We start from the raw sequence: 57671 nt of genomic DNA on the forward strand, positions 1-57671 counted from the left end.
TGTTTACTAAATTAAACATTGTAAACATAGGAGTTATCGGATTTATTTCAGGGTCTTTCTAGCAGGAAAGATGCTGAAATAAATTCAGCATGACGATTGCGCTACGAAAAGATGACTAAAACTGTTTATAAAGCTTAAATATCAATCGACCTCAGTTCAATAAACTTTGATCCAGAAAAAATAAACCGTTGTTGGTTAACAACAAAAAACCTCCTGATCTTTTAAAATCAGGAGGTCTCGAATTATTTAACTTAAGCTTAGTTACCTGTAGCTGTCCATGTATCGTTATCAGGGTTCGAATCAGGCAATACTTTATTTGGATCTAAAGTTACCGATTCAATTTCTTCTGTTGTTGGATAGCGTACCAACCAACTGGTGTTTTTCATCCAAACATCAACTGGAACTTTTACGATATCAGTTTTCCCGCTTTTGGTTTTGATTTGAAGGATAATCGGCATCGGCATTCTTTCCAGGTTAACTACTTTAATGGTATAGCCTGCCAGTTTATCGTCTTTTTTAACCTGCTCTACTGAAGCAATGCCCTGATCCATTTTCCAGCTGTTTAACCACCAGCTTCTCCAGAACCAGGCTAAATCTTCGCCTGCACCATTTTCCATCGAACGGAAGAAATCAAATGGTGTTGGATGTTTAAATGCCCAGTTTTTAATGTACTGGCGGAAAGCATAATCGAAACGATCTTCGCCCAAAATCTGATTTCTTAAGATATCAAGGCCCCATCCTGGTTTACTGTAAAGGTTTACACCGATGTTTCTCTCGGTCATACCATCAGGCATTTGCATAATATTTTCGTAAATCGGGTTACCAATAACACTTTTACCGATTTTATGTAAATCTGCCGGAGGACTGGCGTATTCACCATTATTAAAGTTTTTCTTAGAAATACCGTTTATGAAGGTGTTAAAACCTTCGTCCATCCAACCGTATTTACGCTCATTAGACCCCACGATCATCGGGAACCACGTGTGACCAAATTCATGATCGATTACACCCCAGGCGCCAGCTTTTTTAGCCGTCCAGCCGCAGAAAACAATTCCAGGATATTCCATGCCACCAATGTTAGTAGCCACATTAACAGCCATTGGATAAGGATATTCGAACCATTTTGAAGAATAATGTTCGATGGTAGATTTTACATATTCTACTCCACGTCCATAAGAATCAACACCGTTACTTTCTACCGGTTGTGCAGAAACGGCCAAACCGGTTTTACCGCTAGGCAGTTTATATCTTGCAGCATCTAATACAAATGCTTTTGATGAAGCCCAGGCTGCATCGCGTGCATTGGTGATTTTAAATTTCCAGGTTAATTTATCTTTCGCCGGACGTGATTTCGGATCGGTTACTTCTGCTTCGCTACGGATGTGCACAGTGGCATCGCTTAATTTAGCTTCGTTCCATCTTTTTAATTGCTCCGGTGTAAATACTTCAGCAGGATTTAACAATTCGCCCGATCCCATTACGATATGGCTTGCCGGTGCAGTAATGGCAAAATTGATATCGCCATATTCACAATAAAACTCACCACCGCCCCAGTAAGGCAAAGTATTCCAGCCGATTACATCGTCATATACGCACATACGTGGAAACCACTGTGCAATGGCAAAAATTTCACCATTTTTAGTAGTTAAATGGCCTGTTCTGTCCGATCCTTCTTTAGGTACGATGTAAGAGTAATCCATTTTAATGGTTACCATATCACCGTTGGCAGCCAGGGGCTGATCTAAACGGATCTGCATACGCGTATCTTCAACAATGGATGTGAATTTTACAGCACCTGCTTTTTGCGCTACACTAATGTTCTGGATTTTATAACCACCATCAAATTTTTCACCCTGTGCACCATAACGGCTGCGCGAAGGGGTAATGGCATAACCACGTGAAGTTTCTTTAAAGGTATTCTGATCCAGCTGTAACCATAGGTAAGGTAATTTATCAGGACTATTATTTTTATAGGTAATGGTAACCGTTCCCGAAACCATGTTTTTGGTATCGTCGAGATTGGCGGTAATGTTATAATCTACACGGTTTTGCCAGTATTTTGGTCCTGGTGCGCCAATTGCAGAGCGGAATTCGTTTCCATTTTGGGTATAAAATAAGGGGCCAAATGCTTCAGCTGGGTTATAATTGGTAGCTGGTGCAGGCGTTGTAGCCTGTTGCGCCGATGCCGAAAAAGCAAAAACACAACAAACCAAACAAAAATTAATCAGTTTAGTCAATTTCATGATAATAAGGTTGTAATACTGCGGTAAATATAAAAAATAACCACATATAGATTTATATGTGGTTATAATGTTACCAATAACGGGTATAATATGGTTGTAAAGTGATTATTAATTACTAATTCCCTTTTAATTTTGGCAAATCCTGTAATTTTCTTTCCTGTGGGGTTAATTTTTTCCACGCTACAAAGGCACGTGAGATATAAAAGGAATAACGGAATGGTCTTTCGGCTTTTACGGCCTCTATAGAGGGCCTGTAAATGATCATAAAATTTTTAAGGTCTTCTCCTTCAAGTTTGGTCAGATCGGTAATGGCTTTTGCCGTAAAGTTTTCGTCTATTTCCTGCTGGTACATTTCCTTTTCCTCTAAATCGGCTTCCTTACGCTGCTGTCTTTTATATTTACCATAACCAAGGTTCAGATTTAAGCCTCCAACTTTATCAGTCATTCGTTTACGGTTCAAATTACCGCCTGTACTCAGTAAGGTGTATTTTTCGGCCAATGGATCTTTGGCATCGGTAATCTGGCTGTTCATCCTCACTGCGCTTACCTCTACATCATTTAAGTTGTTTGTTTTAACAGGAAGATATATGGTTCTGTTTAACAGGTTCGTTAAATATAAAGTATCTGTATGATAACCTACTGCAGAAAACTCGATGAGATCGCCAATACTTGCAGCAATGGTATACTTCCCTTCTTTGTTGGTACTTACTGATTTTTTACTGTTGAGGTTCCTTACGGAAACACCGGGCAGGGAAAGCGTTTTTTTCGTGAAATCGAAAACTGTACCTGTGGTTACTGTTTGAGCAAAAACGCCGATAGGCATGGCAAGCAATAGAAAAATGATCAGTTTGTACATACTCAAAAGTAATTTAGTTCGACGTTTAAAATCTGCTTTTAACAAACTTTAACATTAGAACAAATGAATCAGGCTAGTGTTTTTAAATAATTGTCATCGTCAAATCCAATTAATATGGCTTTATTGTTTTGCTCAATAACCGGGCGTTTGATGGCGCTCGTATTTTCTTTTAAATAAGCTACAGCCAATGCCTGATTATCGATTTTGGCTTGCTCATCTTTGCTTAATTTTTTCCATGTTAAACCTTTCCTGTTTAGCACGGTTTCCCAACCAAAGGTATTACACCACTCGTTCAACTTCTCTTCGGTTATTCCTTTTTTCTTAAAATCGTGAAATTCAAAATCAACCTGATGGTCTTTTAACCAGTCGAGCGATTTTTTAACTGTATTGCAATTTGGAATTCCGTAAACGGTCATATTGAATGAATGAATTTTAAATGAGTGAATGATAAAATGGAAAATGTATAATGGGTGATGGAAAAAACCTGTTTCAAAGATAATAAAATGGAGGGAATAATAACTAATGATCAAATTCCAATGACCAATGATCAATTCGCAATAATCAATGTTAACCGCTTAACTTACTTTGACAATCTCTTTGCACCATGCCTATAAGATTGTCAAAGTTTCAGGGTAAAATATGGTAAAAACGGATGATGGTGTAAATAATGTCCAATAATCAAATTATAATAACCAATGTTAACCGCTTTAACTTACTTTGACAATCTCTTTGCACCATGCTTATAAGATTGTCAAAGTTTCAGGGTAAAATATGGTAAAAACGGATGATGGTATAAATAATGTCCAATAATCAAATTCTAATAACCAATAATAAGCGCTTTAACTTACTTTGACAATCTCTTTGCATCAAGCCATTTAAGATTGTCAAAGTTTCAGGGTAAAATATGGTAGAAATGGTAGATGTAAAATGGATGATGGTATGAATAGTGCCCAATAATCAAATTCTAATAACCAATAGTAAGCGCTTTAACTTACTTTGACAATCTTTTTGCACAATGCCTATAAGATTGTCAAAGTTTTAGGGAAAAACATGGTGAAAATGAAGATGTAAAATGGATGATGGTGTAAATAATACCCAATAATCAAATTCTAATAACCAATAGTAACTGCTTTAACTTACTTTGACAATCTTTTTGCACCATGCCTATAATATTGTCAAAGTTTCAGGATAAAATATGGTAAAAATGGAAGATGGAATGGCCACTATGATCTTAAAATCCAGAAATCTTACAAATCCTAATCGTTCGTCACATTTTTTGCCCCATCCATCACATTTTAAATATTCAAGCCTATTCTCTTCGTAAAATTGCACTATAAAAAAATCAAAATGGAAATTATTTCGGGTAAACCATATACCACCAAAAACATCAACCAGCTTGAGTTTTGGATTTCGACCACCTTATTTATCCTGGCTTTAATCAGCATCTGCACGCAGACCAGTTATGGTGGTGGAGGTTCTTATCGTTTTTCGGAACATTCGATTGAATATAGTATTGTGCAGAATTTCTTTCTCCCCGAGATATTCAAAATCAGTATCATTTACTTTAGTTTCCTGCTTTTCAATTTTGTTTCGATGCCACAACTGGCCAAGAATAAAAATGTGACCATGAACCTGATCATGACCATTGCTGTTACCGCATTTTCGATTATTGGATGGATGATAGCCAATACTTATTCGGAAGCTTACCGCCTGGTTGAATACGATGATATAGACCGTGCATACGATACACTTTTTGGGGAGGCTTTTACCTACATCTTTTTTATTTATCTGTTATTTAATGCTTATGCCTATTTTAATGAGCGTGGCATGGAACTTTTTGAGCGTATACAATTTTTAAAAGGTTACAATAAAAACATCCTTTCAGAGATCTTTGTGAGCACCAGGATCTGGCTTATCACTCTCATGCTCTTCGCTGCAGTACTTTCGATAAGAATTGATTATGAGATACTGGTGGGATGGATTATTGTGCCACCGGTAAATATCATTTTTGCTTTTTGCGCCATTTATTACATTATCCCCAACCTGCGAAAGAATTTTAAAGGTTTTGGCCGGTATTTCTGGGGGAATATTGGATTAACCATTATTGTTTCGCTGCTACTTTTAATTGTACTTATTCCTTTTATGCATAACAGGGCAGTTGTGCCCATCACACTGATTTTAAATTCAATATGTTTGATCTGTATCACCACACCATCAGCATGGTATATCTACAAACATAAGTTTGAAAAACTTAGTGAAATCCAGATGCTTAAAACGGAATTGGGCAAATCGGACGCAAACCTCAATTTCTTAAAATCGCAGATCAATCCGCATTTTTTATTCAACGCGTTAAACACCCTTTTTGGAACTGCCCTGCAGGAAAATGCAGAGCGAACAGGTGAAGGGATACAAAAACTGGGCGATATGATGCGCTTTATGCTTCATGAAAATACACAGGATAAAATTTCTTTAACCCGGGAGGTAGAATACCTGAACAATTATATTGATTTGCAAAAACTGCGCACTTCACGGTCTGCAGACATCAGGATCGAAGCGCATATTGAAGAGCAGCTGAACAATTTGCAGATTACCCCCATGTTATTGATCCCGTTTATCGAAAATGCATTTAAACATGGCATCAGTTTGCAGCAGCCATCGTATATTAAAATTACCTTACAAACAAAAGAAAAGACTTTGTACTTTGATGTGAGCAACAGCATTTACATTAAGGCAGATAACGATCCGGAGAAATTGAAAAGCGGTATCGGGCTTGAAAATGTAAAACAGCGGCTATCATTGCTTTATTATGGAAAACATGAACTGATTATCCGCGAGAGTGCAAAAGAGTTTTTTGTTCATTTGACATTGCAGTTGGATTAATACTACTTTTATCGAATTGTCACGCTGAGCGGAGTCGAAGCGTAATTCTCAAAACAACCATTTAGAGATCCTTCGACTCCGCTAAGGATGACATTATAGATAGAAGAAATTGCGAGATAAAAAACCAAGCGAATTGTCACGCTGAGCGGAGTCGAAGCGTAATTCTCAAAACAACCATCGAGAGATCCTTCGACTCCGCTCAGGATGACAACAAAACAATAGATGAATATTAGTACAAAATAACGTTGTTAAACAGATACTAATTAAGGCTTAATAGCAAAATTTTAAGTTTTTATACTAATTTGGTATATTCATCCATAGTCTTCGGGGATGATTGATGCAAGAAAAATGAAAACCTATACCGTCTATATTTTAAAGTGTGCTGATAACTCTTATTATACCGGAGTTACCAATGATATAGACAGGAGGCTTTATGAACACGAAAATGCAATAAGCCCCAGCTGTTATACTGCTAGAAAAAGACCAGTAATCTTAGTATTTTGCGAACATTTTGAGGACATTAATGATGCCATTGAATTTGAAAAACAAGTTAAAGGCTGGACCAGGAAAAAGAAGGAAGCAATTATAAGCGAAAACTGGGATAAGCTTAAAGAACTATCTGTTTGTAAAAACATTACCAGTCATACTAATTTCGATAAACTATAGGCTTCCGATACGTTAAGCCCAACAAATACAAATAGAACCAAAAATGATTGCCATTGCTATAGATGATGAACCGATTGCGCTCGATATTATAAAATCGCATGCCTCAAAAGTTCCGTTTGTAGAGTTGCAACAAACTTTTACTGATGCCTTTGCTGCCATTACCTATTTGCAGCAAAACAAAGTTGACCTCATTTTTCTGGATATCAAAATGCCAGATATTAGCGGTATCGATTTTTTAAAGAGTTTAAGCAAGCCACCGATGGTTATTTTCACCACTGCTTATACTGAACACGCCGTACAAAGTTTTGAACTTGATGCTGTTGATTATTTGTTAAAACCTTTTTCGCTTTCGCGTTTTTTAAAGGCCTGTAATAAAGCCCACGAACTGTTTAACCTGCGCAACCAGAAACAGGAGGCCAAAACAGCATACATTTTTGTAAAAGATGGTTATGAACAAATTAAGGTTGAATTAGATGATATCCTTTATGTGGAAGCCTCTGGAAATTATACACAGATCCAATTAAAAGATAAACTTTTAAGTTCACGCATTACCATAAACGACGTCTCCGAACTGTTGCCAAAAGGAGATTTTATCCGTTGCCACAGGGCTTTTATTGTAGCCAAAAACAAAGTATCTAAATTCGACCGCAGCCAAATCTGGATAGGTGAAAAGATTATTCCTATTGGGGCCACTTATGGCGGAATACAACTTACTTAATGCAATTTAAAACTCACCGGTTTGAGAATAGAAAACGTTTTCGATTGTTTCCAAACGATTGCGTAAAAAAAGAAGTCAAGTTTTTAAAACTTGACTTCTTTGAAATACAACCCATTTATTTTACAGTAACCCTGATCCCCTCGCTGTGTGTGGTAAATTCTGGCGCATACATACTTTGTAAACTGGTAATCCCGTTCGAAAAGTTTCCGGCATGGGTAACCCGCAGCGGATACTCGAATACATAGGTTCCTTTTGGCATATAACTGATAAAGAAATTGGTTGATGCATCTTTAGTACTTTCGTAATAGCCCAAACCATCCTGGTATTTATAGTGCGAAATTATGTTTACAGGTTCGAAACCGGACGAACGCATATCTTTTAAATGCAGGTACTCCATATCCCTGTCGCAGTAAATTTCGATGCGCACTTTCAATAAATCGCCGGGTGCTAAAACATTGCTCGCGGTGAGTGGTGTTAGTATATCGCCACTGTTGCCTGCTTTTTGCAGAAATAGCTGCTTTTTGATCCTGATGCCGGTATTTGCGGGTGTTATTTTATCCAACTGCTCAAAATATTGCCAATATAACGCCCCCCATGCAATGGTTTGGTTATTGTTTTTAACCACTACCTTTCCCATTTCAGGTTTTACAGCCGTACCCGGAATGGTTGTTTTTTGATAGCCGGTTCCGGCTTCTTTTGTTGCATCGGGCTGTTGTAAGTCTTCCAGCTTCTGCCCGCCAATGGTAATTTCAGGTGCTTTACTTTCGCTCAGCAGATCCGTGCCTCTCATTAATAAAGCGTAACAGGCAGCTGTGGTAGCTTTAGTCGTTTTCCAGTCGTTGGTTTGTTTGTTTTTAAGCAGCCAGATTTTCATTTCTTCTACTGCTTTATTATCCTTTGCTACTTCATCATAAGCTTCGATCAATAAAGATTGTGTTTCTACCGGACTTTGGTACCACCACCAGCCTGCTTTGTTCGTGGCCCAGTACATACCCAGTTCGTCATTCTGTTGTGCCGTTTGGTTTAACAGGGTGATGATCTTTTTCGCTTCCTCGCTATTTCCGTTCCTGTTGAGTACTAAGGCAGTTTGCGCCAACTGATAGGTATCGAAGGTTTTCCAATTCGACATTAACTTTTTAAGGTAAAATTTTCTGGCCTTTACAAAATCAGGGTTGCTATTTTTTTGATCGGTATAACTTCTCGCAAAAAGGTAATGTAAAGGCAAATAAGCAAAACGTTTACCTTTTACTTCATCTTTGTAATCTTTAACCAAAGCAGCATCTAAATAATCAATGGCCTTATTAAGCATGGTATTAAAATTTGGATAGGCTTTTTCATCAATCAGTTTTAGTTTTTTTAACTGCCCCATACCCAAAACAATGTGCTGGGTGATGTAACGGTCTTCGTGCATACCACTGAACCACGGAAAAGCACCATTATTAAACTGCATTTTCTCGAGTTTTTCAAAATTGTTTTTCAGCTCGTAAGTCATCCTGTTTAAATCGAAAAGCACAGCCAAACGTTTTTTACGTTCAGTTTCATTATCAGCATTACGCACCCAGGGAGTTTCTTCCAGTAGAATTGATTTTAGCTCCTGGTTTTTCTCGAGGTTTGACAATAATGCGTTGCCATTATCGGTATTTTTCCATTGTTCAAAAACGGTTTTAATTTTAGGTGATGAATTAATAATCCCTATTGCAAAACTATTGGCATAAAAACGGCTGAATGTTTGTTCGGCGCACTCATAAGGATATTCCATCAGGTATGGTAAGGCCTGCACGGCATACCAAATCGGGTTTGAGGTAAACTCGAAAGTTAAACTTTGGTTGCGTAAGGTTTTGGAGCCAGCCGATTTTTCGAGTTTTTCCAAATCGAATGTTTTAGTGCTGTTACCACGTACATTTATCCGCATACTTTCGGTTACCAGCATGGCATTTGCCAAAACCGGAATGGTATTTTCTTCACCATCACTAAATTTGCCACTCTGGGCCAAAACTTTATAAGTTATTGCATTAATTCCCGGCGGAATAATCAATGTCCATTTTAAAACAGTATTGCCTTCGTTGTCTACCTCGAAACTTTTTTCTGTTTTTTCACCTTTTGCAAAAAGCTGTACAGGTTTTGCTGTGAGTGCATCGGTAAGCTCCAAACTGGCATTTCCAATGAGTTTTTTACCTGCCAGGTTATTAAGTTTGGCGCTTAATAAAATGGTATCGCCTTCGCGGAAAAACCGTGGGGCATTTATGGCTATGGCCAGTTGTTTTTGCGTAACCAGCTCGTTGGTAATAAAGGCCGTTTTTAAATCTTTGGTGTGCGCAAAACCCATCATTTTGTAACGGGTTAAACTTTGTGGTATGGTAAACTCGATCTTGATTTCGCCTTTGGCATCGGTTAACAACTGTGGATAAAAGAATGCCAGTTCGTTAAAGTTGGTACGGGGGGTAATGTTTGGCTTTTTTGTTGCTTCTACTTCCTGGCGCAAGTTTGGATCCTTGAGTTCATCATAAAATGTTGCTTTAGTATCTCCCTTTAACTTTTCAACCGTTGGCGCTTCTATGTTAAGTCCGGCCGCCCTAGCCTGCAAAGTGGCAGCTCCCCGTATTTGCATTGCTGCCCCGGTCATACTTTGCTTTTTTTGCGTGCCATAACCAGTAACTACTACCTCATTTAAAGCCTGTCCATCTTCTTTTAAAGTAATATCGATCCGTTTTTTTGCCCCTACCTTTATTAACTGGCTTTTATAACCGATAAAGCCAACAGTTAAGGTTTCGCCAATTTTTGCATCTATGGTATAAATACCAAAAACATTAGTTGTAGTGATCAATTTACCGCACCTTATCTGTACACCTGGTAGTATTTCGCCCTGGTTATCTTTTACCACGCCATAAACCACGTTGCCTTTTTCCAGTTCAGACAGTTTTGTAAGAGCTTCGGCCAATAAACCTTTTTTCGAGTTTTTTTGGATCGTATTGATATAATTCCGATAACCATAATTATAACCACCATAATAATTGTATCCAAACAAATTCAGGTTTTCGTAACTGCGGGTAAGTACACTATAATTACGTTGAGCACTTAAAAACCACAGGTAATACGGATTGGCAACATCGTTTATATTGAAATTCCAGTTATAAAAATAATAGTTGAAACTGTTTTGGAAACTGGTATTCCAATCCACTTTTTTCAAGTCGTCTAAACTCGCATCGTAAAGCGTTGCCACCATTTCTGCTATCTGTTTTTCGCCATTATTGTTACTGATCTGCAATTTCCAGCTTTCCTTTTCTCCAGGCTGTAATTTATCCCTAAAGGTTAAGAAACGGATGTTCAGTTCTTTCTGTGGATCCATAATTTTAACCTGCTGGAGCGAATTATAAACTGTGCCCTGGTATACCATGGTGAACTGCACGGCAAAACCATCTTCATAACCGGCCTTTGGTTTAATTTTAACTATACTTTGCTTAGGCGACAGGTTAATCCAAACTTTTTCGTCTATACTGTCGCGATAATAAACTTCATAATAAGCCTTTGTATTTTCTGCTAAACCAGCCAAACGGAAAACCGCACTTTGGGTTGGTTTGATTACGCTTACTTCGGGTGTTATCCACTCCATATTGGATTGGATTACAGCTGGCTCATCATGGTAAACCACCAGGTATTTATCAACTTTGGCGGTGTCGTTCTGCTCATTTACAGCCAGTAAACTGATTTTATAATAACCGGACTTCAAATCTTTTTGGCTAAAACTTAGGTTGCCGAGTCCGTTTTTAGCAATGATTTTCTGCTCATATTCTAAAGATTTAACAGGCCATTTAGCCACTTCGAGCTCGTTATTATAATCATCATTAGGAAAGTTTTTAACAAAATCTGCCCTGCTCATCGCATAGTTTTCGGCATAAAACGGACTTTTGTTCACTAGCCTCGATGGCACCTCTAACAACCTCCATTCTGCTTTGACGGTAGATTTGATGGGATTGTTGTTTAAATTGCTTACCGAAAAAGAGATGCTATCGGTTTTGCTACCAACATAAACCACCTGTTCGGTATTGATATTAAGCACTATGTCGTTTTTACCAACATTTAAAGTAGTGCTTTTGGTTCGTGTTTCGCCATTTAAATCTGTTATATCGGCTACAATTTCGTAACTATAATTTTGCCTGTTATCTGTAGCCTTTGCAAAAAATGTAATGTCAAATTTTCCGCCGGCTTTGGTATTGGTTTTACCGATAGCAATCTGTTTTCTTTCGCTAAATATCCGCGAGCCATAAATGGCCGAACGTTGTGCATAACTTAAGCGGTAATCGTCCATTACCCTTCTGAAAACCTTATAACTCACCCTGGCATTACTTACTGAATAACCCGAAAAAGAATTCGCCTTCCCCTCCACCTTAATGCTATCGTTCAGTTTATAATGCTTATCAGGCTTATCAAAAACCACTTCAAAAGTTGGCCTTTTATATTCTTCTACTTGTATAGCAATCCTGCCGTAATCGGTTTCTATTTCCATTTCGCCGTTTAATAGCCCCATCGGAATGCTAAACGAGCCCTGGAATGTGCCATATTCGTTACTAACCATTTTGGTTTTGGCAATTTCTTTCCCATTGGCATCACTAAAAGAAACCTCTAGCGATTTATTTACACTGATTTTATTTTTCCCATTGATTAGATCTAAACATAATCCCTTGTAATAAACAGTTTGCCCTGGGCGGTAAATCGGCCTGTCGGTAAATAGGATCACCCGGTCTTCATCCAAGTCGTTATCCCCGTTACCATTGTACCTGCTGATATTTACCAGTAATACATCCTTTCCGTTGCTTAGCAGCGCACTGGTCATACCGCTCTGTGTTTCGGCAGTAGTGGCATAACCATTATCATTGGTGGTTAATAATTCTCCATCAATATATTTACGCGTATTATAATCGTATCTCTTTTGCCTGATTTTCACATTTTTTAGCGGCGCTCCACTCCCTAAATCACTCACAAAATATTCGCGGTTATCGTTGTTGAGTCTGTTAATTACCGCCATTGCAGTAACCTTAAAATTGATATTGCTATATACGGTATCGTTATATTGGCGGTTAATGGTTTGAGCGATTAAAGTATAGCTCCCAAAAGGCAGACCATCAATTTTATCCACCAAAGTATGGTTTTGATAATCATTTGTTTTCGGAACTTTTACAGTCCACTGTTTAATGATTTTACTTTTTGATAAAAAAGCTAAAAAATCTGCTTTATTCCTGAACTGCTCGTAGTCATTTTTAACCTCGGGCGAATTAAACAACCTCAGTAAAACCGTATCGGTATTTTTATACGACAGGTATAACTGGCCAGGTTTATCGGGCTGTATATAACTTTTAACTTTAACTGATAATTCGCTGCTTTTAATCTGTTCAATTAAATTTGTGGCATTCTCTGCTCCAATGCTTTTGGGAAAAGCATGAATGGCCTTTTCGGCCAGGGCAACAGCTGTAATCAGATTTTCTTTGTTGGTATCAACCGTTAATCGGGCATTTTTATGCATTAACGCCTGTTCGTACAAAATATCTGAATAAACTTCGCTCTGTGTACTTTGTTCGGCCAGCTGGGTTAAGGCATTATTGTACAGCTCTTCACTTTCGCCCGAAAAATGCTGATGTACAAATTTTAACCGCTTTAAATCAACATCGGCAAGGGCCGAAAAATTATTGTTTTGCTGATGAAAGCTGATCAGGTTTTTAAACAGTTGTAACACCTGCGGTTTAAATGATGTGCTATCTGCTGGTACCGCAATACTTAAAAACTCTGTCCTTTTTCCAAACCATTTAACATTGCCCATATCAATCAGTTCATCATCATACTGTGTGAGGTTAATTTGCGTATTGCTTAAAACATCGATTGCCCGATGGGCCAACAGATCGTATAGCGTAGGCCTGAAACTTCTGTATTTTTTATCCCCGGCTAAAACGGCATCAAGTGTATCCACCCTGATCTGCTGTAAAACCTTTATCTCTTTTAAAGATAAAAGATAATTTTTTACCGCTTCTTCATTCAGTTTTCTAATACTCCAGGTTTTAATATCATTACCAATATCGCCCTGTACCTGCGTGCGCTGGGTTATTTGCCAGTGGTTTTGCTGCAGGTAATTCCAATAGGTTTCGGCCAAAAGCGACTGTAAAATACTTTTTTCGGGATGGTTGGCTTTGCTGATATCGCTCCGCAGATCGTTCAAAATTTTATCAAAGGCATTTTCTTCCAGGTAGCTTTGAAACATCATCCTGTAGATAACCGATTTGATCAGTAAAGGTGTATTATGGGTTTGATGCGCCTGTTCATTTATTTTTTCAATCAGGGCCAGTGCATCTTTAGGTTTGGCCTGATTGGCGATAGAATCGACCCTGTAAAAATCGCCGAGGCTGTATTTCCGTTGTGCAGAAACATTTAACGATAGCAGAAAGATGAAAATGAATGAAGCAGAAAGGCGAAATAATAGGTTCATAAGAGGTATTGCGTTTTAATAAAGATGGCTGGAATGTAAAAATTCCATAAGTGCTTAAGATTTATCTGATTCTTATACTAATCTAAGTATTAATACACTAAATGTTACAAGTTACAAACATTAAGGTTTTTAACATTCAGGGCATAACATTATCTTTGCCCCATGTCAACACAATTAAAAAATCTATCTGATTTCTCACACACTACCGTTCCAAGTGGTACAAACTATAAATTCGGGATCATTGTTGCCGAGTGGAACGCCGAAATTACCGGCGCTTTATACAATGGCGCACTAAAAACCCTGTTAGCAAATGGTGTTGCCGAAGAAAATATCATTTCTTTACCGGTACCCGGAAGTTTCGAATTAACAGGTGGTGCAGAAATCCTGTTGAGCAAAAGAAGTGATATTGATGCCGTAATCTGCTTGGGTTGCGTAATACAGGGCGATACCAAACATTTCGATTTTATCTGCGATGCAGTAGCCCAGGGTGTAACCAATGTTGGCATTAAATACAGCAAACCGGTTATTTTTGGAGTGTTAACTACCAATAATTTAGAACAGGCACAAGACCGTGCAGGTGGCAAGCATGGCAATAAAGGCGACGAAGCTGCTATTACTGCAATTAAAATGGCCGATTTTTCTGCACAGATTTAAACTTGTATTTTAATAATTATTTGTAACTTAGAAGTTTAAAAATTATCAAAAATTACGGATGAAAAAAGTAGCCATCTTACTATTGGCGGTGTTCAGCACCATTACCATTTTAGAATCTTGTTCTTCTAAACTTTGTCCTGCCTACGGATCTTATCCGGAAGGAAAACGCAGAAGAAATTAAGCTTCCATATCTGCTATCTTCATATTCAGGTCATTTGCAGAACTTTATTCAACTGCAGATGTTATTCCTGTAAACAATAATATATATCATGACTTGGGTTAACTTAACTTCAGTAGAACAGCTTGACGAGATAAAAAACGCAAGTGGTTTTAGTCTTATTTTTAAGCACAGTACACGTTGCTCCATCAGCTTAATGGCTAAAAGAAATTTCGAATTTGATTGGGATGTGATTCCGGCAGATACAAAACTGTACTTTTTAGACCTGATCAGCTACCGCGACATTTCGAACAAAATTGCCGAAGTATTCCAGGTAGCACATCAATCGCCACAAATTTTGTTGATCAAAGACGGCGATTGCGTACTAGAGGCTTCGCACAGCGATATTTCTGCAGAAGAGGTTGCAGAAGTAATCGCAGCTTAATTAATTATAAAAAAATGATATAAGGGGTATTCGAGCAATTGAATACCCCTTTTTTAATAAAAATACATTGATTTTTTATTAGAAAAGCAATGTCCTGTGTTGCATCGGTTATGATAGTCCTGCTGTACACTGTAGTTCCGATTGAAAAAATCGGAAGCTGCCGTTCCCATCAGGTTTATACCCTTAAGGCCAGTGAACAGAAAACCACCAAACGTTCCTACGGAACGAAGAGAGCATTCCTTTTGAATATTACCTATGAATCGTTCCTCCGGAACGTAAAATTGCACCAATATTAATCGCCCTGATTAGACGTAAACTAGCTATAAAGTAAAACTTGCCTTAACAAGCGTCTCGGCGGGGCGCATCATGGATAGAATTTATTATTGGTGTTCGTTTCCATAGGAATATTTCGTCAGGAAATTTTGAGCCGTGGGCCACGAATCGAGGGAGGCAGGGGCATTAATAATAAATATCACCCTAATGCAGCGTCCCGCCGGGACGCATCATGGGTAGACAAATCGAGGATCGGATCAACAAAAAAGGTCCCGATTTGCACCAGGACCTTTTAAAAATTTATGATTGTTATGGCCTAAGCCACTACAGCATTTTCTATTTTCAATACCTTCGAAGTAGTATTTCGGGTAGCTTTACAAAGTTCAGCATCCTGGGCAAGCGATTTTCCATAAGTAGGGATCATCTCTTTAATTTTAGCCTGCCATTCATCAGTTGCCAAATCTTCAGCAAAACAACGGTTCAACAGATCAAGCATAATCGATACAGCCGTTGAAGCACCTGGTGAAGCACCCAGTAAAGCTGCGATAGAACCATCGGCTGCACTAACCACTTCGGTACCAAACTCTAAAATACCACCCTGTTTTTCATCTTTTTTAATTACCTGAACACGTTGTCCGGCATATTCCAGTTCCCAATCCTTAAGTTCGGCCGTTGGCAGATATTCTTTTAATGCCTCTAACCTATCCTCTGGTGACTGCCTTACCTGTTCGATTAAATATTTTGTTAAATCGAGGTTGTGCAGTCCGGCAGAAATCATCGGACGGATATTATTGAATTTAATTGATTTTGGTAAGTCCAAAAACGAGCCGTTTTTAAGGAATTTAGTAGAAAAACCAGCATAAGGACCAAATAATAAAGCCTGTTTACCATTAATCATCCTGGTATCTAAATGCGGTACCGACATTGGTGGTGCACCAACTGCTGCTTTTCCATATACCTTAGCGTGGTGTTTTTTAATGATTTCTTCGTTGGTACATTTTAACCATTGTCCGCTTACCGGAAAACCGCCAAAACCTTTTCCTTCCGGGATATCCGATTTTTCCAACAATGGTAACGAACCACCGCCTGCACCGATAAATACAAATTTAGCTACACGTTTGCGTTTATCGCCACTCTTCAAATCTTTAACCTTTACAATCCAGTTGCCATCCTTATTCTTTTTCAGATCGCGGATTTCGTGGTTAAAGTACATGCTTACATTGCTCTGTTCCTTTAAGTTGTTAAACATATCGCGGGTTAAGGTACCGAAGTTAACATCGGTTCCCAGGTCCATTTTAGTTGCAGCAACCTTTTCATTTTTCTTGCGGCCATCCATAATCAGCGGGGCCCAGTTTTTTACCAGCTCCGCATCTTCAGTGTACTGCATATCGCTAAACAGATCGCATTGCGTTAATGCATCGTAGCGTTTTTTAAGATAATCTACATTCTTTTTGCCCCATACAAAACTCATGTGAGGAATGTTGCGGATAAAATTGCAAGGGTCAGAAACGAGTCCTTTATTTACCAGGTAAGACCAAAACTGTTTAGATACCTCAAAATGTTCCGCAATCTGTACCGCTTTTTTAATTTCAACTGTACCGTCCTTCTTCTCGGGGGTATAGTTTAACTCGCAGAAAGCAGAGTGTCCCGTTCCGGCATTATTCCAGGCATCAGAACTTTCTGCTGCCGCAATATCCAAACGTTCGTAAATTTCTATACTTAAATTGGGCTCTAATTGTTTTAATAAAACACCAAGGGTTGCACTCATGATGCCTGCCCCTATTAAAATTACATCAGCGTCAGTTTTACCAACTGTCTTTTTCTTTTTTGTCATCTTACTTTAAAGGATTTACAAATTTAGAATGATTTTAAACATCCCACGAATTTTAAGACACTAATTCTTAAAAAAATTGCCTAAAAATTAGAAATATCCCCTTTTCTGATAGGCATTTATCAAAGTTTAGTCCAAAGTTTAAAAGCTCAATCTTAAAATTTAAAAAAGACATTAAAACAACATTAAAGACGCATTATCAATCTTCTAAAATCCTTCCCGATTAGGTTATAAATTTTACAATAATGCATTAAAAAGAACGTATTTTTAATAGTTCCTTAACAAAAAGGAAATTCAAAAGCGCAAAATAATCCAAATGCCAACAAATGCTTAATATTTATTTTTTTTCAACACCAAAAACTTAGTTTTATACATCTATTTATAAAGCCAATTACCTCATGAAAAAATTATTCGTGCTCTGTACTGTACTATTTTTTATATCGTGCGCTGGAGAGAAAACCGATCAGCTCCTACTCGAACTGGATAAAAAGAAACTGGCAGACAACATCAACTACGATAAAATCACTTTTTACAAATTTGCCAAAATAGCGGTACGCTCAACCGCAGTGCAGGATACCACCCAGGCAGAATACCAGAAATTTAGCAAACAGGCCCAAAGTTTAGTAAAAACCTTGAATAGCATTAACAGCGATAGTAATGAAAATATCTCTGTGATTGATGCGCTTAGGATATATAAAGAATATCGCTCGGTTAAACAATTTGTAAAAGAAACAGACGAAGATGTTTTTCCGCTCTTAACTGCCGGTTTCATTGCGATGAACTCAGGGACAAAAACACCAAATCCTTTTTTCAAAGATTCGGATAAGGCTTATTATCAAAATATAGAACATGCCATTTTAAGCATGGCCGTACTGGCCACCAGAGATTTGGGGCAACCTTTTGCCCTCTACGAATGCTCCAAAACCCAACCCGAACTATTGGATGACTGCGAAATCAAAACCCTGCTCGAATTTGTCCGCGGTTTTCTGTTTTTTAGCAACAGCTTGTTTTACCTTTCAGAAAATGGCCTTTCGAGGAATATTAAATGGCTGGATAAAAACGAAAAAATTCCATTACCCTACACGAAATCCTTTTTTGGCTGGGGAAATTTAAACGATGCGCAAACACATACTGCTTTTCATAGCATGAATTATCTTTTCAGGGGTTTCGACCGGATGAGGATGGAACGCAAAATAGATGAAGAAAGATCGCTCGAAGATTTTGAGGCATTTTTAACCGACATGAATAAACTCGGGATCCAGAATGAACTGGTTTGGGGAATTACGGCCTATCTGAATTTAAAGAAAGAAAAACCTGAAAAATCACTTCCGGCATTGGAAAAATTAAGTCAGAGCCCCTTATTCTCTAATACCGAACGCAAAGCGCTGCAACAAACCATAAATTATGTAAAAGACCGCAAATCTGATAAAGCCTTAAACGGGGTTTACGACAAAGCATTTATCGGTAAAGTTGCCACAAAATATATGATTGCCATGCTAGCAAAGATAAATTGGGAAAAGCTCATGAAAGATCAGGGCGTTCCATATACTCAGGAAGTATTTGCCGGCATCAATAAATTTAAAGCACTTTCCAATTCGGTAAGTCAATATACCCAACCTTCGGCCATAGATAAAGGCAAGAAAGAAATTGGCAAAAAAGGTAGTGAGCTGTTAGAAAAAGCAAAAGGGTTATTGGATTGATGAATTAAATTTATTAAAAAACCGTCATCTCGAGCGTAGTGAAACGGAGTCGAGAGATCTAACCTCGAGATAGATCTCTCCGCTTCACTGCGTTTCGGTCGAGATGACGGCGACTTTATAAGATTTTGTATATTAATTTTTAAGCTTCGCTTTAAATATTTTTTCCAGTTTATCTATTTTTGGCTGGATCACCAATCTGCAATAAGGCTCGCTTCCGTTTTTATTAAAATAATTCTGGTGATAGTTTTCGGCCACATAAAACGGTTTGGCAGCTTCGATGGCAGTTACCACTTTTTTGCCATAAGCATTGGTTTTATTCAATTCGGCTTTGTATTTTTCTGCCAGTTGTTTTTGCTCTGGTGTATGGTAAAAAACCACCGAACGGTATTGTGTACCACTATCGGCACCCTGACGGTTTAAAGTTGTTGGATCGTGGCTTTTCCAAAAAACCTCCAATAAATCATCGTAAGAAATCACCATTGGGTTATAGGTAATTTCTAAAACCTCTGCATGCCCGGTTGCACCCGTACACACTTCTTCATAAGTAGGATTGGTTAAAGTACCACCTTCATAACCCGATCTAACCGAAGTTACTCCTTTTAAACGTTGAAATATGGCTTCAGTGCACCAAAAACAGCCCATTCCAAAGGTTGCTTTTTCTGTCTTTTTTCCCTGTGCATTTGCCTGGTTTAAGGCCAGCACCGATAACAGGATTAAAATTATTCTTTTCATATTGTGTTTCATTTGTGTGTTTATTTTATTTAGTCGTAAATAAGCATTTAACCTTACAGCATAAATCAATAATTGAATTAATGGATGAACCAATTATTGAATTAATGAATGAATCAATTATTGATTTATCTACATCTAATAATACGAAATAAATTAAGCTGTAGTTTGCTTTAATGTTATAATGGATTTTGCATGACAATCGCAACATTCTGTTGGATTTTTTGTTACTGTTAATAACTTAAAATATTGATTTATAATTTTTTAAAACACAAATCAAGTCGCAAAACTCACTTATTAACAATTCTTTTTTAAATTCGTATAACATTAAAATTTAAAATTATGTCTACACCGTATATTCCTTGCCTGGATTTAGGCTCTTACATCAATGGTTCTGAAGAAGACCGTAAAAAGTTTTCTGATGAATTGGGCAGGGCTTTTAACGATTCGGGTTTTGTTACGATTACCAACCATGGCTTAAGTCAAGAACTGATCGATAAGCTTTATGAAAACATTAAAGCTGCTTTTTCATTACCTGTTGAAACCAAGAGAAAATACGAAAAACCAGAACTGGCAGGCCAACGTGGTTACACCAGCGCGGGTAAAGAAACAGCAAAAGGTGCTAAAACACCGGACCTGAAAGAATTCTGGCAGATTGGTCAGGAAGTTACCGATGGAGATCCGGTTAAAAACGAATATCCTGATAACGAGGTTTTAGAAGAATTACCAGAATTTAACAAAGTAACGGGCGACATTTATAAAAAACTGGAAGAAAATGGAACGCATTTATTACGTGCTATTGCTACTTATTTAGAACTGCCGATCAATTATTTCGACAAACACGTACATAATGGAAATTCTATTTTAAGAGGCATCCACTATTTCCCGATCGAAAATCCGGAAACCATCCCTGATGATGCAGTCCGCGCAGGTGCACATGAGGATATTAACCTGATTACCTTATTGATTGGTGCCAGTGCTGACGGACTTGAAGTTTTAACGCGCAGTAACGAATGGTTGCCGATTAAAGCACACCATACAGATATCGTGGTAAATGTTGGGGATATGTTACAGCGTTTAACCAACAACAAATTAAAATCGACCACACACCGCGTAGTAAACCCACCCCGCGAACTGATGAAAACTTCGCGTTTCTCGGTTCCGTTTTTCCTTCACCCACGCAGTGATATGGATTTAACAAGTTTGCCATCAACCATTGATGCCGAACACCCAAAAGTTTATAGCGATATGACGGCTGGAGAATATCTGGATGAAAGGTTAAGAGAGATTGGATTGAAGAAATAGTTTGGAGTTGGGAATTCCTAGTTTGGAGTTTCTGGCGAATTGTATAAATTAAACGAAAAGCATCGGCTAAAACCGGTGCTTTTTTATTATTTTGAAACATGCATTCAACACATTTAGAAGTTTTTGCCGAAATTGATGGCATTGGTTCCGCTTCTGGTTTATTCCTGAACGAGGATCTATTATACATCATTGGTGATAATAGTGGTTATCTGAATGAATACAATATTAAAACCAGAACGTTGCACAAGATTCAGATCTTATTTGATCAAGATCTGCTACAACTGGAAAATATTCCCAAACCCTTAAAACCGGATTTTGAAATCCTTTGTCAACACGACAACAAACTCTATATCTTAGGTTCGGGTTCTACACCAAAAAGAAACCTGATGATCGAATTCGACCTGAAAACGAAAAAAATTATTCGGAAAGATCTGGCTAAAACCTATTCACTTCTTAAATCTATGTCTAAAATAGATGATCATAATTTCAATCTCGAAGGCGCAATTTTTACAGGCACAACATGGTTACTTTTTAACCGTGGCAATGGAACAGATGGAAAAAATGGCATATTTAAAATCCATAAAGCAGACTTGAAAAATATTGAACAGGTTAGTTTCTACAACTTTAAGCTTCCAAATATTGATCATGTAGAATCCTCATTTACTGATGCCGTACTAGTAAAAAATGAAATATTTTTCATCGCTACTGCAGAAGATACCAAATCTACTTATGCCGATGGCGAAATTCTAGGTAGTTTTATCGGCAGTATTAATTTGAATACTTTGAAAATGACCTTTAGCAATAAAATCTCTGGCCATCATAAGTTCGAAGGCATTGCGCTGATGCAACAAAACGAACGTAGTACAACCTTTCTTCTGTGTGAAGACCGCGATACTGAAGAACTTAAAACTGTAATTTATAAGTTGGTTTTAAAATACTGATTTAAGGAGCTGTTTAACTTTACATAAAAAGGATTTAAAGGTCAAAAATTAAACATGATTCCTATTATTTGACCACCTAAGCCACCTGAGAACATTTAAGTCTGAGTAATTTCAAACCAGGTTCTTCATTAATGGCCTTCATCCCTTAGTGGTTAACAATTATTTAAGCTCCTGTTTCGAACAGTAAACCAACCATTGGACCTCGGTCACCGGACTTCCTATTATTTCAACAAACTCCTTACCGTAACCTGCGGTGTTTCGCCTGCTGGTACAATAAAAATGGCATCGTTCTCGATTACCTGACCTTGATCAAAGTAGTAACCGGCAGTAACGGGAAGCACTGCAGTGGTGGCTTTCCCATCTTTATCTTTAGTAGGATAGGTAACATTGATCAAATGGCTTTTCATGCTCACCTGTACCTTTTTTGAGGTCAACCGTGCTCCCGTGGCATTTACACAATCTAACTCAATAATTTTCGAATTGGAAATGCCTGTTAAATCCAAAGAACTGCTTAAACGGAGATTAAAAGATTTCCCTGTATTGTTTTTTACTGAAGCCAGGACTTTATAACGATCGAAATTCTGATCTTTTATGGTCAGTTTTTCTTTGTTTACCACTGAATAGGTTACAGCTATGCCATCGACGTTTACTGTTTCGCCATCTTTAATCTGCTGTGCATTGGTAATTGAAGCTATAACCAAAAAGGGCAACAAAAATGCCATTGTTTTAATCCATTTCATAATGTAGTTGTATTAGGTTATTCTGAAATTACGGATAATATTTAAATCGACCAATGCTGGCCTGTTATTTCTTTGATTCATCTATCGCTTTATTCACCACATCCTGTATCCTGCCCCTTATTTTCAGGTTAGAAAGTTTATCGGTAACGGTAGGGTTAACACGGTTAGATAAAAACACATAAACCAAACCCCTTGATGGATCTACCCAAACACAGGTTCCGGTATAACCGGTATGGCCGTAAGTTTGCGGTGATGCCAGCTCTGATGGATAATGTTTGGTGCTATCCGGATCCCAGCGATCGAAACCCAAACCCCTGCGGCTTACATTCGACTGCTTGGAAGTAAACATATCAACCGTTGAGTTTTTGAAATATTCTACCCCGCCGTAAGTACCACGGTTTAATAACATCTGATAAATAATGGCCAGGTCGTTCGCGCTGGCAAACAAACCTGCATGGCCAGATACCCCACCCGCTAAAGCGGCACCCTGATCGTGTACATAACCTACCAATAAGGTTTTTCTGAAATACTTATCATCTTCTGTCGGAATAATCTGCTCGGGCTTAAAACGGTTACGTGGCAGGAAACCTGCAGTTTGCATGCCCAATGGTTTGTAAAAATTATCGTAGGCATATTGGTTGAGCGGTTCCTCGCTGATGTGCTCTACAATATCTTTCATTACATACATACTGATATCGCTATACACATATTTACCACGTGTTTTAATCGGCGAATTAAGCATTTTAGGCCACATAAAATCTTTAAAAAAGCCTTTTTTGATGTAATAATTATCCGCCACTTTGGTAGGGTAAGCAGCAGACGAATCACGGCTGTAATCGCCTGTTTTTACATAATCGTGAAAAGGAATGTAAGGAATAAAACCGGCCTGGTGCAACATTACCTCACGCACCTGTATATTATTCATCGGCGTGGTACGTGCTTTCGGGATGTAAGCCCCGATATTGGTATCCAATTTTAATTTTCCCTCTTCAAACAAGCGCATTACCGCAGGTGTGGTTGCAGTTACCTTGGTTACCGATGCCAGGTCGAAAATATCGGTTACTTTATCAGGCACATTGGTATCATAAGTATGGGTGCCATAAGCTTTATTGAAAATCACCTTTCCATCTTTGGCTACCAGTACCACCAATCCGGGGGTTGCTTTCTGACTAATGGCTTCAGCAGCTATGGCATCAATTTCTTTTAGGTTATTGGAGTTTAGTCCGGCATCTTCGGGCACGGTATATTTCAAGCGGGTTGCGGTGGTAACAAAACCTGATCCCATGGTATAACGGGCAGAAAAAGCTGTAGTTAACTTATTTACAGCAGCAATGCCACCAAAAATATACTGTGGAACAATAGCAGCGGCATCGGCATTATTCTGGGCTGTCCATATAATCGGCGATTGCAACAGATCGAAAGATTTTAAACCCGGACCGTTACCAAAAAAAGAGATGATTACCTGTTTATTCTTACTGATGCTATTAATGAAATTGATGTATTTCGCCTTATTTATATTCTGATCGTCGATACTGATTAGAATGGTATTGAAATATTTAAGGTCATCTTCCAGATCATTCAGATTTACACTGTCTTTGTACGAATCGGCAGAAAAAGAAGTAATTTTATCGTATTTGTTGGCCAAACTATCAAACACAGTACTGTAGGCAAAACTCAAACTTACAGAGGCAATATTCTTTTTCTCCAGTGATATTAAGGGCACAATTCCATCCTGGTTATTCAGCAATACCGTGGTATTCGAAATGGCATTGGCAATGGAAAGTTTCTTTTCGTTGGTGGTGTGTTCCTGTGCGCAGGCCATTAAACATAAAATATTGCAGCAGGTAACCACAGCCAATACATACAATCTATTTCGCTTCATATACTTTTTCTCCGTTCAGATAGGTTTTTAATACTTTGGTTTTTAATATGTTCTGTGGTGTTGATTTTAAAATATCATTATCGAGGATTACAAAATCGGCCAGTTTACCTTTTTCCAAACTTCCTTTCTCCTCTTCCTCAAAATTGGCTTTTGCTGCCCAGATTGTCATTCCACGTAAAGCTTCTTCTGGTGTTAAGGCATTTTCCATCTGGAAACCACCCTTAGGGAATCCTTTTGCATCTTCTCTTACCGTTGCTGCATAAAACGTTAATAATGGATTAATGTTTTCAACCGGAAAATCGGTACCCAACGGAATCCAACCATTTTGCTTTAACAATTGTTTGTAAGCGTAGGCAGTTTTTAGCCTTTCGGCACCTAAACGCTGGCCGGCCCAATACATATCGGAAGTAGCATGCGTAGGCTGTACTGAAGGGATGATACTTGCCTTTCCGAAAAGATCGAAGTCTTTCGCATTAACCACCTGTGCATGTTCGATGCGCCAGCGCTGATCGTTTTTACCTTTTAAAACTTTATTGTAAATATTAAGGATTACGCGGTTGGCCGAATCGCCGATGGCATGGGTACACATCTGAAAATGGTTGGCGGCAATTTTTTGGGCCACCTCTTCAAAATGTTTGCGATCGCTTAACAGAAAACCGGTTTTATTCGGCATATCGCTATAAGGATGCAGCAAACAGGCGCCCCGCGAGCCCAGGGCACCATCGGCATAAACTTTAAAGGCCCTTACATTTAACCGGTCGGTTTTAATTGGTCCGCGACTAAACAGGTATTTATAATTATCCGGTTCATCAGAAAGCATGACGTAAAGCCTCATTTTAAGCTTTTTCTCTTTCTGTAGTTTTTCGATAAATTCTACCGCCAAATAACTTAATCCGCAATCATCAATAGTAGTTAAACCAGCGGCAAAACAGTTTTGCTGTGCATCAGTAAATATTTTTTCGGCAAGTTTGGCATCCGGCATCGGGATTTTTTCTCCCACAAGTTTTACCGCATTATCAATCAAAACACCGGTCAGTTTTCCATTTTGGGTAAGCATATCGCCTCCAACCAGTTTCTTTTCGCCTTTAATACCCGCATCATCGAAAGCTTTCTGGTTGGCAATAGCAGCATGACCATCAATGCGTTTCAAAAATACCGGGCGATCTGGGAAAAGGGCTGTCAGTTTTTCGTTTGTGGGGAAATTTTTATCGGCCCAATCGTTTTGATCCCAGCCGTTACCAATCAGCCAGCCATCGGGATGGGTTTTGGCAAAAGCAGTTAAACGGGCGAGCACTTCATCCCATGATTTTGTTTCCCTTAAATCGGCTGTTTGTAAACTCTGCCCGTAGCCAAAAAAGTGGGCATGGGCATCAATGAAACCCGGATAAACGGATTTTCCTCCGGCATTAATCTCTTCTTTAGCGGTATATTTTGCTGTAATATCGTCACTTTTACCAAGCGAAAGGATTTTACCGTTTTTTACGGCAAAAGCTTCAACCGTATCGAATTTACTGTTAACGGTGTAAACTTTGGCGTTATAAACAATTACATCAACAGCTTCTTTTTTGGAACAGGAAGCAAACAGCAAAGCCAGTAAAAGGCCTGATAAGATGGATTTCATATCGATAAAGATATAAAATTGAAAGCATTTGCTTTTGTAAATTCAGCTTTACAGATAGTTTAATTCCGCCTGGTTACACGGTACTGGTCTTAGCGTCCCGCTAAGACCTTGCAATAATTATTTTTTGCCACGGATGCACACAGATAAACACTGATAAGATATACTAAATCAAATTGATTGCTTCATCTGCCACGCTATCCCTGCCTTGCGGTTTGTAATGACGTGATGGAATCAATTACCAATAACCAAATTTCAATGTTCAAACAAACTAAGCGCCAAACACTATAATCAGATTTTAGTTCTCAGATTAATTGGGCACTATTCGCCATTCGCTACCGCCCCTCTTCCTTAAAAAAACGGAATGGCTGGTTTATAAATGACTTCTTTCAATTTTTTGCTGCGAAGGGTATTTATGAGAATAAGCACAAAATTTAAGGGATATAAACCGCACATAACCCAAAAGATATAGTTACCAAAAATCCCCCCCATGTGCATTATTTTAAAGAATATGAACATCACGTATATTAACGATATAGCAAGTGTCCATGTAGCCTGAAAATTGAGCAGCTTTTTACCGGTTTCATTTAACTTTTCGTCGCCGTTTCGCTTAAAATACCATAAAATTAAAGGCACAATAAAACCCAATACCGGAAAAATAAGAAAACTTAATGCAGAGAAATTTAAAAGCGGAATAAGATACGTTTCCTCTTTTTCAGTCTTACTGGTTAAATCCATTGGCTTTAAACCAAAAACCTGGGCCAACCTAATCAGGGTATCGCCCCGTGCGCCTGTTTCGTTCTGTTCGATACGCTGAATGGTGCGTAAACTCAACTGGGTTTGCCTTGCAAGCTCTTCCTGACTGAAACCATGCTGGTTTCTAAGTTCTCTTAATTTATCAGATAATCTCATAATTTTTAACGATTGCGTTTGAACAAATGTAAAAGATCATTTTTAAATTAAAGGCCGACTTATTTACGGCATTTACGCGCCAAACGCAATTAATTATAATTAATTGATTGCGTATATCCTTCGACTCCGCTCAGGATGACATTCAAAATTAATGTCTTTCGCGGTGGTCTGTATCCCCACAGACCACCTATTACATTTTTTTTGCCACAGAGACGCGGATTATCACGGATTAGAAAGATGATTAAAAAGATTGCTTCACGCGACTTCACTTTTCCTGCCCTTCAGTACGCAATGAAGTGGCGGGAGCTAATAATAAATAATCAAATTCTAATTTACAGACAGGCTCAGCGCCATAGGCTAGTCGCTAAACCCTTTCCGCCAACCCGCGGGCTGTGTCCTCACAGAACACCAATCCTCTAATCTAGGCGTTCAGCATAACAGGCCTGAGTGAAATAAACCCGATGGGAACGGCATCCCGATTTTTTCTATCGGGATACAGTGTACAGCGGGACTACCGGAACCGATTGACACAGAACCCTGCTTTTCAAAAAAATAAAAACCAAAGTGTAACCTTAATTAATTCTTCCACAGATTCACAACTTCGTTCAGAATGACAGTTAAGCAAATAAATCTATTTACCTACAGTCATTTACATGTTGAGTTTTAAACAAATCGGGTTCATTAAGCTTATTTTGCATAATTTAGCGAATTCACTTTGCCATAATACATGACTGATATTATTCACTTATTGCCTGATGCTGTTGCCAATCAGATTGCTGCCGGAGAAGTTGTACAACGGCCTGCTTCTGCGGTAAAAGAATTGCTCGAAAATTCGATAGATGCCGGCGCAGATAAAATTCAACTGGTAATAAAAGATGCCGGTAAGGCACTGATTCAGATCATTGATAATGGTTGTGGAATGAGTGTTACGGATGCCAGGATGTGTTTCGAACGCCATGCCACATCGAAAGTAAAAAAGGCTGAGGACTTATTTGCCATCCGCACCATGGGTTTTCGTGGCGAAGCCATGGCTTCTATCGCGGCAATTGCCCAGGTAGAGATGAAAACCCGCAGGCATGAAGACGAAATCGGCACCTGTATTTCTATCGAAGGTGCACAGGTAACCAACCAGGAACCTGTAGCTACGCCTGCAGGAACGCAGATTTCGATTAAAAACCTGTTTTTTAATACACCAGCCAGAAGGAATTTCCTGAAAAGCAATCCGGTAGAAATGCGCCACATTTTAGACGAATTTCAACGGGTAGCATTGGCGCATCCGGGCGTATTTTTTAGTTTGCACCACGATGGTGTGGAAATTTTTAACCTGCCGAAAGGGAATTTAAAGCAACGCATTGTTCATCTTTTTGGGAATAATTATAACGAACGTTTGGTTCCGGTTGAGGAAGAAACCACCATTATCAACCTTAAAGGTTATATCGGTAAACCTGCTTTTGCCAAGAAGACCAGGGGCGAACAGTTCTTTTTTGTAAACAACCGTTTCATTAAGGATCCCTATTTAAACCATGCGGTAAGTTCTGCTTTTGAGGAGTTATTGCCCGACGACAGTTACCCGCTTTATGTGCTGTTTATCGAAATCGATCCTTCTAAAATTGATGTAAACGTACACCCAACCAAAACAGAAATTAAATACCTGGACGAAAAATCCATTTATGCGATTATGAAATCGGCGGTAAAACGTTCGATTGGTCGTTACAACATTGCGCCAACCTTAGATTTTGATCAGGAAACGGGTTTCAGCAATATGATTACCCAAAAAGCAGTTGAAGATATTGTGCCACCAAGTATTAATTTCAACCCTGATTTTAATCCTTTTGCCAGCGATAAAAGCTCGGTATCGGGTTATGCATCATCACCAAGAAATTACGATGCGAAACCAAGTGCAAAAAACTGGGGTTCGCTTTACGACATCACCGAACAACCCGTAGTAGAACAAACTTCAATTTACGAGGACGAAACCGTTTTGGAAACCAAGCAAAAGCAGTATATGCAATTGCATAACCGCTATATTGTTTCGCAGATTAAGTCGGGTTTAATGGTAATCGACCAACAAATGGCACACGAGCGGATCCTTTACGAGCGTTTTCTCGTACATCTGGATGACCGCAAAGGCGCATCGCAGCAAAGTTTATTTCCGCAAACCATTACACTTAATGCCAACGATTTTGAACTGGCCAAAAGTTTACTGGATGATATAAAAAGTTTGGGTTTCGATGTACGCGAATTCGGTAAAAATACGTTGGTAGTAGAGGGTGTTCCGGTTGATCTGGGCAGCAGTAACATTAACGAAACACAATTATTTGAACAGCTGATTGAGGGCTTTAAAAACTCGCAGCAAGAGCTAAAATTAAGCAAACGCGATAGCCTGGCCCGGAGTTTGGCAAAAAACAGTGCCATTAAAGCAGGCACAAGCCTGGGACAGGAAGAAATGAATACGCTGATTGATGAACTTTTTGCCTGTAAAACCCCTAACTTTAGCGTGAGCGGTAAACCAATCATCCAAACCATTACATTGGCCGAGTTGGATAAGAAGTTTGAGAAGAGTTAGTTTGGAGTTCGGAGCTGGGAGTTTGGAGGAAAAGACTAAAGGGGAAAGTCGGAGGTCCGGGGTCGGAAAATCGAAGATTGGAGGCCAAAGACTAAAGGTTGGAAGCCGGAAGTTAGCCAGTGTTTAAAATCCACGCGGCCAGTCCGTCCCCCTTTGAAGGGGGCAGGGGGATGAAAAATTGAAGGGAATGAAAAACGAGGCGGTGGGGATGAAAAGCTGCATGGAGTTAACCAGTTAACCCAAACCAACAACAACAGTTAACCAATTTAAACAGTTAACCATTTTAGAAATTAAATGAACAACATATATATTCCACCGGTAGTAAAAAACCTACTGATTATTAACATTTTATTTTTCATTGGCACTTTGGTGTTCAACGCTAACGATACCTATCCCCTTGTACAATGGTTTGCTGTTTACTATTTTGATTCTCCAAGCTTTAAAATCTGGCAGCCTATAACTTATATGTTTATGCATAGTCCGATTGATTATTTGCATATTATATTCAACATGTTTGCTCTTTATAGCTTTGGAAGCATTCTAGAACAGCGTTGGGGGGCAAAAAAGTTCCTCATTTTCTATTTCATAACAGGCTTAGGTGCTTTAGGCTTGCAATGGGCTGTCCAATCCATAGAAATATACAACCAGATTGGTCACTTTATTCCTGATATTAACAAATACATACCTAAAAATCAGGCCGAAATAGGTCTTATAAGGGATATCTACTTTGGTCCCATGTTAGGTGCTTCGGGTGCGATTTTCGGATTACTCGTAGGATTTGGTATGCTGTATCCAAACGCAGAGCTATTGATTATGTTTATCCCGATTCCAGTAAAAGCAAAGTATATTATCCCAGTTTATATTGTAATTGAACTGGTTTTAGGAGTAGGGAAATTCCAGGGCGATTCGGTTGCACATTATGCTCACCTTGGCGGTGCTTTGATCGGCTTTATTCTGGTTAAGATATGGAAAGATAAAAAGGATACATTTTATACGCTTTATGAATAATACTTTCAAAGATTTAAAATACAAGGTTTTTCAGTCGGGCAACCCACTGTTCTTTTACATTGGGATTAATATCATCTTATTCGTTATCATTGCTGTGCTTGGGGTACTCACCTGGCTTGGTGGCAATGGCGATATTCTTAGCCCGCTTGTTAGGGAATATGTAGGCTTACCGGCAAGCATTTCCAAACTACCGGAGCGTTTTTACACCATTTTTACCTATATGTTTTTCCACGACGGGATTCTGCATATCCTGTTCAACATGCTCGGTTTGTTCTGGTTTGGAAATATTTTCATGAACTTCTTAAAGAGCAGGCAGTTTCATTTCGTATACCTTACCGGTGGTTTATTCGGAGGGTTATTTGCCGTAGCCGTATTAAATGTATTCCCTGTATATGCAGGCGGACTGTCTGGTGTAACCATTGTTGGTGCTTCGGCAGCTGTAATGGCCATTATTTTTGCAGCGGCAACATTGGTGCCCGATTATACCATTATGCTGCTCTTTTTTGGAGAGGTTAAAATTAAATGGATTGCTATTATTTATTTCTTCCTCGATTTTATTTCAATAGGTTCGGTTAATGCAGGCGGAAGTTTAGCCCACATTGGTGGTGCGTTATTGGGCTTTGTTTATATCAAACGACTTCAAAGCGGAAGCGACTGGAGCAAATTATTTGAGCGTAAACCAAAATTAAAGGTGGTTAGAAATGAAAAACCTGTTAAAAAGCCCGAATTTAAAGGCGGAGTTTCGCAACAGGAAATAGATGCCATTTTAGATAAGATCTCTACTTCGGGATATGATAAATTAACAGCAGCAGAAAAAGAAAAATTATTTAAGGCAAGCAAAGATTAATGGCCACTAAAAAGAAGAAAAAGTATAATTTTCTGGATAAAATATTCCTGCCCATTGCCATTGTTGCCGCAATAGCTTTGTTTTTAGGAGTTTTGGCCGGAAATATGGATCCAAGGAAGCATGCGCTTATTGCTTTTTTCGGACTGGCTTTTCCTTTTGTTCTTTTTGGAAACATCATTTTACTGATCTGGTGGCTTTTAAGTAAAAAATGGATATTTGCGATAGCCACGGTAATTGTAATCGCGCTTACCGGAAAAACATTAAAAGCAACTTTTGCCATCGGCGGTGATGAAGGTCCGGCAGAAAAAGCAGATAACAGCATCAGAATGATGACTTATAACGTGCATAGCTTTAAACTTTACGGCGAAGACAATACCGAATCGGTTAAAGAAAAAATGCTTCAGGTGGTGAAAGATCAAAATCCCGATATTATTTGTTTTCAGGAGTTTTTTACGCGTTATAAAGGTGCATTCGATACGGTAGATAGTTTAAAAGCACTGTTAAATACCAAATATTATTATTTTGTTCCAACCAACAAAAACGATTACGAAGCCACTGGTTTAGCTATTTTCTCTAAATTCCCCATTAAAAATTCAGGCAAAATCCCATTTGTTACCGGCTACCCGGGCAATATGAGCATATATACCGATTTAAACATTAAAGGCAAAACATTGAGGATTTACAATGTGCATTTCCAGTCTATTTCTTTTGAAAAACAGGATTACGAATACCTGGATAAGGTAAAGGAAATGAATACAGAGCTAAGACCATCCAAACGCATTTTAAGTATGCTGAAGAGTGCCTTTTTAAAGCGAAGCGGTCAGGTTGATATCATGAAAAAAGAAATGGCAACCTGTAAAACACCTTATTTAATTGCCGGCGATTTTAACGATACACCGGCATCTTACGTGGTAACCCAGATTACCGCTGGTTTAAACAACAGCTTCATAAAAAAAGGAAACGGTTTCGGCAAAACCTATAATGGCAAATTCCCTAATTTCCAGATTGATTATATTGCCACATCAAAAGAATTGGAAGTATTAAACTATAAAATTACACAAGCTAAATTGTCGGATCACTTTCCGGTACGCAGCGATTTAAGGTTTTTGCCTTAATCATCATCTTTAACTCCCGTTGACTGAAGTCAACGGCTATAATGAAGTCAACGGCTATAATGAAGTTAACGGCTATAATGAAGTTAACTCAATCTTTACCGTCGACTTCAGTCGACGGAACCGCTAATTTTATTTTCTTACCATACATCAACATAAGGCTTGCGGCTTATATGCATATTTGCTTCATAAAATTTAAAAAAAATATTCAAAAATATGAGCTTAATAGATGCCCTAAACTGGCGTTATGCCGTTAAGAAAATGAATGGTCAACCTGTTGAACAGGAAAAAGTTGATAAAATTATTGCTGCAGCACACCTGGCTCCAACTTCATCAGGTTTACAACCATTTAAAGTAATTGTAGTAACCAATCAGGAGTTAAAAGAGAAAATTGCACCGATTGCATTTAACCAATCGCAGGTGATTGATTCTTCTCACCTGTTAATTTTCGCTGCAAACGAAAACTATACCGAAGAAGGAATTGATGCCGTTTTTAACAGAATGAACTCTGAGCGCGGTTTACCTCTGGATACTACCGACGCCTATAAAGCTCAGCTTAAAGGCATGATCTTATCGAGAACTGCTGAAGAAAACTTTAACCATGCTGCCCGTCAGGCTTACATTGGTTTTGGTATTGCCATTGCAGAAGCTGCTTTATTAAAAGTAGATGCTACACCAATGGAAGGTTTTAATGGTCCGGCTTTAGATGAACTTTTAGGCCTAGATAAAAAAGGATTAAAAAGCGTTACTTTATTACCATTAGGAAACAGGGACGAAGCCGGTGATTGGTTGGTAAACTTAAAAAAGGTACGTGCACCTAAAGAAGAATTCGTGATCGAATTTAAATAACAGGCAAACACCATTATATTAAAACGGGCCGCTTTTTAGTGGCCTTTTTTATGCGCTAAGCGGATAGCGATTGGCGATTGGCGTCTCAGATAAAACCCGTCATTGCGAACTGAAGCGTTGATTGTGGGATAGCGTGAAGCAATCTCTTGCATATAAGCTTAATTTTATTAGATCCTGAAACAAGTTCAGGAGGACGGCACTCGGGAAAAGTGGATGACCAGTGAAGATCTGGAGAGAGTTTGGGAACGTTAATCAAATTTAATAACATGAAGTTTGGCGCTAAGCGATTGGCGGCTGGCGAAGAATCAACCAATTTTCAGTTGGTAGTTTGCAATTACCAATGAACAAATGACGAATGAACAAATGAACCAATAATATTGTAAAAAAATGTTAAACCTCCCCACAATTTAGGCGCTATCTTTATAATTGGATATATTTACGGGCTTAGCATTTAATAACCAATCCATGAAGATTTTTAGACTATCTTTTATTATACTTTCTCTTTTATCAGCGCTCAGTTTCTCTTCTTCGGCCCAAACCGATACGATAAGTATAAATAGCATCATTACCAAAACCAATAAGGTTTTATCCGATTATCCGGCCGAAAAAATTTACCTTCATTTCGATAAACCTTATTATGCCATTGCCGATACCGTTTGGTTTAAGGCTTATGTTACCGAAAACCAGAATTTCTTATCGGGGATCAGCAAAATCATTTATGTAGATGTAATCAACCAGAACGATTCGCTCATCCAGACTTTAAAATTACCCATCGCCGGTGGTTTTGCCTATGGCAATTTCCCCCTGGATCAGGTAAATTATAAACAGGGCAATTACCACATCAGGGCTTATACCTTATGGATGCTCAACGGAGAAGATCCGGCCTATTTTAATAAAACATTTTATGTGGGCGAAGCCATTGATAAGGAAGTAAAAACACACATTACCTATAAAAACACTTCAACGGATAAGTTAGAAAAAATTGATGCCAGGGTACAGTTTAAAGATGCCAATAATAAACCTTATGCCAATAAAAATGTAACCTGGCAGGTGGTTACCAGTTACACGGTAATTGCCAAAGGCAGGGGCACCACAGATGCCAACGGTTATTTAACCATTGCCATGAGCAATGCCCAAAAAGCTGAATATCAACTACAGAAAGGTGAATTGATTACCAGCATCAATACTACCGATAAAGATTTAGCAACAAACTCATTCCCACTTAAAAACGCCATTTTAAGCAAAGATTTTCAGTTTTTTCCTGAAGGGGGAAGCTTGGTTGCTGGTTTAACCAATAAAGTAGCCTTTAAAGCCATTAAAAGTGATGGTTTAGGTATCAGTTCTAAGGGTACCGTAACTGATAGTGATGGTAAAACAGTAGCTACTTTTATTGCGCAGCATTTGGGTATGGGCAGCTTTAACCTGGCTGCAGAAACAGGAAAAACCTATAAGGCCGCAGTTACTTATGCCGATGGAACCACGCAAACCTACAACCTGCCTGCTGTAGTGGCAAATGGCGTTGCGGTAAATATCGATAATACCAATGCAGATCAGATTGCAATAAAAATAGCGGCCAACGACGCTTTTTTTCAGGAGTACCAGGGTAAAAAGCTTTATTTAATTGCACAGAGTAAAGGTGTTATCTGTTATGGTGCACAAACCACCTTATCGAACAAAGAATACAACAGCACTGTACTGAAATCGAAATTTCCGAACGGAATTGCCCAGTTCACCTTGTTTAACGAATTTGGCAAACCTTTAAGCGAAAGACTGGTTTTTGTTCAACATAAAAACACCATGGCTGTAGCGCTAACCACTGCGGCACCTGCTTATGGTGTTAAGAAAAAGGTAAAGATCAATGTAGCAGCCAAAAAAGATGGCACACCTGTGGAGGGGAGTTTCTCGGTAGCTGTCGTGGACGAAACCAAAGTACCATCAAACGAAGATGCAACCAGTACCATTTTAACAGGCTTGTTGTTAAGCAGCGATGTTAAGGGATATATCGAAAAAGCGAATTATTACTTTAATGCACCGGATGCTAAAAAAAATGCCGATCTGGATGTGTTACTGCTTACCCAGGGTTACCGCAGCTTTAAGTACAGCGATATTATTGCCAATAAGTTACCTAAAATAGATTTTTTACCTGAGCAGGGTATCGAAGTTTCCGGTATTTTACGCCAGAATAATGGTATTCCGGTTAGAAAAGGTGCTTTACTATTGAGTATTCCTGATAAACGTTTCAATTTAGAGGGGACTACCGATCCTGTCGGAAATTTTAAATTCCCTAACCTGGTATTTAACGATTCGTCGAAAGTTACCGTTACCGCCAAGTACAATGTGAACTATAAAAACATGACCCTTAGCATAAACGGCACGCCAACACCTACATTAACCAGAAATTTCAGCGCTGCAGAAGAAGTTTTAAATATCGACAGCACTTTAAACACTTACCTGGATAACAGCAAAAGACAATATGCTTATCTGCACACCTTAAAAGATGTAAACATTAAGGCTGCTGTGGTACCGAAAGTAAGCCATAAAGATTATCCAGCATTAAGCGGACTTAGCCAGATGGCGGATCACGAAATTAGTGGCGACAGGTTAAAAGGCTGTGGACTTTTAATTAACTGTTTGCAGGGCATGCTTGCCGGAGTAACCTTTGTTGATAACAATTTTTATGTAAGCAGGGATTATAATCAGGGCAAAAAGATCCCGATGGGTATTTTTATCAATGGAATGAACGTTGACGTAAACCAGATCAATACACTTGATGCCAACCAGATCGAATCAATTGAGGTATTTTTAAGAGATGACCTGGGTTTGGTTAACCGTGCAAATAATGTAAATGGTGTAATTGTATTTAACCAGAAAAAAGCACCAAAGGGAACCAAAATTTCGAAAGCGCAGTTAATGGATATGCTTCCAAAATATTACGAACTTACTTTCTCTCCGCAGGGTTATAACAAGGAAAAACAGTTCTATTCGCCAAAATACGATGTACCTGCAAGCATGAACCGCAACGATTTAAGAACAACCATTTACTGGAACCCTAAAGTAGTAACTGATGCAACCGGAAATACCTCTTTCGAATATTACAATGCAGATGGAAAAGGTCAGTACAAAGTGATTATCGAAGGTATTGATGCCAATGGAAATCTAGGAAGATCGGTATTGCGATATACGGTTAAGTAAGACGGCAGATGGCCTAAATGGAAAATGTAAGATGGATGATGGAATTGGCATTTCGCCCCCTTATCCATCTTACACCTAAATGGAAAATGTAAGATGGATGATGGAATTGGCATTTCGCCCCCTTATCCATCTTACATCAAACATCATCCGTCAAAATGGAAAAATGTAAGTTGGAATTGGCATTTCGCCCCCTTATCCATTTTACATTCTCCATCTTACATCAAACATTACACCTCAAAAGGTAGTTTTTCTCCCTTTAATCCCGCTACAACATTTTTTACAATAATCTGCGCCATGGCTGCGCGGGTTTCTTCGGTCGCAGAACCAATATGTGGTAAAACCGCAACGTTTTCCATCGATAACAAGGGATTATCTTTATCCATCGGTTCGGGATTGGTAACATCTAAACCTGCTCCCCATATTATTTTTTCTTCAAGGGCCTTGATCAGGTCTTTTTCATTGTGAATGCCTCCCCTTGCGGTGTTGATGAAAATGGAATTGGGTTTCATCTGTGTAAATACATCAAGCGTAAATTTATCTTTGGTGTCGGGTGTGAGTGCGGTATGTACAGAAAGTACATCGCTCAGGGCTAAAAGTTCTTCGAACGATACATATCTGGCCCCAATTTCTTTTTCTGCGGCCTCGTTCCGCGAGCGGTTATGATAAATTACCTGCATCCCGTATGCACCTGTACATTTTTTGGCCATTTCTAAACCAATTTTTCCCATCCCGAAAATACCAAGCGTTTTACCCTGTATCTCGATGCCAAGGTCGGGTGTTGGTTCGTAGTTTTTCCATTCACCTTTAATGATTTTCTTGTGCGAATAAAAGGCTTTTCGTGATACGGCAAGCATTAATAAAAAAGCAGTATCGGCAGTGGCAGCGCTGAGTACACCTGGTGTATTCCCAATTGGGATATTCAATGCTTTTGCTGCAGCTACATCAACATTATCGTAGCCTACAGAATGAAGCGCAACCACTTTTAAATGACTACAGGCTTTTAAAAAAGCAGCATCGATCTTATTCGGCCCTACACTAATCAGTCCATCCTGCCCCTGGCAGGCTTCAATCAGTTCTTCAGGTGTAATCTGTCGGTTTTCTTTCCATTGGGTAACCGAAATATTATTTTCTTCCAGTTCCTTTAATCCAACCGGAGCAATGTTACCACTTATAAATACTTTCATTTTTGTTTAACAGTAAACCATTAATGGTGTTTTAAATCTTCTCAATTAACAGTCAGGGTTATTTCACAGTAGCCGAAATTACCTGGTAGGTGTTTGCGCTAAAATAGCCCAGTGCCTGGTTAGAAATGTTGGAGGTTGGATTAGCCGGTGTGGTACCCTGGTTTGGTCCGCGGTTTGATTGCTGACTTAAAGCATACCAGTAATCGAAAATATTAGAATCAATGCACTCCATTTCTATTCTAATTTTATCGTTTGAATTTAACTCGTCGCTGTCGTGGTCATTAGTAGGCGGTTTAAAAAATAACTGGATCCTTAAATCATTGCCATTTGTTAAACGATCGTTATTTACATAAAAACGTTCTGATAAAACATCGTTTACATACAGGTTAAAATGATAAAAATTGGTTTCGTTTACCGGATCCTTTAAAAACACAGCAGCAGTTTTGCGTTCCCTGCCAAAGAAAAAGTTTTTGATTACACCGATCGAGTCCATTTTAACCACATTGGGCATTTTCGAACTGGCGGTATACGTTTGCCCTTCGGCAGTAACTTTTAAACTATAGGTAACACCCGGCACGCCCTTCATCCTGTTGATATAAGTTCCCGGTGTTGTACCTTCTTTAAAAACATAACTGTTTCCCTTATTATCGGTTACGGTTACGCTTGCACCCGAAACTTTCGGAAAAACATTAACCTCGGTATAACCGATGGTTTTGCTGATCTTAATCTGCTGATCAATCAGCTGATCGTTAATTTTACCTTCTATTACAATCTGCGGATCGGCATTCTCGGTATCGATGGAAATGATTTTTTTGCAACCGGCAAAACAAAAAGTAAACAGCGAAAAGTATATAATCAGTTTTTTCATGACTTTAAAATTTAAAGTTCCAGGTAATTGACGGAATAAGTCCAAAAAGAGAAGTTTGCTGGGCAGCAGTTTTACCTGGGTTTTCAGGGTCGGTGATAAACTCGATAGAGTAAGGATTTTTTCTACCCAGTAAGTTATACACCCCAAAATTCCAGCTCGACTGGTATTTCTTTCCAGGTTTCCCTTCTAAAGTGGCGCTTACATCCAGGCGCATATTATAGGGCATCCGGCCGGCATTTCGCTGGGTGTAATAATAAGCCATCTGTCCACCAATGCTATATTTACCTGCCGGATAGGTAACCGCATTACCGGTACTGTAAATAAAGCTCGAAGAAAAGGTCCAGCGTTTGGTCATATTGTAAATACCCACTACCGAAATATCGTGCGTACGGTCTTGTCTGGCCGGGAAATATTTACCATTATTCAGTTCAGTGAATTTGCGCTCGGTACGCGATAACGTATAACCTACCCAACCGTTCAGTTTGCCAAATTTCTTCTTAAAAAACAGCTCTAATCCGTAAGCACGACCTACGCCATACAACAATTCAGACTCTACGTTGGTATTGGCCAATAATTCTGCAGCATTTTTATAATCGATCTGGTTCTGCAGCCATTTGTAATAAACTTCTGCCGAAAGTTCATAATTGTTATCCTGGATGTTTTTAAAATAACCCAAAGCCACCTGATCGGCAATTTCGGGTTTAATGTTATTGCTGCTCAATACATACTGATCGGTTGGCGAGCTCGAAGTGGCATTGGTTAAAATGTGTACGTTCTGCGTATTGCGGTTGTAAGAAGCTTTAATGGAGTTTTGCTCATTAAACAGGTAACTTACCGAGAAACGCGGCTCGAGGTTAAAATAACTTTTATAAAATTTTCCTTTAGCTACATTTTCTGTTGATGTAATATTTCCATCCACGTCGTAGTTGCTAAAATTGCCCGGTCCCATTAAAGAAAATGCAGCCAAACGCACACCATATAAAAAATTTAAATGTTCGTTAACAGCCCACTCATCAGAAATATAAGCGGCTGATTCAATCCCGTAGCGGCGTTCCTGCGAAAGCGAATTTACCTGCGAAGCTTCGTCGCTATCAATATCGATAGGAGAAATACGGTGCTGCGTGGCATTTAATCCAAACCTGAGGATATGTTTATTGCTGAAATACTGAAAATCTTCTTTAAAGTTAAAATCGCGCACCAAAGAAGTGGCTTTAAAGTTGGTGGCATCATTTAACAGCCTAACGGTATAATTATAGTTATTGTAAATTAAGGAAGTGTTCGAAAACAAGCGGTCGCTAAAAATGTGGTTTAAGCGGATGGTGGTGGTTACATTGCCCCAATTGTTCTCAAAAAGATCTTTCACACCAATATTATCTTTCCCAAAATAACCCGAAATATAAATGGTATTCCTGTCGTTTATTTTATAGTTGGCTTTGGCGTTGATATCATAAAAATTGAGGGTACTACCGTTTACCGTCGAATCGGGCGATGAACGCAGGAACAGATCGATATAAGTACGGCGGAAACTCACCATAAAAGATCCCCTGTCTTTTACAATCGGGCCTTCGGCTTTTAATCGTGAGGCAATTAGTCCGAGCCCGCCCTGGAATTTAAATTCCTTATTATTCCCATCGTCCATTTTAACATCTAAAACGGATGATAAACGGCCGCCATATTGTGCCGGCATGCCCCCTTTGTACAAGCTTACATCTTTAATGGCATCGGCATTAAAAGTAGAGAAAAAACCGAGCAGGTGTGATGAATTGTAAACCACGGCTTCGTCGAGGATAATCAGGTTCTGATCGGCAGCACCACCACGCACATAAAAACCCGTATTTCCTTCACCTCCCGATTTTACACCCGGTAACAACTGTATGGTTTTTAAAATATCCTTTTCGCCCAATAAAACCGGAATAGAATTAAGTGCTTTCATATCTATCCGCTCCAATCCCATCTGCGCGCTTTTAACATTTTCATTTTTGCGGTTATTGGCATTTACCGTTACTTCAGCCAAATCATTCGCACTTTTTAACTCCTCGTTTAACTTGATATCTTTCGTTAAATTAATGGTTTTTACCACCGAAGGATAACCGGTATAACTTATCGCTACGGTATATGTTCCTTCGGGCTGGGTTAAAGCAAAGTAACCATAGTTATTGGTAAGGGTGGCTGCTGTTGATGCGCCTGTGATCCTTACGGTGGCACCAATAAGGGTTTCGCCGGTAGCTGCATCGCGGATGGTACCGCTGAGGGTAAACTTATTTTGTGCAAAAATAGAAGTACTGAAAAAAAGAAGGAATAAAGCTAAGTAGTGTTTTATGAGCATATTGGCAACTATCTAATTTTAAGATGGAAACCAAATGTACGAAATCCAAGTCCGTTTAACGGACGATGGATGATTTCTTAGTACAGGCTTGGTTTTATTTCTTATTAACGGGATAAATGGCAATATGGTGTGACCGCAGCATATAAGCACTTAAATCATTCTTACCTGCCTGCTGAAAAGTAATTAGCTTTGAAGGCTCTTTAGGCATGTGGCAATCGATGCAATTGGTAGTTAGCGAGCCTTTTGCCAGCGTAGCCTGGCTGTGTTTGGTGGTTTGATGGCAACTGATACAGCGTTGCGAATAGATACTGAGGTTGCCCTTAACATTTTCGTGTGTATTGTGGCACGATTGGCAGGTCATGGTTTCGCTTTTGCGGTAGCAGTTACTACCCATCAACATGCTGGTTTGGTTACCGTGCACATCGGGGTTACCACCTCCAAAACCCACAAAATCCTGGGAGTAATAAGCATCTAAATCATCGCCGGGTTTAAAGCCAAAGACCGATTTCTGCGTTACCAAAGTATTGCCGGAATGACATACGCCGCAGGCATCCATTTTCTGCTTGCGCGACAGTGTTTTATAAATGGCAATAAATTTAGCGGTTTTTTCTTCAGGATTTTCGGTATGAAATACCACATGCTGTTTACCCGGGCCGTGGCAACGCTCGCAATCAATCCCATAAATTATCGATCCGGGCTCCATTTGTTCATCCACAACAAAGGCCGATTTTTGGGTTAGCTTTTTATCAACATAAGAACTATGGCACTCCAGGCAACGGCTTGTAATCCCCCTATCGTAATAAAATCTTTCGCGGGGAAAACCAGGGCTGATGGCCCAATTTCTGATGGCACCAAAATAAGATAAGGGTAATTCGTACATTTTTTTACCCTGCCAATAGGCATAAGTATAAGCCTTTTCGCCAGAACCAAACTGGATATCGAATTTTTGGGCACGTACTGCTTTGCCATCCTGGTAAGCGACCTGAAAAATTCCGCTATCCCTTTTTTCGATCACCACTTTTTGATGCAGATCGAATATAAAATTATTCGAATCGGGTGCGAACACCTTTAGCAGGGCAGCATCTAACACTGGTTTAGAGGTTAAACCATGTGCACTGTGGGCATAAGAGTTAGATAAATCTTTATGGCATTTGATACAGGTGGCTGCTCCGGTATAGTCTTCGCCCCTGATATCTTTTGGCAATTGATCGGCAACATTCATACATCTTGAAAGGATTACAATAACAACAGCCATTGCCCCTAAAATTAACAGGATTCGTTTTATGCCTTTCAAGATGTATGTTTTGTTTTATTTTACGAACTGAATATAGCTAAAATTATATCCTCCCGCAGCTGCCAGTACTTTAATTTTTTGTTTACCTGCTTTTAAAGTAATGTTTTTGATTTCGAATGGCAAAAACTTTTTCCCATCACCGGTATTAGGCACGGCAACATCTTTAGCCACTTCTTTACCATCAATAAAAACGGAGATCTTTCCGTCAGCATGATCGGCTGCAGCATTAACTTTGAGTGTATAAACACCTTTTTGTGCAACATTTAAGGTATACTGTAACCACTCTCCTTTTTCGATATGGTTTACATAATACTTTTCGTACTGGGTAGAATCTTTTGCAATATCTACTCCATCATTACGGTAAATCCTGCCATGGTTTCCTGCCGATCTTTTCCCTGTTGAAGTATGATAATCAGCTGTATCGGTATCAAAATAAGCAAAACCATTTCTACCCAAATCGTAATCAACGGCATAGACAATGCTTTTATCTTTTATTACATTGGCTTTAAAAGGTTTGGTTTCGTTGCTAAAAGGCTGGCGGATCATCGCATCGATTACATCACGGTGGATAATGGTATTCTCCAGTTTCGAATAAATGGCCAGCTCCATTAAACCGCTGTAAACATTACTGTCTTTTGGTTTATTGCCACCATTATTCATGTATCTTACCAGGGCATCGTAATTTGGGTTTGATTTAATTTCCATCGGATTATTGAAACCGATCTTTTTTAAAGGCCACCAGGACCAACCGATGTTATTCTTTTCTAAGAGGTGAATGGCATCAGTAAACCATGTGTTAGAGTTTTCGCCGGTTTCGCCCAGCCAAACCGGAACATTTTGCTCATCGCGGGCTTTTAAGATATGAGCAATTGAGTTTTGGTCGTTATAATTCCAGTATTTATGGTAACTCAATACCATATTTTTATCCCAAACCGGGAAAATACCATTATAATTATTGCCCCAGCCATTACCTTCTATGATGATGATGTGTTTCTGATCAACCTCACGGATGGCTTTGGTAATCTCGACCATTAATTTCCTCAATGGGGCATTTGTTTTTTCTTTTGTTCCGTTTTTATCTTCCGTTGGATTCTCGAAACCATAGTTTGGTTCATTTAAAATGTCGTAAGCACCGATATAAGGCTCGTTTTTATAACGTTCGGCCAGTTTTTTCCAAAGTGCAATTGTTTTTGCCTGGTTAGCTTCGCTATCCCAGAGGTACGGTTTTGATGGATCGCGGTCGGCAATATTTACATCATTTCCCTGTCCGCCCGGTGCAGCATGTAAATCTAAAATCAGGTACATTTTATTGGCTTTACACCATGCCAACAGGCTATCGGTTAAGGCAAAACCTTTTTCAAGCCAGGTATTTTGGCCTGCAACCGGTTCTTTATCAACCGGCAGGGTATATAAATTATAATGCATGGGCAAACGGATGGAGTTAAAACCCCAGCGTTTCATCGAATCCACATCTACCTTACGGGTGTGGTTGGCCAGCCATGCATCGTAAAATTCCTGGGTCTGTTTTGGCCCCATTAATTCTTCTATACGTTCGCGGATCCTGTATTGTTGCGATTCTTTATTGATTTTAAGCATGTAGCCTTCCTGTAACATCCAGCCACCTAAACCAATGCCACGCAGCAGCACATTTTCGCCTTTCTCATTTACTATTTTTTTACCGTCGGCTTTTAAAAAACCCTGACTAAAGCCTGTAAATGAAATGAGAGAGAGCAGAAAAACATATAAAGTTGATTTTGTAAAAGTCATAAAAAATAAGCTTAGGTTTTAGATAATTACCAGGTATAAGTAGCTACTGATCCTTTATCGAGCGCAGCAACAAGTGTTTTACCATTAATACTGATGTTAAATTCGGCAGCATTTTTTCCGCTGTTGGCCACAATTAAAACATGTTTTCCTTCAGGTGTTTTAAATGCTACGTTTGGCAGGTCGGTTAAATCGTTTGAAGCGATACGCACCGAACCTGGGCGCACAAACTTAGAGGCATGTGCAATAGAAAAAAAGGCAAGGTTCCGGCTGTAATGGTCTTTATCAATAGTTACTGCTCCCTGGCACATCGGGCAGCCTCCCCTATCGGTATAAGGTTTATTTTCAGGATCGGCAGCCAGGTTCCATTCGAGTACTGTTTTGCTCCAGTTGCGCGTTGCACCGATAATTAGACGTCTAACCGGATTTACAATATTAATACCGGACGAGTTTGGCTGTTCTACCACCATCTGCTCCGAAAAGTAGATGTTTTTATCAGGGTGGGCATTGTGTACATCGCTCAAAGCATCAATTTTACCACCATAGAGGTGAAAAGCAGATCCATCGATATACTTTTTAGCATGTGGATCATCTAAAATGGTGATCGGATAATCGGGCCTGTCGGCATTATGATCGTATATGATAATTTTGGTTTTGAGATTTGCTTTCTCAAAAGCCGGCCCCAGGAATTTCTTTATAAAAAGCGCCTGATCTGGTGCAACCATCAGCAAACTAGGGTTATTACCCGGATGCAAAGGTTCGTTCTGAACGGTAATCGCATCAATTTGGATACCCTGCTTTTGCATTTCCTGTACATAGCGTACCAGATACTTTGCATAAACTTCGTAGTACTCAGGTTTCAACATCCCTCCACGGGCATCGTAAGTGGTTTTCATCCATAAGGGAGGAGACCATGGCGAGCCCATAATTTTTATTTTTGGGTTTATCGCAAGGATCTCCTTCATTACCGGAATCACATCCATTTTATCGGGGCCCAAATCAAATTTTGCCTGCGTTAAATCGGTTTGTCCTTCGGGAAGGTCGTTGTAAGAAAATACTTTTTCGTTTAGGTCTGATGCACCGATACTGAGGCGGATATAACTTACCCCAATGTTATTTCCATCGGTAGCAAATAATTCTTTTAATAATGCCGCTCTTGCCGATGCCGACATTTTAACAATATGCTGTGCACTGCCGCCTGTTAGGGCATAACCAAATCCATCGATACTCTGGAAAGTTTCCTTTTCATTGATCGTAATGGTTGGTTGATTGTTTTTTACAGTTGAAAATTTTAAGCCTGTAGCCTGTTTGGTAAATAAAGCAGTGCGATCGGCTTTGGTTAACCAAACATCAGCCTGATTTTGTGCAATGGCAGAAAATGACGAGCAGCTGAGCAGGCAGGCAGCTAAAAGTTGAAAGGTTTTTGTAGATGGCATAGAAAAAATATGGTTCGGATTAAAAAAACAGGAAGAAAGGTTTTAACTTTCTCCCTGTTGACAATTAAACTTTAAGCGTATTTAGATGGTGAGCATTTTATTTGGTTCCACCCCACTCTTTACTCTGAAGAAGTTTGGTGTTGTTTAACTCTGCCTGTGGAATCGGCAAAGTTTCGTTTTTATTTGCCTGAAACCCTTTAAAAGCCAGTTTACTTGGTGCAAGTCCCCATCTCACTAAATCAAACCATCTTTGTCCTTCTGCCACCAGTTCCAGGCGTCTCTCTTTCATGATATTATCCATAGTTACTTCAACAGGGTTTAAGCCTACACGGGCCCTTACTGCGTTGAAGAAAATATAAGCCCTGCTACCGACACCAACTGCTGCACCACTTTTTAATAATGCTTCGGCTTCCATCAAGTATGTATCAGCCAAACGAATTTCATACATATTCTGGCCAAAGTTTAACTCTAACTGGCCAACAGCTGCTTTGGTAGAAACCCTACCTGCATATTTCTCAACAAAATAACCGGTATTATCATTGGCATGTTTATAGGTTACAATGCCTGCCTTTTCCAAACTATCTAAATTAGCAACAGTAGGTTTGTTACGCGGATCGTAGTGGATTAAATCAAATAATTCTTTGGTTATTGGCATAACGCTCCAACCCGAAACATAGTCTGGCGCTTTTGCAGCTATAACTGGCACATAATTACGTGGCCCTACCAAAATACCCATCACATTACCCTCTCGGCTACCAACATTACTCCAGCCCATGTTTGAGGTGGTATTATAGCTGAGTTCTAAGATAGATTCTGAATTGAATTTGTTTTTCCAGTTCCACAAATCAGCAAAGTTTGTTAACAATTTATATCCATAAGTACTTGCTCCCGGTGCAGTACCATTAACCATTGCAAACTCAGCTGCAGCAGGTCCCCATTTTTGCTCCCACAGATAAACCTTACCTAAAACGGCATGAACTGCACCTTGATTTAAGCGTCCCGCATCAGCAGTAGGGATAGTTACAGGAAGAGCAGATAACGATTCTGTTAAATCTGTCTCTATCTGTTTATAAATATCTGCCGGGGCTACCTGTGTAACATCGAACATAGCAGAAGGCTCTATCTGCGTTAATATTAATGGTATATTCTTGAAGATACGTACAAGATCAAAATAAAAGATAGCACGCAATGCTTTAGCTTCGGCGATGTACCTTGCCTTGGTAGCAGCATCCATATTGATCCCTTCTATTTTTTTCAATAAAACGTTTGCACGGTAAATGCCGGTGAAGCCTTTACTCCACAGGTAACTTGGCGCACCTGACAATGAGTTAACCGTATAATTATTCATTGCCTGCATATCTCCCAAATCTGATGGAGAATCAGCACCCGCATAGTGATCATCTGATGCAGAACTAAATAAATTAAGTTTTGTTAGGTATCCACTAGACTGGTTACCCAATTGATCGTAAACAGCTACCAAACCAGTAAAAGCCTGCTGTTGTGTTTGATAATAACTTGTCTCCAGAATACGTTCACGAGGATTTACATCCAACTGTTTTTGACAAGAAACTATTAGTTGAGAAGCAGTTAAAAGGGCTGCAATAGCTAAAATATTCTTTTTCATTTTAATTTTTTTTAGAATCCAACATTTAAACCTACCATAAACGAACGGGCCTGCGGATAAATACCCCTATCTACACCCAGTACAGTTCCACCGATTTCAGGATCGTAACCTGTATATTTTGTAATTGTCCAAAGGTTTTCACTCATCAGGTATACCCGAACTTTCTGTGCGCCAATTTTTTTAGTAACATTAAGCGGAAGATTATAACCTATTTGAAGGGTTTTTAAGCGGAAGTAATCTCCTTTTTCCAAATAATTTTTAGAGAATTTGGTATAGTTTCCGTTAAGATCCTTATCTGCAACGCGGGGAATATCGGTTGCCGTGTTTGAAGGTGTCCATCTATCAAGAATTGTTTTTTGCCAGTTTCCATAAGTCACATCCAAACGTCTTAATCCCTGGAAGATCATATTTCCGCCTACACCGTTTCCGAAGGCAACAAAATCAAAGTTTTTATATGCCAGATTAATAGTAATACCGTAGGTATATTTTGGAAGCGGACTACCTAAATAAGTGCGGTCGCTTGCATTGATGGTTTCATTTCCATCTAAGTTGGCAAATTTAACATCTCCAGGTTTTGCAGAAGGTTGAAGTACTGTACCACCTGGCCCTTTATAAGCATTAACTTCTGCCTGCGACTGGAAAATACCGATCGCTTCATATCCATAAAACTCATTAAATGAACGTCCAAGTCCGGTGCGGGTAAAGTTACCCATGCCCTGAAAGCTCTGTGCGTTATCTTCAATAAATTCTCTTCCAGGCAATAACTTGGTTATTTTATTTTTCAGGGTCGAGATATTGGCATTAACACCTAAACTAAGTTCTCCGATTTTCTTTCTGTAACCCACCTCGAATTCGATACCTGTGTTCTGCATATCGCCAACATTTTCTGCGGCACCACCGGCTGCACCTAAATAAAGTGGGATAGAAGGTGTTTGCAATACCCCAATGGTTTTCTTTTTGAAGTAAGAAGCACTAATCGTGATATCCTTAAATAAGGTAGCATCTAAACCAATGTCTGTTTGATGTGTTTCTTCCCATTTCAGATCAGGATTGGATAAAGCAGCCGGACTCCATCCGATAGTGCTTACATCTGTAGTGCCAAAAGTATAATTACGTCCGCTATTAACCAATGATACATAACTGAAATCACCAATTGCGTCGTTTCCGGTAATACCGTAACTACCACGTAATTTTAAGAAATTAACGATCTTGTTTTCTTTCCAGAAACCTTCTTTTGAAGGTACCCAACCTACTGAAGCTGAAGGGAAGTAACCAAACCTGTTGTTTGTACCAAAACGTGAAGAACCATCACGACGGATAATACCCGTAAATAGATATTTTTCATCATAATCGTAAGTTACACGTGTAAACAAAGAGTTAACAACATGCAAAGTGGCATCACTACCATCGCCCTGAATATCGGCTGTGGCCGGTTTATAATTTAAATTACCCTGATAAAAATCCTGTGCAATTACGTTGTTAAACCTTACATTTAAACCCTTGTTATTGTTATCCATGTAGTAACCCTGACCCAAAATAGCGTATGCATGGTGTTTACCAAAACTTTTTGAATAGCTAATGGTGTTTTCCCAGTTATAATTTAAGGTCATGTTCATCTCACGATAAAAATTTGCCTTGGTATTAGTGTTTGACGGACTTAACCAGAATAACGGGGTATAAGATTCAGAACCATAAAAAGCGATTTTCGTTCCTAGTGATGATCTGAATTTTAAATCCTTAATAGGTTCAATTTCTAGGAAAGCATTACCAACAATGTTGTGGTCCCAACCATAGTTACCCAATCTGGTTTGAATATAAGCCAATGGGTTACTCATTTCCTGACCAACGGGTCCCGAAATACCATAAGGAAAACCGGTTCCCGGATCTCTTATAATATTTGCAATGGTATAAGGTGATTTGCCCAGTGCAGTTGGATCGGTTTGAATAACCGGGGTAATCGGATCTAAATGGATTGCTGAACTTAGCGGACCACCAAATTCGCTATTGGTATTACCTAAAGAGCTGTTAACCGAATGGCTATAGCCTAAATTTTCTCCAAAGCTTATCCATTTTGCGGGTTTAAATGTAGAATTGATACGGATATTGGCACGATTAAAATTAGAAATCGGTGTGGCTACAATACCTTGCTGATCGATATAACCAAAAGAAGTGTAAAAGGTAGATTTATCTGTTCCACCTGAAACACTGAACTCGTGTGTTTGCCTGCGGGCATCGTCATTAAAAACAACTGATTGCCAATCGGTACCCTCTCCGTAAGATGATGGATTTGCATACGGAAGTGTAAAAGTTCCATCAGTAGCTGCATTATAGCTATTTGTATATGCTTCATTTCTTATCGTTGCATATTCACTTGCGTTTAGCAGTTTTAGCTTTTTAGCTGGCGCCTGCGTACCGTAAAATCCATTGTAATTTATAGATAACCTTCCTTCTTTACCTTTCTTGGTTGAAATAATAATTACCCCGTTAGCCGCTCTGGCACCATAAATTGCCTGTGAAGCCGCATCTTTTAAAACCTCAATAGATTCGATGTCTGATTGATTTAAATAACCAATACCACCATTATCTACAATTACACCATCAACAACCCAAAGCGGATCGTTATTACCTGATGATGCAAAAGAGGTAAAACCCCTCACTCTCACTGTTGATGCAGACCCTGGTTGACCGTTGCCAGAAGCAATGGTTAAACCTGAAGTTCTACCCTGCAGGGCTTGCTCCACCCTGTTGATAGGCATAGATTCCAGATCTTTTGCTTTAACACTGGAAATTGATCCTGTTACAAGCGCTTTTTTCTGCGTACCATAACCTACCACAACCACTTCGGTTAAATCTTTTGAATCGGCTTTTAGCGAAACATTAATACGGCCTCCTGCTGGAACAGTTACCGTTTGGGTTGCCATCCCGATCAGGGTGATGGTTAATTTGCCACCTACCGGAGCCTGAATAACGAAAACACCATTTGCATCTGTTGATGCTGCTTTGGTTGTTCCGTCAAGCTTTACTGTTACGCCAGGTAAAGGATCACCATTTTGTTCTGTTACTTTTCCTGTTACGGGAATATCCTGTGCCAATAAGGCCATCGGAAATACCAGGAAACAGAACATGAAGAATACGAGTGTAAATCTTCCTCTCATAGAATTTAGTTTTAAGTTAATATTTGGTTAGTTAACACCATAGGCTTTGGGGGCCCATTTATAAAATCCAAATCTATAGAGGCGCAAAACAATCGCACAATTTAACGATACTACACAAACCATACATTAGCCCTCATTTGAAGAAAAAAGGCTTAATACAGACCTACATAAGCCCTACACCGAACGCATAAACACACTGATAAACAGATAATTAAATTATAGCAGCACAAATTGTTACAATTGTAACAAAAACATTGAATTAAGGGGTCTTTTGACGGGCTATTTCGATCAGAAATTCATACAAATTTGTTTCCGGTTTGAGCTGTAACTTCTTTCTCAGGCGATAACGGCCTACCTCAATGGCTTTAATGGTAACATTCATCAGCTGCGCCATCTCTTTTGAAGAAAGATTCATAGATAAATAGGCGCAGAATTTTAAATCGTTCTGACTTAAATCAGGATAAAGATCTTTTAGTTTATTAAAGAATTCGGTATTTACATGGTTAAAGTGTACACTCATGTGATCCAGTTCCTGATCTTTCTTTTCTACATCCCGGATCAGCCGGATTAAATGCCTGAAACTCGGCGAACTTTCGCTGATATCGTGGTTTTTGATTACCGTAGAAATGACTTCCTTAATCTTGGCCAGCACTTTTCCGCGTTGTACCAGATGCATGGTCATGGTAGAAAGCTCTTTGTTTTTATAGTTTACGTCTGCTTCGAGTTTCTCATTCTGCAAACGCACAATTTCCTTTTCGTTACGGTCGAGTTCCAGCTGATGCAGGTAACTCATCCGCTCCTGCTCTTTAATATGTTTACGTTTTTGCCACCTGATGATCAGCCTGATCAATAAAATTATAACCAACAGATAAACAATCTTCATCCATACCGTATTGTACCAGGCGGGTAAAACCACAAAACTGTAACTCACCATGGCCGATTCGTTGCCTACATCTGTCCGTGCTTTTACATTAAAAGTATACTTCCCGGCAGGTAAGTTGGTGTAGTCTTTTTCACTTTTGGTACTCCATGCCGACCACTCGCGGTCGAAACCAACCAGCTGATAGCTGAACTTGATATTTTTATCGTGTTCGAACAAGGTAGATGCATATTCGAAGTGAATAGAGTTTAAACTGTTTGTATACTCCGGCAGGCTCTGCTCACTCTGCTTATCCTCTATTACCCCTTTTTTCACAAAATAACCACCAAAAACTACACTGTCTTTTTTCCCGAATATCCTGATCATCCCCAGTACCACATTTGGTTTGGTTATATTTTCGATATACTTTTCATAATTTACGTGATATGCCCCTTTATTGGCACCAATAAAGATATTTTTGCTATCAAATGCATAAATTGATTCGAAACCACCAACTACCTTACCATCAAGCTCTGGCAGGTAATATATAGTGAAAGGATTTCCTCCGGCAGGTTTTTTAAAATCGATTACACCAACTTTTTTATTGGTTACAAACCAGATGTTTCCTTCGTTATCTTCTTTCATATACTGGATTGATACATCATTTAATGCATCTCCAAGTAATTTTAAGCGGATAAACCTCTTTTTAGCGGCATCGAACTCATAAACCCCGTTAGTTGTAGCGATTACCACTCTATTTTTTATATGAAACACATAATTATAAAGTTTTGATGGCAAACCGTCCTTATCGGTGTACATGGTGGTGTGCAATATGCTTTTATGATCGGGCTTTAGCTCTATTTTATAAACCCCATGATAAGGGTGCGAAGCCCAGATATAATCCGGATTGTTGTTATCGGCTACAATAAAGCGCAAAGTTTCCCTCAATCCTTCAATTTTCCCTCCATTGGCAAAGGTTCCGCCATTATATACCAGTTTCTGCAAGCCCCAGTAAGTTCCGGCAATTACCTCGCTGCTGGGGTAAACATTATCAAGGCTTTGGTACATCCAGGTACCTGGTAAACTATAAAGCGGTTTGGCATTGTTATCCCGAACCAGATAAGTACCGTCCTCATGCGCCATCAATAACTGGTTATTAAATTCATCCAAACCCCACACCTGCCCTTTCGTATTTTTTACTTCTTCAAAATTAGCAGGGGCATAACTTAAATCGGGGTTGGTACTATTTAGGGTAGCTGTATATAAACCATTTGAGGTACCGATATAAATCGATTGGTTAAACTTTCTAAAAGCATAACTGGTAATCTGTTTATTGCGGTCGGGGAAGATATTTTTTACGGCACTGTTTATCGCCACATAGGCAATTCCATCATCCAAAGCCAGCCACATATTTTTATCCCGATCGAGCAAAATGCTTCTTACATTATTGTTCTGCAGGCCTTCCCGGTAATTGTATTTCTGCACCAGTTCGCCATGCCTGTTCATAATATACACACCGCCAGATGTGGTACCAACGCCGTATAAATTTTTGTTAATCTGATTTACAAAATATACCCTATCGTTAAAAAAAACCGGATCGAGTTTGGTTTTTAATGGAACTAACTTATTATTAACCATTAAATAGAATCCGTGTTTTAAGGTAGAAACCAATAAAGTGTCGCCCCCATAAGGCAGCACAGCGGTAACAGAAAAACGCTTTAAAATGGTATCGGTGCAAAAAGGTTTCCACATATCGTGGTCGAATACCATTAATCCAACTAATTGGTTCTGCGAGAAAACCTTATTATTGGCCATACCCATAAATTGCCAGGTGGTACTTAACTTATAACTTTTTACCACACCATCTTTATAATGGAGAATGGCATTAACCGACCTAAAGAATACTTCGTCGTTGATTACCGAGATATCCCACAGATCGGCCAGTTTGCGCAGGTTTTCGGGAATAAGATTTAATAAAGAAGTATACTTTAAAATGCCGTGCTCATTTGGATAAAAATAGCCGAATTCATCCTGTCCGCCTACGTAAATCCTGTTTTTAGAGTCGATGCCGATAGAACGTACCGAAGTATAATTGGGCAAACGGTAAAGGTTCCAGTACCTGCCGTTAAAGGTGAGCAGGCCTTCGTTGTTCCCGAAATATAAAATCCCATGTTTATCCTGTTTAACCTCCCAGTTCTGGATGCCGGCATTATACTGCTCGTTATTGTAATTCACAATCTGCGGAATACCCAACAAATCCTGAGCAGAAGCCTGATAGCCGATAAAGAGGGATAAAACAATAAGCAGGACTTTGTACATAAGGTTAGGGATGATTTGAACGCAATAATAAATATATAATTTTAATTCTGACAAACCTTGTTTGTTGGTTCATTGGTTCATTAGCCATTTGTTGATTGGTCATTAGTTCATTACAAACCGTCAATTGTAAGTTGTAAATTGGTTAACGTTTCATCCCCCTGCATATTTTTTTAAGCTATTGCATGTTTCATCCCCCTGCCCCCTTCAAAGGGGGACGGACTTATGGCGCGGTGAATACTTATATTATCTTATATGTCTTATATGGTGAAATTTTTGGACTCTAGCTTAGTGTGCCCAGCTTTTCATCATCCTGCATATTTTTTAAGCTATTGCATGTTTCATCCCCCTGCCCCCTTCAAAGGGGGACGAACTTATAGCGCGGTGAATACTGATATGATCTTATATGTCCTATATGGTGAAATTTTAGACTCTGGTGTAGTGTGCGCAGCTTTTCATCCCCCTGCATATTTTTTAAGCTATTGCATGTTTCATCCCCCTGCCCCCTTCGAAGGGGGACGGACTTATGGCGCGGTGAATACTGATATGATCTTATATGTCTTATATGGTTAATTTTTTGGACCCTGGTTTAGTGTGCGCAGCGTTTCATCACCCTGCATATTTTTTAAGCTATTGCATGTTTCATCCCCCTGCCCCCTTCAAAGGGGGACGGACTTATGGCGCGGTGAATACTGATATGATCTTATATGTCTTATATGGTTAATTTTTTGGACCCTGGTTTAGCTTGCGCAGCTTTTCATCATCCTGCTTGTTTTTTAAGCTATTGCATGTTTCATCCCCCTGCACCCTTCAAAGGAGGGGGACGGACTTATGGCGCGGTGAATACTGATATGATCTTATATGTCTTATATGGTTAATTTTTTGGACCCTGGTTTAGCTTGCGCAGCTTTTCATCATCCTGCTTGTTTTTTAAGCTATTGCATGTTTCATCCCCCTGCACCCTTCAAAGGAGGGGGACGGACTTATGGCGCGGTGAATACTGATATGATCTTATATGTTTTATATGGTGAAATTTTTGGACCCTGGTTTAGTGTGTGCAGCTTTTCATCACCTTGCATATTTTTTAAGCTATTGCATGTTTCATCCCCCTGCCCACCTTCAAAGGGGGACGACGTAATCTATTTCACTAAATGTGGCTCAACCGCTTTTCGCCAAATGGCGTAACCTTTGGCATTCATGTGCAGCATATCTTCTACAAAAAGCTCGGGCCTAAGTTTGCCTTCTTTAGTTAACATTAAGGAATACACATCAACAAAAGTGGTATTGGCTTCGCCAGCCAAAAACTTTTTAATCAATGCGTTAGAAGCCACTGCTTTCTCCTTAAATTTATCCCTGCTTGGGCTTGGTTTAATCGAAATATAAACAATGGGTACCGTTGGTAATTTTGCCCTGATGGCGTGGTATAAATTAATGGTGCGGTTTAATACCGTATCGGGCGTTACCGCATCATTCGGCAAATCGTTTTCGCCAACATATAGCACCAGTTGTTTCGGCTGGTAAGGAAAAACCACATCATTTAAATAATAGGTAATATCGTTAATTACCGCACCGCCAATACCACGGTTTAAAGCATTATATTTAGCGAAAATCTGCGTGCAATCATCCCATTTTCGGATAGAAGAGCTTCCTACAAACAACACCGGATGAACAGGTGGCTTATACATCTGATCGTACTTCTTGATGGTTTGCACATCATCCCAGAAATTGGGTTTCTTTTGCGCAAATGTACTTACCGTTAAAAAAGAGAGCAGGGAAAAAATTAGGAATGACTTTTTCATGTGAATAACTATTAAAGCGCACAAGATAAGAATAACCGCTGAAAAGGTTAACTGTATAAATCGGTTAACTGGTTAATTGTTACAAGCTTTTGCAGCTTCCATCCCCCTAGCCTAATTGCATCCCCCTGCCCCCTTTAAAGGGGGACGAGGTAATTGCAGGAATTTTTGAGTTGTCAACTTTAAATAGGCGCAATACACAGAAGTTGACAACTCTAGAGCAAGTAGTCACTTTTCCTTTCCGCACAAATAATTTACAAAACTACCTACAAAAACTAATATATTAGTTTATATATTTAAACAACCGAATATTTAAATTAACATCCCATGCAAAATTACACCTCAGCCCTAAGCTTAACCAGAAAAAGCTGTTTTATTCTTTTAATTGCCGCAGGCGTTTTATGCAGCTGCAAACAGAATGACAAACCAGAGGATTACCAACCAAAAAAAAGTGCCCTTACCGCAAATAATGACGGTGTTAAAATATTTATGAAGGTATTTGGAAGGGAATATTCTGAGGATTCTCTGGCAACCGCAGTTAACCTGTATAAAAAAGCCCTTAAAGAAGATCCCGGATACCGATTGGCATTCCGTAATCTTTTAGACTGCTATAATTACATGAACAGGTACAACGAATCTGTTGCGTTATGTTCTGCATGGCTAAAGAAAAACCCCAACGATGTAGATGCCCAATATCAAAGGGCAATGCTTTACGATATGCTGGGGAAAAGCGAATTGGCGCAGCCGGGTTATAAAGCAGTAAGCGATGAAATTGAAAATCAGAAACTGCCAAAAATAGATAGCACATTAACACGTTTGCAAATAGAGGAAATTTTAAACAATGCAGGTGTTTTATACATTGCAACACATGATAATACAAAAGCCCTGGACGTTTTGAGCGAACTTAAAGCTACTTTCCCTGATAATACACTGATAGAAAGTGTTTACAACAGGACATTAAAAAACGACCGGCTCAAGAGGGTAAAGGAACTGCTGCATTACAAGGGGTAGGATTTGAGGTGGTTAATTAAGTTGCTATTGTTCGATTGCTGAACCGTTTGGATCTCTCGCAGCTGCCATCCCCATGCCTAATTACATCCCCCTGCCCCCTTTAAAGGGGGACGAGTAATTGCAGGAGTGGCTGAGTTGTCAACTTTAAATAGGCGTATAGCACAGAAGTTGACAACTCTAGAAAAGTACTTCGCTAGTGGAAGGGTTAGCTGAATTACTATTGTTCGATTGCTGAATTGTTTGGAATTCCCGCAGCTTTCATCCCTTTTGCCAAATTGCATCCCCCTGCCCCCTTCAAAGGGGGACGAGCTATCGCGAGGAAAAAAACTACCCTCCAAAAGCTGCATTAAACCTGCTAAACGCTACAGATAAAACCTCAATATGTGCCAGTTTCTGTTTGGTAGAATGGTCGCTCTCAGGGTCTATTTCATCGGGTTGCCCAATGTTCCCGTTTGGAGAAACAGCTGCACCGCTCAGGTTATTTAGAATCTGCTTTACCACCAATGGATCGGCCTGTTCGGGTGTATGGTTTAGCGAAAGGTAAATAGAAGTGATAATCGCATTGATCTGGTAAATGGTTGATTGCACACCATAAAGCGCATTAAAATCGAGGTGTTTGCGCACAGGCTCCTGACTGGCCGATTCGATAGCTTCGCTCAGTGCCGATAAACTCAGGTTCGCATTTTTCCGCGCCATGCGTGAAATGTTTTCGCCCAGGTTTTCTTTCCGCTCAATGGCTACCTGTAAATACTGCAAACTATCTTGCGTGGCCTTGTTTATTTTCGCCTTTAGCTGCCGGCTGTCCCAAATAGGGAAAAGGTAAGTTGCAAAAATCGCAATTACACAGCCCAGCAGGGTAAACAAAATGCGGTCGTGCACAATGTGATCGAAATGCCCCTGATAACTGCCCAAAGTTAAAATTACCGCAGGGGTAATAAACAACACGCTGATGGTATAATTTAAACGGTTAAAGGCGTAGAAACCAAGCAGGAAAACCGCTGAAAAGGAAAGTAATACCGCCGGACTCTTTATAAAATAAACCATCACCAAACCAACTACCACACCACCCAGGCTACCCTTTAAACGTTGCAGGTTTCGTTTCCAGGTGATTGAAAACTTCGGTCGCGCTACAATTACCAGCGTTAAAAAAAGCCAGTAGCTGTACTTACTCGGTTCGAGCTGCCAGATCAATAAAAAACCGAACAGAAAGCATATAGCCAGCCGCAGCGAAAACCTGAATATGGGCGATTTCAAGGTAAGGTGTTCTTTAATGGATAAACGGTCGCCGGTGATAAATAAAGGATAAGAAATCGGGCCGCTCAGTTCTTGCAGGTGTTTCTCGGGGGTACGCTCGTTGCCCCTGATCATTTCGATAATGCGCACGATATCGTTCATGTTCGAAACCACTTTCAATACAATTTTACGCTGGGTTTCGTTCAGGC

37 protein-coding genes (1 of these 37 running past the window's edge) are annotated in these 57671 nt (G+C 39.3%); 16 read left to right on the forward strand and 21 right to left on the reverse strand.

Annotated features, from left to right (window positions below; all coding sequences use genetic code 11):
• Window positions 1–257: 257 nt before the first annotated feature.
• The 3 genes from DRW42_RS24860 to DRW42_RS24870 form a co-directional block, all read right to left on the reverse strand.
• Window positions 258–2243, reverse strand: coding sequence for a M1 family metallopeptidase (locus DRW42_RS24860; protein WP_113951581.1), 1986 nt, complete (start codon window positions 2241–2243; stop codon window positions 258–260).
• A 115-nt stretch (window positions 2244–2358) separates the two neighbouring features.
• Window positions 2359–3099: a carboxypeptidase-like regulatory domain-containing protein gene (locus DRW42_RS24865; RefSeq protein ID WP_113951582.1), complete on the reverse strand. Its 741-nt coding sequence runs from the start codon at window positions 3097–3099 to the stop codon at window positions 2359–2361.
• Between the two features lie 68 nt (window positions 3100–3167).
• Window positions 3168–3515 carry a Spx/MgsR family RNA polymerase-binding regulatory protein gene (locus DRW42_RS24870; protein WP_113951583.1) on the reverse strand — a complete coding sequence of 116 codons (348 nt, stop codon included), beginning with the start codon at window positions 3513–3515 and terminating at the stop codon, window positions 3168–3170.
• 931 nt (window positions 3516–4446) lie between these two features.
• On the opposite strand from DRW42_RS24870, the gene DRW42_RS24875 reads away from it, so the two are divergent.
• The 3 genes from DRW42_RS24875 (at window position 4447) to DRW42_RS24885 (ending at window position 7363) form a co-directional block, all read left to right on the forward strand.
• Window positions 4447–5979: a sensor histidine kinase gene (locus DRW42_RS24875; protein ID WP_208643635.1), complete on the forward strand. Its 1533-nt coding sequence runs from the start codon at window positions 4447–4449 to the stop codon at window positions 5977–5979.
• A 348-nt stretch (window positions 5980–6327) separates the two neighbouring features.
• On the forward strand, window positions 6328–6645 hold the full coding sequence (locus DRW42_RS24880) for a GIY-YIG nuclease family protein (RefSeq protein ID WP_113951630.1): 318 nt from the start codon (window positions 6328–6330) through the stop codon (window positions 6643–6645).
• Between the two features lie 43 nt (window positions 6646–6688).
• On the forward strand, window positions 6689–7363 hold the full coding sequence (locus DRW42_RS24885; RefSeq protein ID WP_113951584.1) for a LytR/AlgR family response regulator transcription factor: 675 nt from the start codon (window positions 6689–6691) through the stop codon (window positions 7361–7363).
• A 115-nt stretch (window positions 7364–7478) separates the two neighbouring features.
• On the opposite strand, the gene DRW42_RS24890 is transcribed toward DRW42_RS24885, so the two are convergent.
• The gene (locus DRW42_RS24890) at window positions 7479–13835 is read right to left on the reverse strand and encodes an alpha-2-macroglobulin family protein (protein WP_113951585.1); all 6357 of its coding nucleotides are present in this window, start codon (window positions 13833–13835) and stop codon (window positions 7479–7481) included.
• 162 nt (window positions 13836–13997) lie between these two features.
• Between DRW42_RS24890 and ribH the strand changes: the two genes are divergently transcribed.
• The 3 genes from ribH (at window position 13998) to ytxJ (ending at window position 15091) form a co-directional block, all read left to right on the forward strand.
• Window positions 13998–14489 carry a 6,7-dimethyl-8-ribityllumazine synthase gene (gene ribH, locus DRW42_RS24895; RefSeq protein WP_113951586.1) on the forward strand — a complete coding sequence of 164 codons (492 nt, stop codon included), beginning with the start codon at window positions 13998–14000 and terminating at the stop codon, window positions 14487–14489.
• A 58-nt stretch (window positions 14490–14547) separates the two neighbouring features.
• Entirely contained in the window at window positions 14548–14670 is a 123-nt protein-coding gene (locus DRW42_RS29410; protein ID WP_255352041.1) for a hypothetical protein, read from the forward strand.
• A gap of 88 nt (window positions 14671–14758) precedes the next feature.
• A complete protein-coding gene (gene ytxJ / locus DRW42_RS24900; protein ID WP_113951587.1) occupies window positions 14759–15091 on the forward strand; it encodes a bacillithiol system redox-active protein YtxJ in 333 nt (110 codons plus the stop codon).
• Between the two features lie 589 nt (window positions 15092–15680).
• Here the strand turns inward: ytxJ and DRW42_RS24910 are convergent.
• Window positions 15681–17198, reverse strand: coding sequence for a malate:quinone oxidoreductase (locus DRW42_RS24910; RefSeq protein WP_113951589.1), 1518 nt, complete (start codon window positions 17196–17198; stop codon window positions 15681–15683).
• A 395-nt stretch (window positions 17199–17593) separates the two neighbouring features.
• Here DRW42_RS24910 and DRW42_RS24915 point away from each other — a divergent pair, with 395 nt between their 5' ends.
• On the forward strand, window positions 17594–18895 hold the full coding sequence (locus DRW42_RS24915; protein ID WP_113951590.1) for a short-chain dehydrogenase: 1302 nt from the start codon (window positions 17594–17596) through the stop codon (window positions 18893–18895).
• Between the two features lie 132 nt (window positions 18896–19027).
• Here DRW42_RS24915 and msrA read toward each other — a convergent pair whose 3' ends face one another.
• Entirely contained in the window at window positions 19028–19627 is a 600-nt protein-coding gene (msrA, locus tag DRW42_RS24920; RefSeq protein ID WP_208643636.1) for a peptide-methionine (S)-S-oxide reductase MsrA, read from the reverse strand.
• A gap of 339 nt (window positions 19628–19966) precedes the next feature.
• Here msrA and DRW42_RS24925 point away from each other — a divergent pair, with 339 nt between their 5' ends.
• Both DRW42_RS24925 and DRW42_RS24930 read left to right on the forward strand, forming a co-directional pair.
• Window positions 19967–20929, forward strand: coding sequence for an isopenicillin N synthase family dioxygenase (locus DRW42_RS24925; RefSeq protein ID WP_113951592.1), 963 nt, complete (start codon window positions 19967–19969; stop codon window positions 20927–20929).
• A gap of 98 nt (window positions 20930–21027) precedes the next feature.
• Window positions 21028–21870 (forward strand): DUF6929 family protein, encoded by an 843-nt coding sequence (locus DRW42_RS24930; protein ID WP_113951593.1) that lies wholly within the window; start codon window positions 21028–21030, stop codon window positions 21868–21870.
• A 221-nt stretch (window positions 21871–22091) separates the two neighbouring features.
• Here the strand turns inward: DRW42_RS24930 and DRW42_RS24935 are convergent, their stop codons facing one another.
• From DRW42_RS24935 to DRW42_RS24950, 4 genes are all read right to left on the reverse strand, one after another.
• The gene (locus DRW42_RS24935) at window positions 22092–22610 is read right to left on the reverse strand and encodes a hypothetical protein (protein ID WP_113951594.1); all 519 of its coding nucleotides are present in this window, start codon (window positions 22608–22610) and stop codon (window positions 22092–22094) included.
• Between the two features lie 64 nt (window positions 22611–22674).
• On the reverse strand, window positions 22675–24492 hold the full coding sequence (locus tag DRW42_RS24940) for a serine hydrolase domain-containing protein (protein WP_113951595.1): 1818 nt from the start codon (window positions 24490–24492) through the stop codon (window positions 22675–22677).
• Entirely contained in the window at window positions 24479–26113 is a 1635-nt protein-coding gene (locus DRW42_RS24945) for an amidohydrolase (protein WP_113951596.1), read from the reverse strand. Before DRW42_RS24945 ends, DRW42_RS24940 begins: the two co-directional genes overlap by 14 nt.
• Before the next feature lie 348 nt (window positions 26114–26461).
• On the reverse strand, window positions 26462–27022 hold the full coding sequence (locus DRW42_RS24950; RefSeq protein WP_113951597.1) for a helix-turn-helix domain-containing protein: 561 nt from the start codon (window positions 27020–27022) through the stop codon (window positions 26462–26464).
• Window positions 27023–27749: 727 nt separating this feature from the next.
• Between DRW42_RS24950 and mutL the strand changes: the two genes are divergently transcribed.
• The 6 genes from mutL (at window position 27750) to DRW42_RS24985 (ending at window position 36596) form a co-directional block, all read left to right on the forward strand.
• Window positions 27750–29588 carry a DNA mismatch repair endonuclease MutL gene (gene mutL / locus DRW42_RS24960; RefSeq protein ID WP_113951599.1) on the forward strand — a complete coding sequence of 613 codons (1839 nt, stop codon included), beginning with the start codon at window positions 27750–27752 and terminating at the stop codon, window positions 29586–29588.
• A 294-nt stretch (window positions 29589–29882) separates the two neighbouring features.
• On the forward strand, window positions 29883–30596 hold the full coding sequence (locus DRW42_RS24965) for a rhomboid family intramembrane serine protease (RefSeq protein WP_208643637.1): 714 nt from the start codon (window positions 29883–29885) through the stop codon (window positions 30594–30596).
• Entirely contained in the window at window positions 30589–31443 is an 855-nt protein-coding gene (locus DRW42_RS24970) for a rhomboid family protein (protein WP_113951600.1), read from the forward strand. The genes DRW42_RS24965 and DRW42_RS24970 overlap by 8 nt, the downstream gene beginning before the upstream one ends.
• On the forward strand, window positions 31443–32558 hold the full coding sequence (locus tag DRW42_RS24975) for an endonuclease/exonuclease/phosphatase family protein (protein WP_113951601.1): 1116 nt from the start codon (window positions 31443–31445) through the stop codon (window positions 32556–32558). Before DRW42_RS24970 ends, DRW42_RS24975 begins: the two co-directional genes overlap by 1 nt.
• A gap of 213 nt (window positions 32559–32771) precedes the next feature.
• Window positions 32772–33404 (forward strand): nitroreductase family protein, encoded by a 633-nt coding sequence (locus DRW42_RS24980; protein ID WP_113951602.1) that lies wholly within the window; start codon window positions 32772–32774, stop codon window positions 33402–33404.
• Window positions 33405–33869: 465 nt separating this feature from the next.
• Window positions 33870–36596: an alpha-2-macroglobulin family protein gene (locus DRW42_RS24985; RefSeq protein WP_244215366.1), complete on the forward strand. Its 2727-nt coding sequence runs from the start codon at window positions 33870–33872 to the stop codon at window positions 36594–36596.
• Between the two features lie 227 nt (window positions 36597–36823).
• Here the strand turns inward: DRW42_RS24985 and DRW42_RS24990 are convergent, their stop codons facing one another.
• The 10 genes from DRW42_RS24990 to DRW42_RS25040 form a co-directional block, all read right to left on the reverse strand.
• Complete coding sequence (locus tag DRW42_RS24990; protein WP_113951603.1) at window positions 36824–37780, reverse strand: 2-hydroxyacid dehydrogenase; 957 nt, start codon at window positions 37778–37780, stop codon at window positions 36824–36826.
• Window positions 37781–37838: 58 nt separating this feature from the next.
• Window positions 37839–38648, reverse strand: a complete 810-nt coding sequence (locus DRW42_RS24995) for a DUF4249 domain-containing protein (RefSeq protein ID WP_113951604.1) — start codon at window positions 38646–38648, stop codon at window positions 37839–37841.
• 4 nt (window positions 38649–38652) lie between these two features.
• A complete protein-coding gene (locus DRW42_RS25000) occupies window positions 38653–40974 on the reverse strand; it encodes a TonB-dependent receptor (protein WP_113951605.1) in 2322 nt (773 codons plus the stop codon).
• 94 nt (window positions 40975–41068) lie between these two features.
• The gene (locus tag DRW42_RS25005; protein ID WP_113951606.1) at window positions 41069–42229 is read right to left on the reverse strand and encodes a multiheme c-type cytochrome; all 1161 of its coding nucleotides are present in this window, start codon (window positions 42227–42229) and stop codon (window positions 41069–41071) included.
• Between the two features lie 54 nt (window positions 42230–42283).
• Window positions 42284–44035 (reverse strand): cellulase family glycosylhydrolase, encoded by a 1752-nt coding sequence (locus tag DRW42_RS25010; protein WP_113951607.1) that lies wholly within the window; start codon window positions 44033–44035, stop codon window positions 42284–42286.
• Between the two features lie 26 nt (window positions 44036–44061).
• A complete protein-coding gene (locus DRW42_RS25015; protein ID WP_113951608.1) occupies window positions 44062–45468 on the reverse strand; it encodes a glycoside hydrolase family 30 protein in 1407 nt (468 codons plus the stop codon).
• A gap of 97 nt (window positions 45469–45565) precedes the next feature.
• Window positions 45566–47092 carry a RagB/SusD family nutrient uptake outer membrane protein gene (locus DRW42_RS25020; RefSeq protein ID WP_113951609.1) on the reverse strand — a complete coding sequence of 509 codons (1527 nt, stop codon included), beginning with the start codon at window positions 47090–47092 and terminating at the stop codon, window positions 45566–45568.
• An 11-nt stretch (window positions 47093–47103) separates the two neighbouring features.
• Window positions 47104–50247, reverse strand: a complete 3144-nt coding sequence (locus DRW42_RS25025; protein WP_113951610.1) for a SusC/RagA family TonB-linked outer membrane protein — start codon at window positions 50245–50247, stop codon at window positions 47104–47106.
• A 259-nt stretch (window positions 50248–50506) separates the two neighbouring features.
• Entirely contained in the window at window positions 50507–53425 is a 2919-nt protein-coding gene (locus DRW42_RS25030) for a ligand-binding sensor domain-containing protein (protein WP_113951611.1), read from the reverse strand.
• A gap of 1136 nt (window positions 53426–54561) precedes the next feature.
• Window positions 54562–55221, reverse strand: a complete 660-nt coding sequence (locus DRW42_RS25040) for a GDSL-type esterase/lipase family protein (RefSeq protein ID WP_113951613.1) — start codon at window positions 55219–55221, stop codon at window positions 54562–54564.
• A 324-nt stretch (window positions 55222–55545) separates the two neighbouring features.
• Here DRW42_RS25040 and DRW42_RS25045 point away from each other — a divergent pair, with 324 nt between their 5' ends.
• Window positions 55546–56229: a tetratricopeptide repeat protein gene (locus DRW42_RS25045; protein WP_113951614.1), complete on the forward strand. Its 684-nt coding sequence runs from the start codon at window positions 55546–55548 to the stop codon at window positions 56227–56229.
• A gap of 327 nt (window positions 56230–56556) precedes the next feature.
• Here the strand turns inward: DRW42_RS25045 and DRW42_RS25055 are convergent, their stop codons facing one another.
• Window positions 56557–57671, reverse strand: partial view of an FUSC family protein gene (locus tag DRW42_RS25055; protein ID WP_113951616.1) — the 3' portion only. 964 nt of this gene lie beyond the right edge of the window; only the last 1115 of its 2079 coding nucleotides appear in the window; its start codon lies beyond the right edge, outside the window; it ends in the stop codon at window positions 56557–56559.

The organism is Pedobacter miscanthi, assembly GCF_003315595.1.
In the GTDB taxonomy this organism is placed as follows: domain Bacteria; phylum Bacteroidota; class Bacteroidia; order Sphingobacteriales; family Sphingobacteriaceae; genus Pedobacter; species Pedobacter miscanthi.

Coding starts and splice junctions, on each gene's coding strand:
- DRW42_RS24860 (WP_113951581.1), bottom strand. CDS start 2,243: ATGAAATTGACTAAACTGATTAATTTTTGTTTGGTTTGTTGTGTTTTT.
- DRW42_RS24865 (WP_113951582.1), bottom strand. CDS start 3,099: ATGTACAAACTGATCATTTTTCTATTGCTTGCCATGCCTATCGGCGTT.
- DRW42_RS24870 (WP_113951583.1), bottom strand. CDS start 3,515: ATGACCGTTTACGGAATTCCAAATTGCAATACAGTTAAAAAATCGCTC.
- DRW42_RS24875 (WP_208643635.1), top strand. CDS start 4,447: ATGGAAATTATTTCGGGTAAACCATATACCACCAAAAACATCAACCAG.
- DRW42_RS24880 (WP_113951630.1), top strand. CDS start 6,328: ATGAAAACCTATACCGTCTATATTTTAAAGTGTGCTGATAACTCTTAT.
- DRW42_RS24885 (WP_113951584.1), top strand. CDS start 6,689: ATGATTGCCATTGCTATAGATGATGAACCGATTGCGCTCGATATTATA.
- DRW42_RS24890 (WP_113951585.1), bottom strand. CDS start 13,835: ATGAACCTATTATTTCGCCTTTCTGCTTCATTCATTTTCATCTTTCTG.
- ribH (WP_113951586.1), top strand. CDS start 13,998: ATGTCAACACAATTAAAAAATCTATCTGATTTCTCACACACTACCGTT.
- DRW42_RS29410 (WP_255352041.1), top strand. CDS start 14,548: ATGAAAAAAGTAGCCATCTTACTATTGGCGGTGTTCAGCACCATTACC.
- ytxJ (WP_113951587.1), top strand. CDS start 14,759: ATGACTTGGGTTAACTTAACTTCAGTAGAACAGCTTGACGAGATAAAA.
- DRW42_RS24910 (WP_113951589.1), bottom strand. CDS start 17,198: ATGACAAAAAAGAAAAAGACAGTTGGTAAAACTGACGCTGATGTAATT.
- DRW42_RS24915 (WP_113951590.1), top strand. CDS start 17,594: ATGAAAAAATTATTCGTGCTCTGTACTGTACTATTTTTTATATCGTGC.
- msrA (WP_208643636.1), bottom strand. CDS start 19,627: ATGAAAAGAATAATTTTAATCCTGTTATCGGTGCTGGCCTTAAACCAG.
- DRW42_RS24925 (WP_113951592.1), top strand. CDS start 19,967: ATGTCTACACCGTATATTCCTTGCCTGGATTTAGGCTCTTACATCAAT.
- DRW42_RS24930 (WP_113951593.1), top strand. CDS start 21,028: ATGCATTCAACACATTTAGAAGTTTTTGCCGAAATTGATGGCATTGGT.
- DRW42_RS24935 (WP_113951594.1), bottom strand. CDS start 22,610: ATGAAATGGATTAAAACAATGGCATTTTTGTTGCCCTTTTTGGTTATA.
- DRW42_RS24940 (WP_113951595.1), bottom strand. CDS start 24,492: ATGAAGCGAAATAGATTGTATGTATTGGCTGTGGTTACCTGCTGCAAT.
- DRW42_RS24945 (WP_113951596.1), bottom strand. CDS start 26,113: ATGAAATCCATCTTATCAGGCCTTTTACTGGCTTTGCTGTTTGCTTCC.
- DRW42_RS24950 (WP_113951597.1), bottom strand. CDS start 27,022: ATGAGATTATCTGATAAATTAAGAGAACTTAGAAACCAGCATGGTTTC.
- mutL (WP_113951599.1), top strand. CDS start 27,750: ATGACTGATATTATTCACTTATTGCCTGATGCTGTTGCCAATCAGATT.
- DRW42_RS24965 (WP_208643637.1), top strand. CDS start 29,883: ATGAACAACATATATATTCCACCGGTAGTAAAAAACCTACTGATTATT.
- DRW42_RS24970 (WP_113951600.1), top strand. CDS start 30,589: ATGAATAATACTTTCAAAGATTTAAAATACAAGGTTTTTCAGTCGGGC.
- DRW42_RS24975 (WP_113951601.1), top strand. CDS start 31,443: ATGGCCACTAAAAAGAAGAAAAAGTATAATTTTCTGGATAAAATATTC.
- DRW42_RS24980 (WP_113951602.1), top strand. CDS start 32,772: ATGAGCTTAATAGATGCCCTAAACTGGCGTTATGCCGTTAAGAAAATG.
- DRW42_RS24985 (WP_244215366.1), top strand. CDS start 33,870: ATGAAGATTTTTAGACTATCTTTTATTATACTTTCTCTTTTATCAGCG.
- DRW42_RS24990 (WP_113951603.1), bottom strand. CDS start 37,780: ATGAAAGTATTTATAAGTGGTAACATTGCTCCGGTTGGATTAAAGGAA.
- DRW42_RS24995 (WP_113951604.1), bottom strand. CDS start 38,648: ATGAAAAAACTGATTATATACTTTTCGCTGTTTACTTTTTGTTTTGCC.
- DRW42_RS25000 (WP_113951605.1), bottom strand. CDS start 40,974: ATGCTCATAAAACACTACTTAGCTTTATTCCTTCTTTTTTTCAGTACT.
- DRW42_RS25005 (WP_113951606.1), bottom strand. CDS start 42,229: ATGGCTGTTGTTATTGTAATCCTTTCAAGATGTATGAATGTTGCCGAT.
- DRW42_RS25010 (WP_113951607.1), bottom strand. CDS start 44,035: ATGACTTTTACAAAATCAACTTTATATGTTTTTCTGCTCTCTCTCATT.
- DRW42_RS25015 (WP_113951608.1), bottom strand. CDS start 45,468: ATGCCATCTACAAAAACCTTTCAACTTTTAGCTGCCTGCCTGCTCAGC.
- DRW42_RS25020 (WP_113951609.1), bottom strand. CDS start 47,092: ATGAAAAAGAATATTTTAGCTATTGCAGCCCTTTTAACTGCTTCTCAA.
- DRW42_RS25025 (WP_113951610.1), bottom strand. CDS start 50,247: ATGAGAGGAAGATTTACACTCGTATTCTTCATGTTCTGTTTCCTGGTA.
- DRW42_RS25030 (WP_113951611.1), bottom strand. CDS start 53,425: ATGTACAAAGTCCTGCTTATTGTTTTATCCCTCTTTATCGGCTATCAG.
- DRW42_RS25040 (WP_113951613.1), bottom strand. CDS start 55,221: ATGAAAAAGTCATTCCTAATTTTTTCCCTGCTCTCTTTTTTAACGGTA.
- DRW42_RS25045 (WP_113951614.1), top strand. CDS start 55,546: ATGCAAAATTACACCTCAGCCCTAAGCTTAACCAGAAAAAGCTGTTTT.